Origin of the sequence: Lysinibacillus sp. C5.1 (assembly GCF_016350185.1) — a bacterium.
Taxonomy (GTDB): domain Bacteria; phylum Bacillota; class Bacilli; order Bacillales_A; family Planococcaceae; genus Lysinibacillus; species Lysinibacillus sphaericus.
The window spans coordinates 70,172-127,842 of record NZ_CP066226.1 but is presented as its reverse complement, the minus strand read 5'-3'; the positions used below and the strand labels follow the sequence as shown (position 1 = coordinate 127,842).

Genomic DNA, 57,671 nt, shown 5'->3' with positions numbered 1-57,671 from the left:
CGAACCGCTGACCTCCTGCGTGCAAGGCAGGCGCTCTCCCAGCTGAGCTAAGGCCCCAAGAGGTTATATATGGTGGGCCTAAATGGACTCGAACCATCGACCTCACGCTTATCAGGCGTGCGCTCTAACCAGCTGAGCTATAGGCCCTCTTGGAAGTTTTATAAAGTTAGTTATAAACCTTCAAAACTGAACGCAAAACGTAATCTTACAAACCCAAGGTTTGTATTCCGAAAATATCCTTAGAAAGGAGATGATCCAGCCGCACCTTCCGATACGGCTACCTTGTTACGACTTCACCCCAATCATCTATCCCACCTTCGGCGGCTGGCTCCAAAAGGTTACCTCACCGACTTCGGGTGTTACAAACTCTCGTGGTGTGACGGGCGGTGTGTACAAGGCCCGGGAACGTATTCACCGCGGCATGCTGATCCGCGATTACTAGCGATTCCGGCTTCATGTAGGCGAGTTGCAGCCTACAATCCGAACTGAGAACGACTTTATCGGATTAGCTCCCTCTCGCGAGTTGGCAACCGTTTGTATCGTCCATTGTAGCACGTGTGTAGCCCAGGTCATAAGGGGCATGATGATTTGACGTCATCCCCACCTTCCTCCGGTTTGTCACCGGCAGTCACCTTAGAGTGCCCAACTAAATGATGGCAACTAAGATCAAGGGTTGCGCTCGTTGCGGGACTTAACCCAACATCTCACGACACGAGCTGACGACAACCATGCACCACCTGTCACCGTTGTCCCCGAAGGGAAAACCATATCTCTACAGTGGTCAACGGGATGTCAAGACCTGGTAAGGTTCTTCGCGTTGCTTCGAATTAAACCACATGCTCCACCGCTTGTGCGGGCCCCCGTCAATTCCTTTGAGTTTCAGTCTTGCGACCGTACTCCCCAGGCGGAGTGCTTAATGCGTTAGCTGCAGCACTAAGGGGCGGAAACCCCCTAACACTTAGCACTCATCGTTTACGGCGTGGACTACCAGGGTATCTAATCCTGTTTGCTCCCCACGCTTTCGCGCCTCAGTGTCAGTTACAGACCAGATAGTCGCCTTCGCCACTGGTGTTCCTCCAAATCTCTACGCATTTCACCGCTACACTTGGAATTCCACTATCCTCTTCTGCACTCAAGTCTCCCAGTTTCCAATGACCCTCCACGGTTGAGCCATGGGCTTTCACATCAGACTTAAGAAACCACCTGCGCGCGCTTTACGCCCAATAATTCCGGACAACGCTTGCCACCTACGTATTACCGCGGCTGCTGGCACGTAGTTAGCCGTGGCTTTCTAATAAGGTACCGTCAAGGTACAGCCAGTTACTACTGTACTTGTTCTTCCCTTACAACAGAGTTTTACGAACCGAAATCCTTCTTCACTCACGCGGCGTTGCTCCATCAGGCTTTCGCCCATTGTGGAAGATTCCCTACTGCTGCCTCCCGTAGGAGTCTGGGCCGTGTCTCAGTCCCAGTGTGGCCGATCACCCTCTCAGGTCGGCTACGCATCGTTGCCTTGGTGAGCCGTTACCTCACCAACTAGCTAATGCGCCGCGGGCCCATCCTATAGCGACAGCCGAAACCGTCTTTCAGTATTGTCCCATGAGGGACGATAGATTATTCGGTATTAGCCCCGGTTTCCCGGAGTTATCCCAAACTATAGGGTAGGTTGCCCACGTGTTACTCACCCGTCCGCCGCTAACGTCAAAGGAGCAAGCTCCTTCTCTGTTCGCTCGACTTGCATGTATTAGGCACGCCGCCAGCGTTCGTCCTGAGCCAGGATCAAACTCTCCATAAAAGAAATTTGATTAGCTCAAATTGTTTTGCTGGCATCAATTTTGATGTCCAAATTTTTGTTTCGTTCACTAACGAAGTTAGCTAATAAAAACTATATTGATTACGTTTTGCTTGTTCAGTTTTCAAGGTTCATATATAAAAATTGGTGGAGCCTAGCGGGATCGAACCGCTGACCTCCTGCGTGCAAGGCAGGCGCTCTCCCAGCTGAGCTAAGGCCCCATAAAGTATATTTTAGGAAATGGTCGGGAAGACAGGATTCGAACCTGCGACCCCTTGGTCCCAAACCAAGTGCTCTACCAAGCTGAGCTACTTCCCGTTCATTTATTGGCGCGCCCGGCAGGAGTCGAACCCACAACCTTCTGATCCGTAGTCAGACGCTCTATCCAATTGAGCTACGGGCGCTAAATATTAAAAATGGTGCCGAGGGCCGGAATCGAACCGGCACGGTAGTCACCTACCGCAGGATTTTAAGTCCTGTGCGTCTGCCAGTTCCGCCACCCCGGCACATTTGGAGCGGAAGACGAGGTTCGAACTCGCGACCCCCACCTTGGCAAGGTGGTGTTCTACCACTGAACTACTTCCGCATGTGCATAAGATTATTTATCCTGGCAATTATAAATTTGAAATATAGATGATGCGGGTGAAGGGAGTCGAACCCCCACGCCTCGCGGCGCTAGATCCTAAGTCTAGTGCGTCTGCCAATTCCGCCACACCCGCATATTATTGTTGGCAATTAAAATGGTGAGCCATGAAGGACTCGAACCTTCGACCCTCTGATTAAAAGTCAGATGCTCTACCAACTGAGCTAATGGCTCAAAAAATGGTGCCGGCTATAGGAATCGAACCCACGACCTACTGATTACAAGTCAGTTGCTCTACCTGCTGAGCTAAACCGGCATATGGTGGAGGATGACGGGCTCGAACCGCCGACCCTCTGCTTGTAAGGCAGATGCTCTCCCAGCTGAGCTAATCCTCCTGGGTATTATGCCTAGCGACGTCCTACTCTCACAGGGGGAAGCCCCCAACTACCATCGGCGCTAAAGAGCTTAACTTCCGTGTTCGGTATGGGAACGGGTGTGACCTCTTTGCCATCATCACTAGACTATTTAAAAGACAAGATTCATTATAACATAAATTATTATAATTACAAGCTTTTTTTTAAAACTTGCTTGTTCTTTCAAAACTGGATAAACGGTTCATTGAATGTTTCAAACTTTTTTTTGGTTAAGTCCTCGATCGATTAGTATTCGTCAGCTCCATGTGTCACCACACTTCCACCTCGAACCTATCTACCTCATCGTCTTTGAGGGATCTTACTTACTTGCGTAATGGGAAATCTCATCTTGAGGGGGGCTTCATGCTTAGATGCTTTCAGCACTTATCCCGTCCACACATAGCTACCCAGCGATGCCTTTGGCAAGACAACTGGTACACCAGCGGTGTGTCCATCCCGGTCCTCTCGTACTAAGGACAGCTCCTCTCAAATTTCCTACGCCCACGACGGATAGGGACCGAACTGTCTCACGACGTTCTGAACCCAGCTCGCGTACCGCTTTAATGGGCGAACAGCCCAACCCTTGGGACCGACTACAGCCCCAGGATGCGATGAGCCGACATCGAGGTGCCAAACCTCCCCGTCGATGTGGACTCTTGGGGGAGATAAGCCTGTTATCCCCGGGGTAGCTTTTATCCGTTGAGCGATGGCCCTTCCATGCGGAACCACCGGATCACTAAGCCCGTCTTTCGACCCTGCTCGACTTGTAGGTCTCGCAGTCAAGCTCCCTTGTGCCTTTACACTCTACGAATGATTTCCAACCATTCTGAGGGAACCTTTGGGCGCCTCCGTTACCTTTTAGGAGGCGACCGCCCCAGTCAAACTGTCCGCCTGACACTGTCTCCTGCCCCGCTAAGGGGCATGGGTTAGAATTTCAATACAACCAGGGTAGTATCCCACCGACGCCTCCTTCGAAGCTGGCGCTCCGAGATCTCTGGCTCCTACCTATCCTGTACAAGTTGTACCAAAATTCAATATCAGGCTACAGTAAAGCTCCACGGGGTCTTTCCGTCCTGTCGCGGGTAACCTGCATCTTCACAGGTACTATAATTTCACCGAGTCTCTCGTTGAGACAGTGCCCAGATCGTTACGCCTTTCGTGCGGGTCGGAACTTACCCGACAAGGAATTTCGCTACCTTAGGACCGTTATAGTTACGGCCGCCGTTTACTGGGGCTTCAATTCGCAGCTTCGCTTGCGCTAACCACTCCTCTTAACCTTCCAGCACCGGGCAGGCGTCAGCCCCTATACGTCACCTTACGGTTTTGCAGAGACCTGTGTTTTTGCTAAACAGTCGCCTGGGCCTATTCACTGCGGCTCTCATGCGCTTGCACGCTCAAGAGCACCCCTTCTCCCGAAGTTACGGGGTCATTTTGCCGAGTTCCTTAACGAGAGTTCTCTCGCACACCTTAGGATTCTCTCCTCGACTACCTGTGTCGGTTTGCGGTACGGGCACCTCTCACCTCGATAGAGGCTTTTCTTGGCAGTGTGAAATCAGGAACTTCGTCCATACGGACTCGCCATCACAGCTCAACGTTACAGTGTGCGGATTTGCCTACACACACGCCTTACTGCTTGGACGCGCACAACCAACGGCGCGCTTACCCTATCCTACTGCGTCCCCCCATTTCTCAAACGGTGAGGAGGTGGTACAGGAATATCAACCTGTTGTCCATCGCCTACGCCTATCGGCCTCGGCTTAGGTCCCGACTAACCCTGAGCGGACGAGCCTTCCTCAGGAAACCTTAGTCATACGGTGGACGGGATTCTCACCCGTCTTTCGCTACTCATACCGGCATTCTCACTTCTAAGCGCTCCACCAGTCCTTCCGGTCTGACTTCAACGCACTTAGAACGCTCTCCTACCACTGACATCGTAGATGTCAATCCACAGCTTCGGTGAATCGTTTAGCCCCGATACATTTTCGGCGCAGCGTCACTCGACCAGTGAGCTATTACGCACTCTTTAAATGATGGCTGCTTCTAAGCCAACATCCTGGTTGTCTGTGCAACGCCACATCCTTTTCCACTTAACGATTACTTTGGGACCTTAGCTGGTGGTCTGGGCTGTTTCCCTTTTGACTACGGATCTTATCACTCGCAGTCTGACTCCCGTGTATAAATATCTGGCATTCGGAGTTTGTCTGAATTCGGTAAACCGGGATGGCCCCCTAGTCCAAACAGTGCTCTACCTCCAGTATTCTCATCACGAGGCTAGCCCTAAAGCTATTTCGGAGAGAACCAGCTATCTCCAAGTTCGATTGGAATTTCTCCGCTACCCACACCTCATCCCCGCACTTTTCAACGTGCGTGGGTTCGGGCCTCCAGTAAGTGTTACCTCACCTTCACCCTGGACATGGGTAGATCACCTGGTTTCGGGTCTACGACCACGTACTAATTCGCCCTATTCAGACTCGCTTTCGCTGCGGCTCCGCCTTCTAAAGCTTAACCTCGCACGTAATCGTAACTCGCCGGTTCATTCTACAAAAGGCACGCTATCACCCATTAACGGGCTCTAACTACTTGTAGGCACACGGTTTCAGGATCTCTTTCACTCCCCTTCCGGGGTGCTTTTCACCTTTCCCTCACGGTACTGGTTCACTATCGGTCACTAGGTAGTATTTAGCCTTGGGAGATGGTCCTCCCGGATTCCGACGGAATTTCACGTGTTCCGCCGTACTCAGGATCCACTCTGGAGGGAACGAACTTTCGACTACAGGGCTTTTACCTGCTCTGGCGGACCTTTCCAAGTCGCTTCATCTAACTCATTCCTTTGTAACTCCGTATAGAGTGTCCTACAACCCCAAGAGGCAAGCCTCTTGGTTTGGGCTCTTCCCGTTTCGCTCGCCGCTACTCAGGGAATCGATTTTTCTTTCTCTTCCTCCAGGTACTTAGATGTTTCAGTTCCCTGGGTCTGCCTTCAAGACGCTATGTATTCACGTCAAGATACTACGCGATTAAACGTAGTGGGTTCCCCCATTCGGAAATCTCCGGATCAAAGCTCACTTACAGCTCCCCGAAGCATATCGGTGTTAGTGCCGTCCTTCTTCGGCTCCTAGTGCCAAGGCATTCGCCGTGCGCCCTTAATAACTTAACCTATCGGCTTCCAATCCACTGCGCATTTCGTTGTCAGCTTCTCTCGTTCAATCAGTCACGGACGTAAGTACGCTCCTTCATTCACTCGTTCGCTTCCTAGAACTGCTTGTGTCTTGAAACCCTATTTCGTTATTAAGCCTATAAAAAACTTAAAAAAATAAATGTGTTTGTTACAATTTCAATGTCGTTTTATCCAGTTTTCAAAGAACAAGTTTTGAAGTATTTCATCGTAATGATGAACCTTCAAAACTGAACGCAAAACGTAATCTTACAAACCCAAGGTTTGTATTCCGAAAATATCCTTAGAAAGGAGGTGATCCAGCCGCACCTTCCGATACGGCTACCTTGTTACGACTTCACCCCAATCATCTATCCCACCTTCGGCGGCTGGCTCCAAAAGGTTACCTCACCGACTTCGGGTGTTACAAACTCTCGTGGTGTGACGGGCGGTGTGTACAAGGCCCGGGAACGTATTCACCGCGGCATGCTGATCCGCGATTACTAGCGATTCCGGCTTCATGTAGGCGAGTTGCAGCCTACAATCCGAACTGAGAACGACTTTATCGGATTAGCTCCCTCTCGCGAGTTGGCAACCGTTTGTATCGTCCATTGTAGCACGTGTGTAGCCCAGGTCATAAGGGGCATGATGATTTGACGTCATCCCCACCTTCCTCCGGTTTGTCACCGGCAGTCACCTTAGAGTGCCCAACTAAATGATGGCAACTAAGATCAAGGGTTGCGCTCGTTGCGGGACTTAACCCAACATCTCACGACACGAGCTGACGACAACCATGCACCACCTGTCACCGTTGTCCCCGAAGGGAAAACCATATCTCTACAGTGGTCAACGGGATGTCAAGACCTGGTAAGGTTCTTCGCGTTGCTTCGAATTAAACCACATGCTCCACCGCTTGTGCGGGCCCCCGTCAATTCCTTTGAGTTTCAGTCTTGCGACCGTACTCCCCAGGCGGAGTGCTTAATGCGTTAGCTGCAGCACTAAGGGGCGGAAACCCCCTAACACTTAGCACTCATCGTTTACGGCGTGGACTACCAGGGTATCTAATCCTGTTTGCTCCCCACGCTTTCGCGCCTCAGTGTCAGTTACAGACCAGATAGTCGCCTTCGCCACTGGTGTTCCTCCAAATCTCTACGCATTTCACCGCTACACTTGGAATTCCACTATCCTCTTCTGCACTCAAGTCTCCCAGTTTCCAATGACCCTCCACGGTTGAGCCGTGGGCTTTCACATCAGACTTAAGAAACCACCTGCGCGCGCTTTACGCCCAATAATTCCGGACAACGCTTGCCACCTACGTATTACCGCGGCTGCTGGCACGTAGTTAGCCGTGGCTTTCTAATAAGGTACCGTCAAGGTACAGCCAGTTACTACTGTACTTGTTCTTCCCTTACAACAGAGTTTTACGAACCGAAATCCTTCTTCACTCACGCGGCGTTGCTCCATCAGGCTTTCGCCCATTGTGGAAGATTCCCTACTGCTGCCTCCCGTAGGAGTCTGGGCCGTGTCTCAGTCCCAGTGTGGCCGATCACCCTCTCAGGTCGGCTACGCATCGTTGCCTTGGTGAGCCGTTACCTCACCAACTAGCTAATGCGCCGCGGGCCCATCCTATAGCGACAGCCGAGACCGTCTTTCAGTATTGTCCCATGAGGGACAAAAGATTATTCGGTATTAGCCCCGGTTTCCCGGAGTTATCCCAAACTATAGGGTAGGTTGCCCACGTGTTACTCACCCGTCCGCCGCTAACATCAAAGGAGCAAGCTCCTTTGATGTTCGCTCGACTTGCATGTATTAGGCACGCCGCCAGCGTTCGTCCTGAGCCAGGATCAAACTCTCCATAAAAGAAATTTGATTAGCTCAAATTGTTTTGCTGGCATCAATTTTGATGTCCAAAATTTTGTTTCGTTCACTAACAAAGTTAGCTAGTAAAAACTATATTGATTACGTTTTGCTTGTTCAGTTTTCAAGGTTCATTTTGTCGCTGTTCGTTTCAGCAACTTTTATATAATACCATTTTCAAACTTAGCTGTCAACAACTTTTTAAAATATTTTATTTCCTTAAGAAGTGACAACTTTTAAATCTTACCACTTTCGAATGTTGTTGTCAACATTTTTTTGCGGTCGTTATTTAAGAAGTTTGTGATACTTAATGTTACGTCGTCTTAACGACAAGTAATAATTTATCACGATTCTAAGATCTCTGCAAGTATTTTTCTGCAAAAATATTATTTCTTTAAAAAAACGTCATTAGTAAGCTATTAATAGTAGTTTCTAGCTACGATGTTTTTACAATTATTCTTGCTTTGAAAACATTGTTATTACTATACCTCTGTTTTTGTCATTTCTCAATAAAAAAAGAGACCCTTTTCAACAAGGATCTCCTTTTTAATTATTATTTCGTTATGTGGCGCATTGTTGGGAATAATAGTACATCACGAATTGATGGTGAGTTTGTAAGAAGCATGATTAGACGGTCAATACCAATACCTAATCCACCTGTTGGCGGCATACCGAATTCTAAAGCTTCAATAAAGTCATTATCCATTTCGTGTGCTTCGTCATTGCCCGCTTCTTTCTCAGCTAGTTGCGCTTCAAAGCGTTCACGTTGATCGATTGGATCATTAAGCTCTGTGAATGCATTCGCATGCTCACGACGTACGATAAACAGCTCAAAACGATCTGTGAAACGCTCGTCCTCTGGATTTTTCTTCGCTAAAGGAGAGATTTCTACAGGATGACCGAATACAAAAGTTGGCTGTACTAGTGTTTCTTCTACTTTTTGCTCGAAGAATTCATTAATAATATGACCGACTTCATGCGCAGCTTTGACTTCTACCCCGTGTTCTTTTGCAAGTGCTTGCGCTTGTTCCTTCGTCATTGGCTGCCAGAAATCAACGCCTGTAGCTTCTTTAACCGCATCTACCATATGAACACGTCTCCAACCTACAGCAAGGTTGATTTCATCTTCACCGTATTGTACGGATGTTGTGCCAAGAACTTCTTGTGCTACATGGGCAATTAAGTTTTCTGTTAATGACATGATATCTTTGTAGTCTGCATATGCTTCGTACAGTTCAATCATTGTGAACTCCGGATTGTGACGAGTTGAGATACCTTCGTTACGGAATACACGGCCAATCTCATAAACTTTTTCTAGTCCACCCACGATTAAACGTTTTAAGTGCAATTCGATAGCAATACGCATGTATAATTCCATATCAAGTGCATTATGGTGAGTAATGAACGGACGAGCTGCTGCACCACCGGCAATTGTATGAAGCATTGGTGTTTCTACTTCTAAGTATCCTGCATTATCTAAATAGTTACGAATTGCACGGATAATTTTAGAACGCGTAATAAATGTTTTTTTGCTATCTTCGTTTGTCATTAAATCTAAATAACGTTGACGGTATCGTTGTTCTACATCTTGTAAGCCATGGAATTTTTCAGGCATAGGACGTAGCGCTTTTGTTAGGAACGTAAATCCTTCAGCCTTCACTGAAAGTTCTCCCACTTGCGTACGGAATACGTTACCACGTACACCTACGATATCACCAAGGTCAGCTTGTTTAAATAAGTCATAAGCTTCTTCACCAACATGATCCTGACGAACGTAAATTTGAATTTGTCCACCTAAATCTTGAATATGTGCAAAGCCAGCTTTCCCTTTACCGCGCTTTGTCATAATACGACCTGCGATAATCACTTCTTGTAGGTTTTCTTCTAGCTGTTCTTTTGTTTGATCTGCAAATTGTTCGCGCACTTCTGTAGAAAGATGTGTACGCTCAAATCGACTACCGAATGGATCTTGACCGTTCTCTTGAATAGCAGTCATTTTTTGACGTCTCACCAATAGCTGATCATTTAACTCTTCTATGTTTGACACTTGTTTCACTCCTTATTAAATTGTCCGCGTTTACGTCCATAATATTTCTATTGTACACAATTTTAAAGCTGTATTCATCTGTTTCGGTTTAAATTCCATAAGAGTTAAAATAATTAATAATTCTAAAAATTAAAGTAGACAGATTAGGTTGTTCTATATTTACTTTTACATCAATCATAACAAAAGAGACATCTCAAAATTAAATTGAGATGTCTCTTATCACATTATATGATAATTTCTTTTTGCTCTGGTACATAAATTTCAGACTCACGTTGCTCATAGTCTTGCACAATTCCATTTAATATAGCACGTAGCTCTGTTGCTGTTTCAGTTTGATTAATAGCACTGCGGGCTTTACCGTTACCACGAATACCTTTTAAATACCACGATGCGTGCTTACGCATTTCGCGCACAGCCACACTCTCTCCTTTTAATTGCATCAGGCGTTCAAAATGCAATAAACATACATCCATTTTTTCGCGAACGCCAGGCTCGTCTTTTAACTCTCCTGTTTCCAAATACTGAACTGTACGATAAATCATCCACGGATTACCTAATGCTGCTCGTCCGATCATTACAGCATCCACCCCTGTTGTATCTAGCATACGTTTTGCATCTTGGGGCGATTCAACATCACCATTACCAAGTACAGGGATATTGACATTTTCCTTTACTTGACGAATAATATCCCAATTTGCTTTTCCTTCGTACATTTGCACACGTGTACGGCCATGAACCGCTACTGCTGAAGCACCGGCACGTTCAACAGCCTGCGCATTTTCCACAGCAAAGACATGTTCATCGTCCCACCCAATACGCATTTTTACACTGACTGGCTTTTTCACCGCATCAACAACTGCAGCTACCATTTCGTAAACTTTGTTTGGATCTAGCAGTAAACGTGCACCTGCTTCACACTTAATTATTTTATTGACTGGACAGCCCATATTAATATCAATAATGTCAGCAGTTGTATTTTCGTCTACATACTTCGCCGCTTCTACAAGTGTCGTTTTATCTCCACCAAAAATTTGTAGTGAAAGGGGATTTTCACGTTCGTCAATATATAGCATACCTAACGTTTTTTCATTTTTACTAACAATCCCTTTATCACTAATCATTTCTGCATATACTAGCCCTGCTCCGAATTCTTTCACCGTTAATCGAAAAGCAGAGTTACAGATACCAGCCATTGGTGCTAATACGACACGGTTGTCCATGACAATATCGCCAATTTGAAACGGCTTTTCAGTTGTCTGACTCAACGTCGATTTCCTCCTTCTATGGGCTTTCACCCGTCATTGCTAAAGATGTATTGTTAATGCTTTTGGCATTTATTATTAAGCTCTCCACAAATCAAACTTATGCACATTATTTCATAGACGGCATCAATCTCGTATCCGCCGATTGCTTCCATAGTGTTACGCCTTCCTCTTGCAAATTCATCTGTTGCAGGGTTGTGTGTGCTCTTTGTAATTGCTCTCCAGATGGAGTAGGCGTAATTTCTATTAATGGTACTAACACAAAAGCTCGTTCATACATTCTTGGATGTGGCACAAGTAAGCTCTCTGTTTCAATATTTTCGTGATTGTAGAGTAGAATGTCAAGGTCGATGATTCGAGGCCCCCATCGAAACTCCCGAACACGACCTAACTCGTTCTCTACCGACTGACAAATCTTTAGCATTTCACAAGATGAACTACTTGTTCTAACATGAACCGCGATATTTAAAAAATCTGCTTGGTCAGTAAAACCTACAGCCGCTGTTTCATAGATAGAAGAAACCCGAATAACTTCTAGCCCTTCTTTTTCCATTAAAAGTTCGATTGCACGCTGAAGGTTGGCATAACGTTCACCAATATTTGTACCAATCGATATATATACGTCATTCATTAGAAGTCACCTCTAGTTATCTCAACTGAAACTTCTTTGTAATAACCATGTATCGGTGGATCTGGTTTAATGAGCTCAACTCGTACACCTTTGACCTTATCAGGATATGCAGAGAGTATACTATTAGCGATTTTCGCAACAAGAGCTTCAATTAGTTTAAAAGGCTCGCCCTCAACGATATCACGACAAAGCGCATACACTTCAGCATAATTCACAGTATACGTTAAATCATCTGTGTCACCCGCTTTAGTCATATCAACCGCTAATGAAACATTGGCGCGAAAGCGTTGGCCCAGTGTTGTTTCTGCTGCTAAAACACCATGATAGCCATAAAACTGCATGTCCTTTAAATGAATATAGTCCATTACGCTTCCTCCTTGTAAATACGTTTACCAACTAACACATCAGCCATATGTGCAGCACGAGCCATTTCTTTCACATCATGCACACGGATTAGATGACAACCTTTTTCAATGCCATAAACAACAGTTGCGCATGTTCCTTCAATCCGTTCTTCTACAGGAAGCTGCAATACATTGCCTATCATTGACTTGCGCGAGGTTGCTAATAACACAGGGTATCCCATATTCACTAAATCCGCTAGATGCTGCATCATTGCAATATTTTGAGCCGTTGTTTTAGCAAAACCGATGCCTGGATCCAATATGATATGAGAATCAGGCACACCCGCCTTCTTCGCAATAGCAATACTCTGTTCTAAATCCGCTTTGGCTGTTGCCCAAAAATTACTTCCATAATCTTTGTTTTCGCGATTATGCATTAAAATAATTGGTACATTTAGTTCCGCAGCAACTTCTGCAATGGCAGGTTCTGATTTGGCACCCCAAATATCATTAATAATATGAGCACCCGCTTCAATCGCCGCCCGTGCTACGCTCGCTTTATACGTATCAACTGAAATAATAGCTGGCACTTCCGCTACTAGTGCCCGGATAACCGGTACAATACGCGCAATTTCATCATCATCAGAAATACGCTCATAACCAGGGCGTGTCGATTCACCGCCAACATCAATAATTTTCGCACCTTCAGCTACCATCTTTTTAGCCTGCTCTACAGCGGCATCCACGTTATTATATTTTCCACCATCTGAAAAAGAGTCTGGCGTGACATTTAAAATACCCATAATAAATGTTTCACTGTTATAATCTAAAGTAATCCCATTAATTGTTAACGGTGTTGTATAGTTTTCTAGCATTTTAATGCTCCTTCTATTGTTGTTCCACCTCTTTGATAAACGCCTCATGTAAACGTAAATAAATCGGTCCTTTATTGCCTAACAACTGAATATCTTCTAACATGCAAATCGGAACAAGCTCTTGCACAGAGTTTGTAATAAAACATTCGCTCCCTTGCTCCACATCGTTTTTAGTAAATAAACCTTCTCGTATTTCAATACCTACTGACTGCGCATGTTCTAGTACCCATGCTCTCGTAATACCAGGTAATATACCCGCTTCTAAAGAAGGCGTATATAGTATATCATCTTTCACCCAAAATATATTTGAAGTGACACCTTCAGCCACATAGCCCTCCTCTGTTAAAAAGAAACCTTCCTGCATGGCTAAAGAGGACATTTCAAACCTTCCTAAAACGTTATTGCCATAATGATGCGACTTGACACGTAAAACGCCTTCAGGAGTATTCCGTCTTACCTCTAACCATTGCGCTGTTTTTTCCTTACCACGAGGAGTATCAGGCAACTCTTTCCGAAAGACGATTACATTGGGTTGTGTATACTCGCTCGGTTGCAAACCTATACTGTGCTCCCCAGCAGATACATTTAAACGAAAATAACCATCTTGCCCACCGGCAGCTAAATTTAGTTGTTTAATAACAGCTAGTAAATCCTGTTTTGTATAAGGCAGATGAATATGGAACTGCGTAAGTGCCGCTTGTAAACGTTCCATATGCGCTTCCCAAAATAATACCTTCCCATTGTAAGTACGCAACGTCTCGAAAAAACCTAAGCCATATAAAAAACCATGGTCAAATGGTGAAATTCGCAATTCCTCCGCTGCTACATAGTTCCCGTTCAACCAGCACTGCATATTACTTCGCTCCTTCTACATACAATTCGATAAAATGACGTAGAAGCTTTTTCCCCTGTTCCGTCATAATAGATTCTGGATGATATTGAACTCCTTCGATTGGATACTCTTTATGCCGAATCCCCATAATTTCTCCTTCTGCAGTCCACGCTGTCACATCAAAACAGGCTGGTAAGCTTTCTTTTTCCACAATGAGCGAATGATATCGTGTTGCTTGAAATGGATTGGGCATACCTGCATGTAGGCCCTTTTCCGCATGCAACACCGGAGACGTTTTACCATGCATTAAACGTTCTGCACGAATAACATGTCCTCCAAAAACTTGAGCTATTGCTTGATGTCCAAGACACACCCCTAAAATAGGAATATTTCCCGCGAAATATCGAATGATGTTTAGACTTTCACCAGCTTCGTTCGGACTACAAGGCCCAGGAGAAATCACAATCATATCGGGCGCAAGTTTTTCAATATCCGCAATTGTGAGCGAATCATTTCTTTTTACAATTAACTCATGTCCAAATTCTCCAAAATACTGCACAAGATTATATGTAAAAGAATCATAGTTATCAATCATTAAAATCATTTTGCTCGCTCCTCCGCCATTGCCTTAGCCTGCCACATAGCTTTTGCTTTATTTAAAGATTCTTGGTATTCTCTTTCCGGAACAGAATCAATAACTATTCCTGCACCAGCTTGGATATAGGCCATCCCATCTTTAACAAACGCTGTTCGTATTACAATATTCAACTCCATATCCCCTGTATAGCCTAACCAGCCAATGGAACCCGTATATAACCCTCGACGGACTGGTTCTAATTCTTCAATAATTTCCATCGTACGAATTTTAGGTGCTCCTGTAATCGTCCCACCTGGGAACATCGCTCGAACGACATCCGCATTGGTCTTTCCTTCAGCTATCTCACCACGCACATTTGACACAATATGCATGACATGGGAATAGCGTTCAATGACCATAAACTCATCGACCTCCACTGTACCGTATGCTGATACTCTCCCTAAATCATTGCGTTCTAAATCAACGAGTATCACATGTTCTGCTCTCTCCTTCTCGTTATCAATTAACTCCTGTGCCAACGCAATGTCTTGTTCATCAGACTTTCCTCTCGGACGCGTTCCTGCTATTGGTCGTGTTGATAACTCCTTACCTTGGCGTTTCACCAATAGCTCTGGTGAACCAGACACAACCGCAAAATCAGGGGCTTCAATATACGCCATATATGGCGAAGGATTAAATGCACGTAACGCTTCATAAACATCCATTGCTGTAGCATTTAATTTTTTCGATTGACGAACTGATAAATTCACTTGAAACACGTCACCTTGTGCTATATAGCTTTGAATTTTCCTCACAGCAGCTTCAAAGGCAGTGCCTGCAAATGACACAAGCAGTTCACTTTCATCATTTACCACTTCAACAGCATTTGTCTTTTCAAATTTCCTTAACTGCAAACCTTCCTGTGCCGCTACTTGCCAAGCATGTGCTCGCTCTTCAAGGTTCACATCACAGTTTGCTAACTTCATAAACGTTACTTCATTTGTCTTAACATCATGTACTGCCCAACAATCAAATAAATAAAAATAAATATCTGGCACCTTTAAATCATCTGTTGCTAGTTCTGGCAGCTCCTCAATTTTCCGTGCGTAATCATATGACACAAAACCGATGGCGCCTCCTTGGAAAACAGGCAGTTTAGCATCATAAGTTAATTGATAGTTCGCTACTAACTGTTCTAACAAATCAAGTGGCTCCCCGTATAACATTTCGCGAGTGCCATCTCTCCACTCTATAAGCAAACCACCCTCAATTGATTGAGCAGTTGCTAATGGCTGCCATGCGGCGATCGAATAGTGCCCGCCACGTCCACTCTCTAAAAATACATGGGCTTTTTCATCTGTCGTTTGCTTTTTATAGCTATAAAAAAACGCGTCTGCGTCCATTTTCACTGATTTCGTAGATAATGTATTCACGTTGCTCTTCCCCTTTGGATCATATGATGTGATTCCATCTTAACGTGAAAAATGCAGAGATGCGAATTTTTTTTGCTCCTAAAATAAATAACTATATATGCCACTTCTTGCTACAACCGATTGCCAATACTGTTCATGTCTAATAGCACGATTACTTGCTCAAAATAGCGAGGGAATATCAGCCATTTTTGTTCCATGCAGACGTTTTGTATATAGTCTTTTTAAGAATTAAGTTGCAGACTAAAAGTTGCTCCTTCTCGTCAAATAGCGGCTCTTCCATAAAAAAACTGTAGGCACACTCTCAAATTTTTGAGATTGCCTACAGTCTATAAGACTCCCTTTTAGAAGGATGTCATTTTGTCTGAAAATTAGTCTTCAAATTGGTATAAAGGTGTAGATAGGTAACGCTCACCATTTGAAGGTACGATTGCAAGGACATTTGAGCCCTTACCTAAGCGTTTTGCTGTCTCAATTGCTGCATAGATTGCTGCACCTGAAGAAATACCGCATAGAATACCCTCTTCACGCGCTACTTTACGTGCTACTTCAAACGCAATTTCATTTTCTACAGGGAATACTGAAGAATAAACGTCTGTATCTAAAACAGAAGGCACGAATCCAGCACCAATACCTTGGATTTTATGTGGACCTGGTTGACCTCCTGAAAGTACTGGAGAATCTTTTGGCTCAACAGCAATAATTTCAATTTCTGGGTACTTCTCTTTTAATACGCTACCAGCACCCGTAATTGTACCACCTGTACCAACACCTGCAACAAATCCATCTAATTTCAAGCCGTCAAAAGCTTCCACGATTTCTGGCCCTGTTGTTAAACGGTGAACAACTGCGTTTGCTGGGTTAGTGAATTGCTGTGGTAAAAAGTATCCGTGCTCTGCAGATAACTCTTCGGCCTTTGAAATGGCACCTTTCATGCCAGCTGGTCCAGGTGTTAACACTAAATCAGCACCATAAGCACGCAGTAAATTACGTCGCTCTAAACTCATTGTTTCTGGCATTACTAAAATTGCTTTATAGCCCTTAGCTGCAGCAATCATTGCTAATCCAATTCCTGTATTACCAGAAGTAGGTTCAATAATCGTACCACCTGGTTTTAACGTTCCGTCTTTTTCAGCAGCTTCAATCATCGCCAACGCTAAACGGTCCTTTACTGAGCTCCCTGGGTTAAAATACTCTAATTTAACATATACAGTACCTTCATTTTCACTTGTTGCATGATTTAATTTTACAATTGGTGTTTTACCAACTAATTCAGCTACTGAGTTCGCTAATCTACTCATTTATTATTCCACTCCTAATCCCTACTAATTTTATAGGTTTTACTTATTTTGTATTTTATCAATTTTCCAGTTGCATTGTCAATCAATAAAGCTTATATTTTCAGAATATTTATTTGAAGCCAGAAAGTACGTTACTTTCTGGCTTCCTTTTATCATTTCTTTTCTTCACCATAATACCAAGTCGCCTTAAATTCAGACCAAAATGCTTCAGGTGTTATTGATTGTTGCAATTGCTCCAACGCAAGCTCCCGTTCGATATGTTCTTTCACATCGTCATATGTAAAGGATTGACCTTCTATTACTTCTTGAACTTGCACAATTCCGTAATGGCCATTATCTAACTTAAATACCTTACTAATTTCATTTGCCGATAACGTTTTAACCGCTTTTAACAGAGCTGGATCAATATTGCCCTGCTTCTCTGTTAAGAACCCTATGTCTCCACCTAAGCTAGCCGATGCACTGTCAATTGAAATTTCACGTGCCAGCACAGAAAAATCAGACCCATTTTTTAGTTCACTTAACGCTTCTTCAGCAGCTTTTTTTGAGTCTACCTCAATAAAATTTGTACGATAACTTGTGTCAGTATTATATAACGCTTTATTTTCTTCATAGTATTTTTTAATACTGTCTTCTTTAATCACAACATCTTTTGTTAGTACTTTATCTAAAATAAGCCCAGAGCGAATTTTCTGCTTTAACTGGTCGGCCGAAAGATTTTGCAATGCTGTATCGAATTTATCTTGAGCTGAACGCATTAACGCAAGTTCTAAATCAATCTCTTGATTAGACACTTTTATTTTATATTTATCAGCAGCCTTTTCCATAACAGATTCATTCACTAAGTTTTGGAGAGTTTCTTTACCATAGCGTTCTTCCATAGCAATCATCCACTCTTGGCGTGTTATTACATCGCCATCAACGGCAGCGACTTGTTCGTCGCTACCAATTTCCTGACCTTTATTTGGAATTAACCAAGCAATAAACCATAAAAAATTCCCTAGTAATAAGATAGCAATAACTATTAAAGCCGGCTTTGTTTTTAAACGGCGTTGCAATAAGGGCGTTTGGTTGGGTGTTGAAGATGTCTGTGGTCTCCGATTACGCGTTGAGCTCATCGATAAAACCTTCTAGTTCTTCTTTTGAGAAATGATATGTTTCTAAACAGAAGTGACATTGTGCTTCAGCCGCACCATCTTCATCAATCATTTCTTGAATTTCCTGCGAACCCAAACCTAAAATTGCTGCACCAAATCGCTCTTTTGAACATTGACATTTAAATTCAACCGGCATTGAATCTAAAATTTGGACTTTTCCTTCTCCTAATACAGCCTCTAAAATTTGCTCTGGCGTATAGCCCTTTTCAATCATTTTCGATACAGGCTCTAGCGTCGCTAAATGTTGCTCGATTGCGTCGATTGTTTCTTCTTCACAGCCTGGCATAAGTTGAAGAATAAAGCCGCCCGCCGCTAGAATAGAATTATCCGGATTAACTAGTACACCAAGCCCTACAGATGAAGGCACCTGTTCAGATGTTGCAAAATAGTAAGTAAAATCTTCTGCAATTTCTCCAGATATAATTGGTGTTTGGCCAGAGAACATATCACGTAAGCCCAGATCCTTGACAATCGTTAACGCGCCTTCCGTCCCGACACCAGCTCGTACATCCAACTTGCCTTGTTCGTTTAAATCAAAATGCACGTGTGGATTTGTTACAAAACCACGCACTTCACCTTGAGCGTTACTATCAATTACCATAGGACCGATTGGACCATTACCTTCGATTTTAATGGTAATCTTTTCTTGACCTTTTAACATAGCTCCCATCATGACACCAGCAGTCATGGAACGACCAAGAGCTGCAGACACAACTGGCCATGTATTATGACGGCGTTGTGCTTCTCCTACAGTTGCTGTTGTACAAGCAGCGAAAACACGCACCTGCCCATTAAATCCTAAACCTCGAACTAAATAATCTTTCATAAATGAAAAGTCCCTCTTTTCTTATTGGTTACGTTTATATAACTTATATAAACCTTTTAATGTTAAAAATGGATCAACGACATCTATCACTTGCGTCTCCCCAGCAATTAAATTGGCTAATCCTCCAGTTGCAATAACAAGTGGCTCTTCTTTACTTTGTGCCTTCATGCGATTAACAATGCCCTCCACTTGTCCAACAAAACCATAAAAAATGCCGGCCTGCATCGCAGAAACGGTTGTTTTTCCAACAATATGTGTAGATCGAAGAATTTCAATACGTGGTAATCGAGCTGCCTGCGTATAAAGTGCCTCTGTTGAAATCGAAATGCCTGGAGCAATAGCACCGCCCATATAATCGCCTTTTTCATTCAAATAACAATATGTTGTTGCCGTACCAAAATCCACAATAATTAACGGTGCTTTATAAGCATCGAGCGCTGCTATAGCGTTTACGATTCGATCTGAACCAACCTCTCGTGGGTTTTCATATTTAATGTTTAAACCTGTTTTTACACCGGGTCCAACGACCAATGGTTTTTTCCGGAAATATTTTTTGCACATTGCTTCTAACGAAAACATAATCGGCGGTACAACCGAGGATATAATAATGCCAGTAATTTGTTCAAATGAAATGCCTGCATGGTTAAAAAAAGCGAGTACTTGCATCGCATATTCGTCTTCCGTTTTATGAAGATCCGTAACCATTCGCCAATGAAAAGCGAGCTGATCATTTGTATCATAGACTCCCAATACAATATTTGAATTTCCTGCATCCAATACTAAAATCATGGCCGATGCCTCCATATCAAATTCGCCCCCATGAAACCGACTGAGTTTCATTACTATCAACAAACGTTTGTTTGTGTAACTTCACTTCATCGAACTAGAGGCGCTTATTTTCAGTTTAAGAAGGCGCTTCGCTGAACACCAAATAAAGTTTGAACACTTTAGAAAATGATACCACACTTTTAAGCCAATGAAATAGCATTACTACTTACGATAAAAGGAGCCACCCTACATTTTAGAAGGTAGCTCCGTAACCATTATTTAAAATTAAATTTTTCAGGGTCTGGTCCGCAACGTAAGCCGTCATTCATAGCATCTAACTGTGCCATTTCTTCATCAGCTAATGCAAAATCAAAAACATCTAAGTTTTCAGTCATACGTGATGGTGTCATTGTTTTTGGGATTGTTACAACACCATGTTGAACATCATATCGCAAAACGATTTGTGCTGGTGTTTTGTTGTATTTACTTGCTAACTGTTGAATTAACGCTTCCTCCAACAAAGAACCATTCATTAATGGTGACCATGCTTCAACTTGAATACGATGTTCTTTACAATAATTACGTACTTCTTCCTGTGTCAGATGGGGGTGAAATTCTATTTGATTGATAACAGGAATAACCGTTGTTTCTTTTAATAAATGTTCTAAATGATGTACATGAAAATTGCTGACACCAATGGAACGAACACACCCGTCCTGATAAATTTTTTCAAGCGCTTTATATGCCTCAATATAGTTCGTATCTAAACCTGGCCAATGAATTAAATATAAATCTAAATAATCTAAACCTAATTTTTCTAAACTGCTAGCGTATGCGGCAAGTGTCTCTTCATAAGAAAGTCCGTCATTCCAAACTTTTGAAGTTACAAAAAGCTCCTCACGCGCAACTAGACCTTCATCAATTGCTGCGCGAATTCCTCGCCCAACGCTTTCCTCATTACGGTACACTTGTGCAGTATCTATGCTACGATAACCTTTTGCGATAGCCGTTTTAACAGCTTCAGCCAAATCATCTCCATCTGGTACACGGAATACACCATAGCCTACTAAAGGCATTTCTAGTCCATTATTCAATGTTACGTTTTCCATGTTCAACACTCCTATCCATTATGCAGATGCATAACATACTATTTACATCGTAATGCTTCATGCAAAAAAAAAGCAAAGAAAAAGACTGCTTATGAAAATTTCATAAGCAGTCTTTTATGTGATTAATCACGTTTTTCGTCGATCCCTTTAGGAGCATCCTTTTGGTCGAAACCTTCTTTTGGTAAATCCGCTGTTGTTGGATTTGGCGCTTCGCTTAGCAATTCTTTTTCAAGAACAGGTTTACCGACTTTTTCTAAAGTTGGTTGTGCTTCAGCTTTAGGCGCTTGTTCTACAACGTTTTCCACCGCTTCAGGTTCTGGTAAAACACCATGATCACGTAAATGTTCGATTTCTTGCGCATTTAATGTTTCTTTTTCCATTAAAGTATTCGCAATTAAATCAAGTAAATGGCGTTTTTCTGTCAGAATACGTTTAGTACGTTCATACTGCGTATCGATAATTTTTTGCATTTCTTTATCGATTTCATAAGCAATTGAATCTGAGTAGTTTTGATCAGAGTTGAAGTCACGACCAAGGAATACATTCCCACCTTGACTTGACCCAAATTGCATCGCACCAAGATTTTCACTCATACCATATTCTGTAACCATTGCACGTGCAATGCTTGTTACCTTTTGGAAGTCATTATGAGCCCCAGTAGATACTTCACCTAGCACGATTTCTTCAGCTACACGACCACCAAGAAGTCCCGCAATACGGTCTAACAGCTCTTGTTTTGTTGTGAAGAAACGTTCTTCCTTCGGTAACATAATCGCATAACCACCCGCTTGACCACGTGGTACGATTGTTACTTTATGAACTGTATCTGCTTCATCAAGCTCTAGACCAACAACAACGTGACCCGCTTCATGGAAGGATACAAGCTTTTTCTCTTTTGCAGAGTAAACGCGGCTCGCTTTCGCTGGACCTGCAATAACACGGTCAGATGCCTCATCGATATCGGCCATATTAATCGTACGTTTACTTTTACGTGCTGCTACAAGTGCAGCTTCGTTTAATAAGTTTTCTAAATCCGCACCCGAGAAGCCTGGTGTACGTTGTGCTACAGCTGCTAAATCGACTGAATCCGAAAGAGGCTTATTGCGAGCATGCACTTTTAGAATGGCTTCACGACCTTTTACATCAGGATGTCCCACTGTAATTTGACGGTCAAAACGACCAGGACGTAATAACGCTTTATCTAAAATATCTGGACGGTTTGTTGCTGCGATAATAATAATTCCTTCGTTTGCACCGAAGCCATCCATTTCAACTAATAATTGGTTCAATGTTTGCTCACGTTCATCGTGACCACCGCCAAGACCAGCACCACGCTGACGACCTACAGCATCAATTTCATCAATGAAAATGATACATGGAGCATTTTTCTTCGCATTTTCGAATAAATCACGCACACGTGAAGCACCTACACCGACAAACATTTCCACGAAGTCAGAACCTGAAATCGAGAAGAATGGTACGCCAGCTTCACCTGCTACTGCACGAGCAAGTAATGTTTTACCTGTACCTGGAGGACCTACAAGTAAGATACCTTTTGGAATACGAGCACCTATTTCAGTGAATTTGCGGTGATCCTTTAAGAAATCAACGACCTCTACAAGTTCCGCTTTCTCTTCATCTGCACCCGCTACATCAGTAAAACGAACTTTTTTCTTTTGGTCATCATAAAGCTTAGCTTTACTTTTACCAAAACTCATTACTTTATTGCCGCCACCTTGAGATTGACTCATTAGGAAGAAGAATAAGAAGATGATAATGATGAATGGAATAATACCTGTAAAGAACTGTACCCATCCACTCGTTTCTGGTGCTTTCAAGAAATCTATATTGCTATTCTTATCCTTAGCAGCTTCATCGATTCGATCCATCAATGATTGGTTATCGCGGGGAAGGTTCACTGTGAAACTTTCGCCTTTTTCATAACCTTTCATGGAACCTTCAACAATATATACTGATTTATCAGGTTGAATTTTTGCTTCTGTAATTTCATTCTTATCAAGAGCTTCTAAAAACTCTGGGTAAGTAATTTCTTTCGTCGGCGATTTACCGCCATTGAAAGTACCAAATATACCAATGATCACTAGGAAAATCAGTAAATAGAATATGGTATATCGAAATATTCGATTCATCTCCAGCCTCCTCATTACAAACAGAAAAATTATAAGTAAAATCTTAACATATCATGATTTCATCATACAACGAAAAGCCTTACTTAAAAAAAGTTTCGTTCGAATTTTGTCGAAATCTAAACATATTTACTCCCACTAATTACAATCCCAGCGAATTTGCAACCGGTAATTCTCTTTTGGCGCAGCTTTCGATGCGTCCGAAAGAGAATTGTTTTTTAACTAAGTCATCCGCTGGAGGCATTAACTTGTACCCACTTTTTAATCCAAGTGGGCTAAGGCATTAAAATGAATAAACTTCCGGCTTTAAAATACCAATATAAGGTAAATTACGGTATTTCTCAGCGTAGTCTAAACCATAGCCAACAACAAAGCCATCGGGAACTTTGAAGCCAACATAATCAGCAGCAAGGTTTACTTTTCGCCCTGATGGTTTGTCTAAAAGCGTTACAATTTTAATGGATTTTGCTTTACGGTATTTAAATAAATCCACCAAATAGCTTAGTGTTAATCCGCTATCGATGATGTCCTCGATAATTAATACATCACGACCTTCAACACTTGTGTTTAAATCCTTTAAAATTTTCACTTCACCAGATGAAACAGTCGCATTACCATAGCTAGATACATCCATAAAATCTAGCTCAATAAAAGAATCAAAACGTTTCATTAAGTCTGTCATGAAGGGCATCGCGCCTTTAAGTACGCCAACAGCTAACGGGAATGAATCTTGATATTCCTCTGTCAATTGGGCACCTAGCTCAGCGATTCTTTCTTGCAGTTGTTCTTCTGTAATCATAATTTTTTCGATGTCATTTTGTAACATATTGATTCCTCCTCGTGTGTATCAAAAATTTTCAACCTGTATGTAGGTGAAATATTTTACAAAGACCATTAGTCTACGATGAGCACTGTATCATCGCTTGGTTGCGGTGTAGTTGAAAAATAAACACCCATACGCACACCAATTACCGCTACGACCTCGTTAGATTGAGAAATCAGTAACGGCCAGCTATTTCGCTCATTTAAAGGAATCTTTTCATCTATAAAAAGGCGAGATAAACGTTTTGGCTTATCCATTCCTTTTAACAGCATTCGGTCTCCTTCCTTACGTGCCCTAATATAGAGTGGAAGTGTAAGTTTATTAGCGTTAAAGTAAAAAAGTTGTGCACTATCCGTAAGCAATTCGGATGCTAATTCAGACAGCTTAACGACAGATAGACGGACACCATTTTTTAATGTTGTCCTATCATTAGCAGTTAAAACAATTCCTTTTTCAGGGTAAATTTCACTTTCTAATGATTCGCTTTTCTGAATCGTCAATTTGCCATAACGGCGAACTGCCATAAAACCTTCTGGTAAGTGAATTTCTGCATACCCAGATGTTGTTTCACAAAGCTTTAAAAGCGAAGTTAAGATAGCATAACTTTGTATCGTATTTGAATCTTTGTAAAGATAGTTTAATAGTATTAAAATGAGCCTCCTTTGTAAAGCAGGTGCTACCATTTCAAATGCTTCTATCTCCATACTATACATATTTTCGTTGTATATTTTTACTGTTTTTGAAAATATGTCTTGTGCAAGTGTCATTAAGTACGCATCATCCTCTTGCAAATGCTTTGTAAATCGACTCGTCTGCTCAGCTACACGTGGGTTTTCCGCCTCCAATAGGGGTACTACGTGGTGTCTATAACGATTTCTTACGTAGGAGTCTTTCAGATTGCTCGCATCTTCACGATAATTCAAACCCTGCTTCCGTAAATATTCCCTTATTTCAGACTTTGTAACCGTTAAAAACGGACGAATTAATGATTTTCCTGCAAAAATACGCTTTGGACGAATACCTTGCATACTATTCATCGTAGCATTTTTCGTCAGGGCCATTAATACTGACTCCAGTTGATCGTCCGCATGATGTGCAGTTACAAGCTTGGTTGCCATCGTTTTATGTATAACTTCTGCAAAATAACGATAGCGTTCTCTACGACAAACTAACTGTGAGTTGCCATTTTCCAGTGCTAAAATTTCTGGAATGGGAATGGCTGTTGCATGCAACCTAATGCCATATTTATCGCAATAGCGTTGGACAAAAGCTCTATCCTCAGCGGATGCCTCACCTCTTAACATATGATCGACATGCACTGCCTCGACCTCAATGCCCCATTGCTCTTTAGCTTTCACAAAGTAATGGAGTAGTGCCATTGAATCTACACCACCCGAAACGGCGACGAGAAGATGGTCGTCTTGCTGTAATAATTGCTCTTCATCAATATATTGTTTGACCTTTAATTCAAATGACAAACGCTTCTCCTCCCCTTTTCGTTTCTTTTTACGAAGATTTACTCATGGAATATTGAGCCGGTTTAAATACAGCCCATGTTGGCACGACGTGGGTAACCTCTAACATCAATACCGTACAGTCATCCTCTATTGCATAGTACGATTGGAAGGACTGCATGATTGTTGTTAACTTATCTTGTATGGTTTTATTTGTGCTTGCTACCTGCTGTGCAAATGCTAAAAAGGCTTCTTCTTGCTCATCCCAATCGGCAATACTTGAAAACAGGCCATCGGAATGCATTAGTATAACATCGCCCGCCTTGAGCTTTCTTTTTTCAGCTTCAACCGCCGAAATCGACAAAAACCCAACAGGAGCTGCGTTACTCTCTACTTTCAATACCTCTTTACCTCGTAAAATATAGGTGGACATGCCCCCCGCCTTCCACGACCATAAATCGCCATGTTGTAAATCGACTAGAGCAAAGTCGAGCGTAGCGTACATATCATCCTGTTGCTTAAGAGACATCACATAATGTAAGGTATGCATCGCGGTCTCCGGATTCATATTGAAATTCAAACATTCCCGCATTAAATGAATCAATTTTCTACTCTCATGCTGTGCTTCTTTACTCTGTCCCATACCATCAGACAACAATATGGCAAATAACCCTGGATGCAGTTGGAATAGCGCGTGTGAATCACCTGAATATAGCGTTGCATCTTTTGACATGCTATATATATCATACTCTACTTCAAAGCTAATAGCTGATCTAAAGCTTACTTGAATGTGACGAAATGGTACATCACACGCAACAACTTTATCGATTTCAAACGGTTCTTCAAAAATATCGTATAAAATTGGCAAAATCATACGCTCTGCTACTGTTGTATCCTCTTCCCAATTAACACGTGCAGGAGCTAGTGCACATACGATTTTTCGCGCTCCCGCCTTATTGCTCAGCACATCAAGCTGAAAACACTCGATATGAGCATCCTTCAAGCGTTGAATAATATCCTTCTCTACGCTGACGAAAGAGATTGTTTCTTCTTTCATCTCTGCAATTAACTGACTAAGATGATTACTCATATCGCGTAACTGAAGGGCAATCATTTTTTTACCATGAAAATACTGTCCATTAATACGCTCCCTATACAGTTCCGTCTCCAATTCCTCGAAAATTTTTGTTGATTTAACACATTTATATCGAATTTGCTCTTCCACACGGTGGATAGACGATTCTTTCCCTACACCTTTCATATGAAACCAATCTGTCATAAGCTTGTCCATGCCATTATTTTGCGCTCCCCAGCACCGATCATGGCGAAAACAACTTAAACATGTATTCATAGGAGCCACTTCTTCTTTCACTGCTACAGGGGCCGTCATAAAGCGTTCAAATACAAGTTCTTTCATGAAATGAACGAAATGTTGAAAGTGCTCTAGCTTAAATGTAACATGTTCTGTCAACCAATGTTGCCTAGCTAATAACACTTCTTCACGTTGTGGGAAAAGCTTGTTACGCACTTTATCTGAATAGCTTTTAGGAAGAACTAAAAAAAGCAAACTGCCTATAGCAATTGACGTGAAGTACACGCTATCTAATGGCAACGTTGCGTCATAAAATAAAAAAAACACACTCGGCAAAATGCTACCAATTGCTACACCAAATCTCCCTGCACGAGCCCCCATACCTGCACAAAGCCCCGTTAAGGTTGCAACCGACAACATCCCTGTAAAAGATAACTTTGCCACACCTATAAGTGCTCCTAATACCGCTCCTATTACAGTAGCTAGCGGCACACTTCCCACCGATGCACCAAAACAAATAAGTAGTTGTAATAAAAAAATGGGTAGAGAAAAATAGCTAATGACGACGGCCTGCATCCCCGTAAGCATAGCCGCAAATACAACTAATGCTGAGCCTAGCCGTTCATATGTCCAATGGCTTGTAAACCACTCATAGGAGTTAACAAAAAGCACTTGCATAAATAACGTCATAATGAGCGCTAAAGCTACTTCACATCCTACATAAAATTGTACAAGCACTGGCGGAAGCCCTTGGTGCATTACTCCTTGCCATAATACTTGTACGATAAGTACTGCAAGTGAAACGGCAATACTTTGAGGTAACTGCCAATATCGGAAACGTTGTATACATTCATACATGCCTATTTGTAATGCTAGAATGAGGACTTGTCCAAAACCAAGGAAATAACAGCCTATTAAACCGCCTATTAAGACGAACTTCGCATACTCTTTATATTTACTGCGAATAATCGCCCAAAACGGGACAGAGAAAGGTACAGCTGCTTCAAACACCACAGATTGAGCTAAAAAAAAGGATGTTAAGAAAAATAGGGAACCTATCAGCAATTGCCTTTTTCTTGCCCCCGATTTTTGGTCGTCTACATTCGCTGTTTCATACCATTCAACACTAGTCATTACATAATCCCCTTTCTACACTTTTTCGTTATTATAAGAAATTATGTGTGGAAAGATTGTCTGACGATGGCAAAAAAAAATATAAACATTTCGACGAATACATATGCATAAATACGTTAATTGTCAGCAAGTACTAAAAAAATAGGATACTGAGCAAAATTACAGTAAATATTTTTCGGAATATTCTATTATTACGTGTTTTTATGGTGCTAACGTCATTTTTTGCGCTAATATTCATGCGCTCATGGTGTTTGTTCTCATGCAAATAGATGCTTTTTCATTTTTTTAAGATTTTTATTAAACTTTTTTCATAAAGAATATTGACACTTGGTTTAATGGATTGTATTATTTAACTTGTCCTTAAAAAAGAAATGCGGAAGTAGTTCAGTGGTAGAACACCACCTTGCCAAGGTGGGGGTCGCGAGTTCGAACCTCGTCTTCCGCTCCAATAACATTTCGGCGGCCTAGCTCAGCTGGCTAGAGCGTACGGTTCATACCCGTAAGGTCGGGGGTTCGATCCCCTCGGCCGCCACCATAATTGGCCCCTTGGTCAAGCGGTTAAGACACCGCCCTTTCACGGCGGTAACACGGGTTCGAATCCCGTAGGGGTCATACTGCAAAACGACTTAGAAGTATTTTCTAAGCCGTTTAAATTGTCGATAAAAGGCATCAAGAGTGAAGTTTAACTCCTTGATGCCTTTTATTTTTTTGTGTTTTTAACAATACTGAAGTGAAACCTTTTGTAAACAAGAACCGATAGTACTTGTTGAGCATCACATGGCAAGTCCATCCTCAGTGCAAATCAACATCCATATTAATTGGTTATAATACCTTACTAACTTACATCAGCACTTTTCGTATGCCTCTTTGCCAAAACTATGGCATACTTATGATAAAATGCACATGTTATTAGGAGGTTACCTTTCTTTGAGTTTATTAACGAAAGCAGCTTTAATTTGCGGGAGTGGCTCCATGATTATTCTCGTATCCATACTCATTAACTTACCGTTTGCCATACAAATATTTTTACTCCTTACTGGACTAGTCGTAAGCGTATACGGCGTGTACTTACTCGTAAAAATGGTGTCCCAGCCAGCGCAAAAGACAGTTAAAACAACACAGGAGCAACCTGCACCTGCTCCTAAGAAGAAGAAAAGACCAACCTCAACATTATAAGGTGTTTTCTTTATTTGCGTAGTTTCAATCTTTTGGAATTACGTTTTTTTTTGACCCTTATCATTCCAAATATACATATTCTATAGACTTTAAACCAAAAAAGATTAGCCTTTGTCATAAACAAAAGCTAATCTCCGTTCTATTTAATACACTTTTTCTACGATTAAAACAGTCAGCAAACTACCCTCTTCTAGCCCCGCGACCACCACGTTTTGACTCTGTAGCACGTTTTAATGTTGCTAAACGCTCATCACTATCTTTTAAGAAACGTGCCATTTTTTGCTCAAAGTTTTCCTTCGGCTGATGGCGTTCGTTACGATCGTTAGAACGATTGTCACGACGCGGACGTTGAGGACGCTCTGGTCTCTCAGCTTGAGGCTTTGCTTTACGGATTGAAAGACCGATCTTTCCATCCGCTTCAACATTCATCACTTTTACTTCAACTTCATCTCCAACTTTTAGATGCTCATTGATATCTTTTACATAATTGTCAGCAACTTCACTGATGTGTACTAAGCCTGTTTTGCCGTCTGGCAGCTCAACGAATGCTCCAAAATTTGTGATTCCTGTTACTTTACCTTGTACCTTGCTGCCTACTTCAATTGACATAAAAAAAATGCTCCTCCTTAAAAATTAAGCGACTCTTTTGAGCCATGTAATCAATTTAATCAAACTTTTTACTTCAATAAGTTTCTCTTTTCATTATATATAACTAAAAAAGAGTGTCAACAATACATAGCTTTTCAGTCGTCTTTTTTATCTTCCTTATCTGGCATAATGAAAATAATTTCGCCTTCCTCAGATAAGAAGTACTCTTTACGCAATAACTTTGCAATATACTCATCATCTTCTAATTGTTTAATTTTAAGATTGAGTGAATCCTGTTCCTCTTTTACCTTCATCAAATGCTGATTGGCTTCTTCTTTTTCCTTTTCCTTTGTAGCTAGCGTTTCAGACTGATGGGCAAGTATATTTAAGAGAAAGGCGATGATAACGACTGGCGCAATCGCAAAAAAGACAATACGACGCATTTTTCGTTTACGCGATTGCACTTTACGATTTATAGCCTTATCCGTGTTACGGACATAGTCATTATCAAGCTTGGTGTAGTTTTTCTGTTCATCTTTTGATGAATGACGTCTAGTCATGCCCGCACCTCCGAAGTTATTGTTGTCTTTTATTATACTTGATATATCGAAATTTTTTTAATAAAGTGTAGGACAAATACGAATAAATTTTGACAAAAGGCCTTAAGACGAACGCAGCAATTTTAATGAATATCTGTAATATTTGTCGAATAATAGCGATTATTAATCGGACAATAAACCAAAAAGGTCTCCATGTTATATTCACTACAATGCGTGCCATGAAACGTAAAAAGGTTTGAAAAAAAGTCTGATATAAAAATATACCAGCAATCTGCGCTAGCGGGTCGTAAGCCCGCCACGCGCCATCTTTTAGCCAAAATAATAAATAATACGTTAACCCTCCAAGCAGAATCCATGTCAGTAGCTCTAACACCATCATCCACTTTCGGAGGCTTGACTTTTTTGGAGTTGAAAAAACTATGAGCCTTACACTATCAATTATAAATCCCACTGCTATACCGCTCACAACCATGACTAATAGCTGAACGAATTGCTGACTAACAATCATCCAAACAATTTATGAAGGAAACCTTTCGAGAAGCCACTTTCCTCCTCGTCATACTGCAAGGTTTTTACAGTTCCTTCAAGTGTCAATAACCCTTTGTCAACATCTAAGTGAACGATATGCAGTTCCTCTCCACGAATCAATAAATGCCCTTGGGACGTCTTGATAAAAAACTCTTCCTGATCAAAGCGTTCAATTGATTTTACAGAAGTCATGTCCATTCTTTTACGATTACGAATCGTTAAAATATGCTCTCCAGATGGAATTGTGTAACGATTACTTTCTTGATGTAGCGTCATTTTTTTCCTCCTTTAGTCGTCCTAGCTTCTGTTCACTTTATGCGGACAACCTTCAAAGCATGACAAACTTTATGGAAGTTGCCTTACTTTTAAGAAGAAAAATTTACAACGTTACCTACACTGCTATCTATGACACTTTGGCAAAACTGCCATTCAAATTGTTGGCAATCCTGCACAACTATATATTATCACTAGCACCTTCTCGTCTTTTTAGCTAGCGTTTTGCCCGCCTACATTAGCGGCAATATGGCAGAAAACAAAAAAGCAATTATAGTAACGTTTGGTAATTTTAAAGATGGGACAGGCAAAACGACGAATAGTACGATGATTGCGCAAGCATTATAAATGAAAGCATATAAGGTTCTTTTGTTTGATTAGGATCCACAAGCAAATACAACATCTATTTATTTAAAAACAAAAGCATTGAATTCAGATGAAATCGTTTCATTAAACAAAATATTAATGACTGTTATCCAAGAAGAGAATCTTGCACAAATCGTGACAGAGGTAAAAGGAAATTTATACCTACTGCCAAGTTTCAGTGATTTCGCATTTTACCCTCGCTTCTTAGAGAAGAAGTTCCCAAATGATAAAACAACCCGTGTTCAATACTTTCCTTCATTAATCTAACCATCAAAAAAGATTACGATTTTATCTTTACAGATGTACCGGAAACAATTTCCACCATTACAGATGCAGCGCTTTATGCTTTTATTTTGTAGTAGTTGTACTGCAAACACAAGAGCGTAATTAACAAGGGGGCGAAGTGTTCACTGAATATCTGCAATTATTAATTGACGAATATGGCGCTAAATTAGATATTTTCGGTATTTTACCGGTGCTTTTGAAAAAGGGTGCGGCAATTGATTTAGCCACACTTTGATTTATTTATATATCTATATACTTATATATGGATATATTTTTGTTTTGGGAATTTATTTACACCAAGTTAAGGTGGTATATGCGTGTGCTAAAATGAATCGAGCAAGGTAGTTGGTCGTTAAAAAGGGAAAAATGATATTTAAATGCGATATGAGCCACCTATCATGTTGATATGTACGAACGATCTGCGAGTCAATTTGTTAGATGAAACACTTCTTCCCACCGATCGAATGATAAATTATTTGACAGCTCGACCAGTACGCAATGACAAGTGCGTGAAGCCTAAATCATACTTTCGAATTCATTTCAAATGAGCGTAACAGTCTTGCAGAACGACTCTTCTTCAATTAGTTCACTAGTGAAGCGACATTTGTGAAATACACTACATAGCCTTCTAAACAAACTTAACCCTAATTCAATCTATATGCGTCTACCTGTGCCATGTGATCCATTTAGTAACACATTTTGCTTATCTTGAATGAATTGCAGTTCTTTTAAATGAGGAAGACGAACCACCGCCTTTTGTCTAGTTCCTCTAAAAGCTTTTTCTCTGGAAAGTTAGCTAAACGAATTCGATATAAGTCCAACTAAATACAAAAGAGGTGACTCAAAAAAGGAAATTTCCTTTTTCTTTGTAGTCACATATTACAAAAACCTTTTCACATCTAATAAGGGCGAACTAGGATTTGAAGGCATTGAAATATTTAGCGCTCATATCTATATTCTTATTATTTTGATTAGAATAGGAGGTGCAAAATGGAATTTGTAACAGAACTCGCAACATCACAAGTGGTTTGGGCAATTTTGTGTATTTTATTAACAGTGGCAGTTATAAGGGAAATGCGAATTGAAAATGTAAAAAGAGAAACTAAAATAATTGATCTTTACGAAGATTATCGAAAAGAATCGAAAATACGTGAACAACAACTAATATCTCACCTTGAACGCAGTAATGAATCTCAAGAGCAAACCATATCAGCTTTGCAATCGATAAATTCAACTCTAGCTAAACTTGAAGGTCGTGTTGATAACATAGAAAGAATTTGCAATAAGTAGAGGACAACATGGTTAGTAGTATATTTTTTGCAGCGATTATAGTAAGTGACGACGTCTGTAAATGTGTTGATAATATTATTAAATCTGTAAAAGAGCTTAGAAATAATACCTACAATTTAAAATTTTTCGCTTTACTGTAGCGTGGAAGATTAAAAAACGCCTTTCCTTCGAGAAAGGCGTTTTCGTTTTTTTAATGAAGTATAGAGGTTTAACCTAATGATTACTAAGAAAAATATCATTTAAATTAATATACTCATTTTCCTCATATCACATTGTGGAAATTAAATATAAAATTGTATACAATAAAAACAGGAACATACGTTCCTTTATAGAACTAATCCTAAAGGATTACTTTCATATTGAATATTATTTCTAGTGTAAAAAAATAGTTTTTTTACACACCAAGTGTCACAAAAGAACAAAAAGTAAACACATCTCCTTTTATAAACATATTTACCAAAAGGAGGTAAAAAATGAATAAATCAAACGTGTCATTATGGTGTTCTTTAGAAAAAATGGTAGAATCATATGCGAACGAGACGGAAATATACAAAAAGGAATCAATTCTATCAAACATATTCGAAGAAATGAAGAGTTATATTAGTAGATGCATAAATAATGCATATTTGAAACCAAGAAACTACGGTCTTGAGATTCCAAAAGAAGACTTCGAATCACGATTTATGCAAAATCTTTGGGAAGCTGTTGAATCATTTCAAGTTGGTGGTTCTACTTTCAAGAATATTGTAATTCGTAGATTTGACTTTGCTGAAAAGCATACCTGGAATCAATATAAAACAAAGGGAAACAAAGAAGATAAAGATGGTGTTTCATACGAATCCGCAAGACTGGATTCATTGGACAGAAAAGTAGGAGGTTCTGAGTCAGAAGAAACAACACTTGCAAGTCTTTTAAACTGGAAAGTAATTTCAACAGAAGAAGAATATTTTGACAAGGTTGAAGAATCTTCAATTATATCTGACTTCGAAGCAGTAAATAAAAGGTATGCTAATGTAATTCGATTCATGGCGTTAGGTTACGAGGGAAATGCTTTAGCAATTGCAACTGGGGAAGCAGATTCTAACAATCCCAAATTTAGAAAACTGGTTCAGCGATCAAAAGAATCGTTTGCAAAATTTATGAAAGAAAGACCTTCTTTATAATTAGGGGATTGCACATTAAATTCCATACAGGGGTATTTTAATACTAAATTAAAACATAAGTCAGTTAAAGATTTAATTTTCTGGCATTATATTATACAAAAAAGAACATACGTTCTTTATTTGAGGGATAAAATACACCCTAATTCTCTAATTCTCTAATTCTCTAATTCTCTTTATTAAGAAAACTCCAATTAAGTTAGTTACTACAGATTAAAAGAGCGAAGTATTGTTATAAATTCCAATATTTAAGCTTCTATAAAAGCAACAATTCAGGAGGGTAGATATATGTCTTATACCATTATCAATAATTTCATCCCGGAGTCATTATATAAGCTTAAATCGCCATACAGGATGAGACCAGAATACATTACACTTCATAATACTTATAACGATGCGACTGCAATTAACTAAATAGCATTCATGCATCGGAGTCCTGATCCGGTAAGCTACCACGTTCCAATTGATGATAAGCACGCTGTACAAACCATCTCTTCATTTGTCCATAAATAATCTGTCTTCTATATTTTGGCGCAAAGACAATGTGATACTTACAATTCCATGTCGTGTGATAAACTTTTATTATCCATTTAGATCCCCTTCCGTACGGAGTCGGTTGATCAGACCTGATTTCATTGTACGGCTGGGGGTTTTTTCTTGTCCATAGCTAGAAGCTCTATAGAACCCCTCGCATAGCAAGGGGTTTTCAAAAAAATACAAAAAAACACGAGCCCAATTAATGGACTCGTGTTCGAGTATTACATATTACCTTCGTCCCAAGGGTCAATAGCCCAAGTTATACCAGCCACAGTTGCCTGAACACGCATTTTAGGGCGGTTAGCATCAGTAAGCTTCGTGAATGTATAGTTCAAACGACCATCGCCATTGAAGTTGCCTGCTGAATTTCTAAGAGGAATATTACCAGTGTATTCACGATGAGTGTACCACGAGCCATTTACGATAGATTGAATTCGTAAAGTTCCATTTACACCACTAAAAAACTCAGTATCCAATGTACAAGCTACATCGTAATTTGAGCCACTTTTGTTGCTGCCTACTACGTTAAGAGTGAAAACTCCTTGCCCTCCTGCATTTGCTGCACCTTTGATAGATTTACTACGAGAAAATGTTGACATAATAAAATTCCTTCTTTCCAAAGTTTTTAACAGTTTAACGACATATTTAGGTCGAAACTCACTCATAAAATGTGAATTTTACAAGGGAGTTATCTGAGAGAAATGGGCGTTTTCTTTACTGCTTACACTATATATGTAACGTGAATATCTCTTTTTGTGACGTTACATGAAAAAATTATTAAAATAAAAAAAGACGACCCGAGAGACGCCATAATTGTCTTAACCCACAATTTCCAAATCCTAATAGTAGCTCTTCCATGAAAAGTTCTGTTACTTTACTTTTCAACAAATTAAACCCGCAGTATTTGCGGAAATGTAAAATGTATCGCAAGAAAATTTCATCAGTCGTTCAAAAATACGCCATAATGCTGTTCCTTAAATAATTGTCTATATCGCCGTATCGAAGAATTTACACTACTTGCCTTATTTGCAAGTCAGCGTTTAATTGTTTATCATTTACTTTTATTGGTTGAGTGGATGAAACCTATGCGCAAATATTCAAACGGTCAGACGGATAATCCGGTCAATCGAACGCCTATAATTGGGGGGCGAAGCGTGCCAAGTCAAGGACTCGTTCTATTTCAAAGTGCATTATCGAGAAGTCGGTCTGTACTAGAAGAATTTAAGAGAGCTTTAAAGGAACCGTGATTTGTGATGGTTATTCGGCATAAGGGAATCTACCTGATGTCACGTTCACCAATTGTTGGGCGCATGTGCGACGTTATTGACTAAAAGCCGATAGCAATAACGGGCAAATTGGCATGGGTTACTATGATCAACTGTATCTCTAGAAAGTACCCACTATTTGGAGGAATAGATGGAATATCATTTATATTTATCCATGCAAAACACCCCAAAAGTTAGATTTATTACTCTAACAATTGGAGGTGCAGTTTTCTATAGCTAAATATACTGTGGAAGATAAATTACAAGCAGTTGAGCGTTACTTAAATGGAAATGAAAGTGCTAATAAAATAGCTAATCTTTTGGGACTAAAAAAAGCAATTTTTAAATGGGTTAAGCAATATGAAACTCAAGGATTAAATGCCCTTCAATCAAAGAAAAAGGGGCGTCCATCCATGAAAAAAGAATACAATAAACAATTGAAACAAACACTAGTTAAAGGCTCTACCGAAGCAATTGAAGCACGTATGAAACAACTAGAAATCGAGTATTTAAAAAATTTAACGCCTTAGTTTAAAACAAGGAAAAATCGCCAAACTGGACAAAGCACAAGTAGTCTTTGAGTTAAGGCAGAAATATTCGTAGAAAGCACTTGTAAAACTCGCTTGCATTTCACAAAGTACGTACTATGATTTAGTAAAACGTATGAATCGACCAGATCCAGATGCCGATTTAAAAGCAAAAATAAAGGGGTTTTATGAAGAACATGAAGGGCAGTATGTTTATCGCCGTATTAGTGATGAGCTAGTAAATCGTGTTCAAAAAGTGAATAATAAAAAAGTGTGTCGTACGTATGAAAAAATATAAATCCTATAAAGGAAACGTTGACAAAATTGCGCCAAATATTTTAGACCTCAATTTTAAAGCAGATGCGCCAAATGAAAAATGGGTAACAGACATTTCAGACATGTTGCACAAAGCACTCGAACGTCTACCTGAGCACCACCAGTTACCCATGTATTCAGGCTGGCATTATCAAATGAATAATTATCGTCTAGCTTTAGAATCAAGAAGGGTTGTTCAAAGTATATTAACTCCCGTCCTCTCACACCACCGTACGTACGGATTCATATACGGCGGTTCAATTAAGATGAATAAGGCAAAGCTCCATAACGAACTTGCAGACTTTTCAGCCCTTGGTTTTCCCAGTAGGAATTGCCGAGGGTCTTCTTCGGGGTTTCTCCCATTTCTTCCATAATCACATTCGTAATTTTCGCTTAATCAAACTATCCAACATTTTTAAATATCCTAAAGCGTAATATCCACACCAGCCCGTTAGTTATTGGTTTAATTTTTCGATTCCAGCTTGGAGATATTTACGAATTAGTTTTAATAAGGATTTATCTGAGATTCGTTTCGCTAATGTTGCCATTACGCGGTCATGATTGACCTTATCGAAGAATTTCTCTAAATCCATATCAATGACCCAACGAAAACCTTCTTTTAAATAACTCTTTGCTTTTCGAACTGCATCATGGGCGCTCCGATTTGGTCGGAATCCATAACTGTGGCCCTAAAATGTTATGTCATACTCCTTTGATAAAGTCTGCGAGATGGCTTGTTGAATCAAACGGTCTGTCACGGTTGGCATTCCTATTTGCTGACTTCTAACAGTTCACCTACTTGTCACCAAGTAGGTTATGAAGGGTACTTCACGTTTCCATCAGACCTCCCCGGGTAAGCGTATGCACTTTCACACCTTCTATCCGCTTCATTTACTCGATATGACCTTCGCCAGAAAGGACTTTGTTTTGTAATGCAAACTCATCCAATCATACCTAGCCTTATATGAGATTCGTGTTCCTCGGACCAGTATTTTGCCGCCAGATTCCGCGTCGCAACGGACACCCTTGCTCTTGGCTAACCTCTACTTCGGGGTTCGGGACTTACACCCTATAGTTCATACGCATGCCGGGTGCATATTAAAAACGAGTCCGGCGCCATACCGAACTCGTTTTACTCAATTTGCCTAATGAATAACAGTGTCTAATTTTTGGGGGACATTTCAATGTTGTTAAATCAACGTTTCGTTCCTTTCGCTCCATTAGAACTGATATGGTATAAAAAATTTCAACTTTTTTTATACTTGAAGTAAGATTGACCGATTCATCATTATTATCACTATCATTTTCATTGATTTTATAAACATAAGTCATAGCTACTAAAAACATTACATAAGTAATACTACTATTTATTTTATCAGCATTTCCCCAGGTTTCTACTAAAGTAATTTTTATTAGTCCTCATCATCAATAAATTCAGGCTCAACCTTTTCAAGACGCTCTTCTTTTAAAATTGTAAACATCTTTGCTGCATCTTCTTTTTTCACTGTATCACGTAATTCTTCCACACGTGCTGTAACAATTTTTTGACCGAAGCGAATCGCTAATTCATCGCCAGCCTTCACACTGCTACTAGCCTTCGCTACTTTACCATTAATAGTAATACGACCTTGGTCAGCGACTTCTTTTGCTAACGTACGTCGTTTGATTAATCGTGAAACTTTTAAAAATTTATCTAATCGCATGTTTTTACTCCTTCTCAAGCTGCTTGGCTTCATCCCAAAAAGCATCTAATTGTTCTAGTGTATAATTTGAAAATGGCTGACCGCTCGCCTTTACCTTCGCTTCAACATAACCAAAACGTCGTGCAAATTTCTCATTTGCATGCAACATTGCTTCTTCAGGTGATAGCTTATAAAAGCGCGCTAAGTTTACAAGTGTAAACAAAACATCGCCAAATTCATCGAGTCGTGTTCCATTAGACCCTTTCGCCACTTCCTGACGAAATTCCTGCCACTCTTCCGCAAACTTATCCCAAGCACCTTCTACATCTGGCCAATCAAAGCCAACTTTTGCAGCCTTTTTTTGATAATTGTATGCCGTTTGCAACGCGGATGACGGGCGGTATTCTTCTTCTAGCAGTGGTTTGTCACTAATACCCTTTTCTTCTGCCTTAATCGCTTCCCAATTAGCGACAACACCATCTGCATCCTCCACTGATACATCTCCAAATACATGAGGATGTCGACGAATCATTTTTTCACTAACGGAAGCCAACACGTCCTCAAGTGTGAAGTAGCCTTGATCTTCTCCAATTTGTGCATGTAAAAATACTTGTAGTAACACATCTCCAAGTTCTTCAATCATCGCAAAATCATCTTCTGCATCTACAGCGGCCAAATATTCATGTGCTTCTTCCAGTAAATATTTTTTAAGTGATTCATGTGTTTGTTTTCGATCCCATGGGCAGCCATTTGGTCCACGTAAAGTAGCAATTATTTGGCGGAATGTTGTCCAATCACGTAAAGCCTCTTCCTGTGATGTGACTGGAGGTACATAAACCGTTGTTAAATTATTTACTTCAACGCTTTGATCTAGCTCATACAGTGGCACTGTTACAAGCTTCTCTTGTGAGGAACCCGCTGCCGTAACAACGGTTACCGGATATTCATCATCATATTTTTCCATTAAAGTCAGCTTTACTTCAGATGCACTAAATGTATCATATACTTGCGCAATTAAAATGTGCTGACGCATATTAATGTCATGCATGGAAAAGCTAGTGCCATCAAGTAATTGAAAGCCCTCAATCGGATCGATTTTTAACGCACCAAAAATAGGATCTAAGAAGCTTTGTCCGCCTTCAATCACTACCTTCACTTTACCTTCATCCGCAGCTTGAATTAGCAATTGCACTGTTTGCTCTGCCACTAGCGGATGGCCTGGCACAGCATACATCACATCTCCAATTTTAGTCGCTTCAATTAATCGTTGTGCAATTTCTTCATACACTGGCTGGAACGTATGATGCTTTTCATATATTGCATCAAAGCTTTCAAATTGTAAGCCTTCGTTAGCTAACTCATCTAATACTGGATGATCCACCGTCCGAACAAATAACTTTTCGGCTGCCATTAATTTTTTATATACGCCCATTTGCAACTGATTGAAATCACCAGCGCCAAGACCAATTATTGTTAATGTATTATTCATTCATTCCACCTACTTCTTTCGATTTAACCATAGTTGATACACTGCCATTCTTCGACCGAAAGGCAGTAGATACCATTCTTTTTCAGCCAGTACTCGTAGCTTGGCAATGCACGTAATCATAACAAATGCACCAATACAAACCGCACTAAAACCAGCAACCACTGCCACTAAACGTTGAGATAATAAACCATCTAATAAAGATGGGGTAATTTGAAGCCAAAGTATGACTGCTATTGCCATACATAATGATGCAATGCTAATCTTTTTGTAAAAACTAGCAGGTGCTAATTGCATACCCGTTAATTTTTTTAAGTAAAAAACAAGCGCTAACGCTGTGAACAACAGACCCACATTATTTGCAATAGCAGCACCTAAAACACCTAATGTCCTAATTGTGAACACATTTAGCAGCACTTTCAACGAAAAACCTGTCATTAAAAACAGGGCTGGCTTTTTTAATTTCCCAAAACCTTGCAAAATCGCTGTAAATGTCAAAATAATAGACAACGGTACAATTTGGAGTACATATAGCATCAGTACTTCCGATAATGCATCTGTTTTAAACAGCATTGTATTTATATAAGGCATCACTAATATTAACCCTAGTGAAGCAGCCCAGCCAAATAATATAGAAGCTCTATATGTCAATTGTATAAATGGCAACGCACTACGTCCATTTTGCTTATTTGACATATGGGCAACGAGCGGAACGATTGCTAGAGATAATGAGGCAGCGATGACAACACCAAGTTGCACTAATGGTTGTCCACGATCGTAAATCCCTTTCGTTTCCTTCGCTATCGTGTGGTCCATCCCGCTATCTATTAATAGCGAATAGATAGTAAAAGAATCGACTAGTTGATAACCAAGCAGTAATAAACTACTCATACTTACACTTAAACTTAGTAGTGTCACTTCTTTTAACACTGGAAAACTGGCTAAGCGTTGTTTCTGTTTTCCTATAAATGAACCAAAGCGTTTTCTAAAGAGATACGCAATTAGTAATAAGCCTACGCCTTCTCCAATAACGGTCCCGATAATCGCCATCTGACCAGCACCGTAGAGAGATTTTGACGTCGCCATTATGATAAACGTACCGGTCAAAATAACAGCAACCCTTACCGTTTGTTCCAAAACTTGTGCATAAGCAATTGGCTCCATGATCCCTCTGGATTGAAAGCCTCCCTTAAAAATAGCAAGTGCCGGCATAACCAATACAATAAATGACCCCGTCCGTAATAAAGGAGCAAGATTTGCATCTCCCATCATTTTCGCAATGACGTCCGCACCAGCAAATAATGCAATAAAAAATACCCAGGAGAGTATCGTTAAATAACGAAATATAATCCGCATAATGCTTCGTCTTCTCTGTGTACGTTCTTCCACATCGACCACACAATCATTATCGGCCAGCATTTTGGAAATTGCTACAGCAAAACCACTCGATGTCCATACTACAAATATGGATATTACAGGATACACTTGTTGGTAAATATAAAATCCTTCGTCACCTACAAGGTTTTGAAAAGGCACACGATAAATTGCGCTTAAAATCTTCACAATGAGTGCCGCAATGGTTAATAATGCTGCACCCTTCATGTAACTTTTCATACCAAATCGTTCCGACATACATTGTCCTCTTTCCTTCGTTTAACAATGCCAATAGTATAGCATACCTCAAAAGTTTGACGCTCACCTGAACAATCTTTGGTATCAGCAATGCTTTATGTATACAAAAAAAGTTATTGTTCACCCTAAAAAGAGTTATGACAATAACTTTCGATGTTCATTAATTATTCATTTGTTTTGATAAGAAGTTAGCAGCTGTTTCCACAACTTTTACTTCTACTTCGCCAACAAAATGTACTTTAGATAAAACAATAATACAACCAATAGGATCCCCGTTCACCATGATTGGTGTTGCACAATAGGATTTAACTTGCTCATATTGTCCAGGAACAATTTCAATTGTTGTTTCCATCTTCTCAATTTTTGTTGAACGCTCGTCCATAAAACCTTCCGCAAAGGATGTAATACGACGATTAATGTATTCCTTCTTACCAATCCCTGCAACAGCGATTACTTCGTCTCGGTCTGTTACAAATGCCGGCGTGCCTAGTGTTTCATATAATGTTTCCACATATTCACGGGCGAATTCTCCTAAATCATTAATTGGAGAATATTTTTTCAAAATGATTTCACCTTCACGGTCCGTATAAATTTCTAACGGGTCACCTTCACGAATACGTAGCGTTCTACGAATTTCCTTTGGTATTACCACACGTCCTAAATCATCTATACGACGAACAATTCCTGTTGCTTTCATGCTAAACTGCCTCGCTTTCGTATTCATTAAAATTTTTCTTCAACAATAGTATGGTTTTTCTTGAGACAATCTATGCAAAAAATGAACGAAAAGGATTATGAATCCAACATTAATTTTTTTAATAAAAATTTGTCTTTTCATACAATAAGGATGAACTTGCCAATTTGTCAACAAGTTCAGCCTTTTTTCACATATTTTTTTTGGAATTTGCAATAATCTGCATTATTTCTTCTAATATATCAAAATGATGGTATTTTATGCATTTACGCTCATCAATTGTCAATATCAATTGCATACTATCCATACCGAAGCCAACAGCTCGCTCAAACTTCATCGTCTCGCTTACAATTTTACTTCCATCCACCTTGGCTGAACCTTCCTCAGATAGCAAAATGGAGATGACCTTTTGCTTTTCCTTAATAGAAGAAACGCCCATTTCTAATCCCCAAATCTTCATGCGTGCAATACGCAGCAATCGTTCTGTTTCAATTGGTAAATCACCAAAACGGTCTTGTAATTCTTCCATAATTTCTTCGTATTCATCCACTTGGTCCATCGCTTTAATGCGCTTATACATCTGAATTTTTTGATAGCCGTCTGGTATATACGCATCAGGAATATAAGCATCCACGTTGAGTAAAATTTCTATCTCTGGTTTCTCTTCTTTTTTCACGCCAGTTTGTCGCTCTGCAATGGCCTCTTCTAGCATTTGGGAGTACAAGTCAAAACCAACTGAATCAATAAAGCCATGTTGTTGCGCACCTAATAAATTGCCAGCCCCTCGAATGGATAAATCTCGCATAGCAATTTTAAATCCAGATCCGAGCTCTGTGAACTCTTTTATCGCTTGTAATCGTTGCTCAGCTACATCCGTAAGTACTTTGTCACGTTGATACATAAAGTAAGCGTATGCCACTCGATTTGAGCGACCTACACGGCCACGTAATTGGTAAAGCTGTGCTAAGCCCATGCGATCTGCATCATGGACAATCAGTGTGTTTACATTCGGAATATCAACACCTGTTTCGATAATTGTAGTCGTTACTAAAACATCATAATCCCCTTCAATAAAGGCTAAAATCACAGATTCCAATTGCGATTCCGTCATTTTGCCATGAGCATAGCCGATACGCGCTTCCGGGACAAGCATTTGAATCTCCTCAACTTTACGTGCCATATCCTCTACTCGATTGTATAAGTAAAATACTTGACCACCACGCGCCATTTCTCGCTCAATAGCTTCGCGCACAAGTGCCCCACTATGCTCCATAACATAGGTTTGTACTGGGAATCGATTGGCAGGAGGTGTCTCAATAACCGATAAATCACGAACACCTACCATAGACATATGCAACGTTCTCGGAATAGGCGTTGCGGTTAATGTTAAAACGTCCACATTCGTTTTTAATTGTTTTATTTTTTCCTTATGGGTAACACCAAAACGCTGTTCTTCATCTACAATTAATAGGCCAAGATCTTGGAACGTTAAATCTTTAGATAAGATTCTATGAGTCCCTATTACAATATCTACTTGCCCTTCTTTTAATCCTTTTAAAGTCGCTACTTGCTCTTTTTTCGTACGGAAACGAGATAATAAGCCGACATTGATAGCAAAATCCTGAAATCTATCACGGATTGTCTCGTAGTGTTGTTGCGCTAAAATCGTCGTAGGCACTAAAAAGGCAACTTGTTTACCGTCCTGAATGGCTTTAAAAGCTGCACGAATGGCTACTTCGGTTTTACCATAACCTACGTCACCACATACAAGGCGGTCCATCGGTCGTTCACGTTCCATATCACGTTTCACTTCCACTATGGAACGAAGCTGATCCTCAGTTTCTTCATAAGGGAACGATGCCTCAAAATTACGTTGATCGTCATTATCCGGTGCGAAAGCATGCCCTTTTTCTGCTTCTCGCTTGGCGTATAGCTTTATTAAATCATCTGCAATATCTTGTACGGCAGAGGAAACCTTTGCTTTCGCTTTTTTCCACTCTGCTCCACCTAATTTATGTAGCTTCGGTTCGCGGTCTTCAGATGCCACATATTTTTGAATTAAATCGATTTGCTCCACAGGTACATATAATTTATCGTCTGCACGATAGCGTATATGCAAGTAATCCTTATGTGTGCCATTAACTACTAGCGTTTCTACACCAATGTATTTCCCAATCCCATGATGCACATGCACGACAAAGTCGCCAGCTTTAATTTCTGTATAGCTTTTAATACGCTCTGCATTTGTCATCTTTTGAGGGCGTGATTTTTTCTTTGCTTGTTGTTTAAATAATTCATCCTCTGTCACAATTGCCAAACGTTGTAATGGTAGTTCAAAACCACTCGATAATCCGCCTTCTACAATGTACAGACCTGGTTCATTAGGCTCTCCAATTGTTGCATGAATATCATATTCCTCAAGCATTTCCTGTACACGTTTCACACGGTTTTTATCTCTAGCAACGATTAGAACGGTAAATTTCCCAAGCTGCCATCGTTCAACTTCACTTTGTAATAATGCCATTTGTCCGTGGAACTGTTGCATCGGTTTACATGAAAAATTAGTCGTTTTAGAAAAGGTAATACCCGCAAATGTACGAGAAAATAGCGAGAAATAAAGCTTCTGCTGCGACAGCATCGCCAGTATTTCCTTTAAAGAAAAGGCTGGTTTCACATCATGTACCATTTTCCCTTCTTCAATTAACGATAAAAACCATTCTTCCTCTTCACGTTCCCAGGCATCCATTACCTCCTGAATACGACCTAGCTCATCAAATAATACAATGCCATTTTGTGCAAAATAGTCGCCTAAATAAGCTGTTTTATCATATAGCAACGAGCCATATTTATTTACAAAGTCAGGTAAGTTCCCTTGTTGCAACAATTCAATATCATACTGAATATGTTGATACAGCAGCTCTTTTGTCTCCTGCTTCTTAACTTTTTTCAAGCTTGTCGCTAGCGCACTTTCTAATCGACCTGCTAAAGCAATTCGCTCTTCCATTGTCAAAATTACTTCTGATGCTGGTAAAATACGCACTTCTCGCAATTTATCAATCGAACGCTGGTCATCCGCAGAAAATGTACGAATGGAGTCCACTTCTGTATCAAATAGCTCAATTCGAATCGGCGCCTCTAAATAGGGCGGATAAATATCCAAAATCCCTCCACGCAACGCAAACTCCCCAGGTGTCGTTACCATTGAATTACGAACATAGCCCATAGCTACGAGCGTCTGTAACCATTCCTCAATTTGTACTTCGTCTCCGACTGCTGTCTGTAAAAAATAATGAATCCACTGCTCTTTTGGCGGCATCATTTTTCTTAAACCAGCAATTGGGATAATATAAACAGCTTTTTCACCTCTCACAAGGCAATCAAGCGTCGCAATACGCTCTGCTCGAAGCTCTGGCGAGGCAACTGCTAAGTCAGCAGCAATAAATTCATCGGCTGGGTAATAGTGAACATGTTCCTCTCCTAATAACCCAACAAGCTCATCCGCCATCTTTTGCGCCTGCAATAAATTGGGTGACACAATATAGATGGGTTTTTGCACATGTTCAAATAACGCATCAACCATAACTGGTCGTGCGCTTCCTGTTAAACCTGTAATAAGCTGTGATGCTGTATTGCCGCTCTGAATCTCCTGTAAAAATGATGTGATATGTTTGTCCTGCGACACAAGCTGTCGTAAAACTTCCACAGTCAAAAGCTCCTTTCAGTGCGAAAATTCTAATTATTCAATGTGTTTTATACTATTAATCTAGTACACTATTACACATTCCCATTGTCTAATTATAATGTTCACCTTTGTGTAATTGTCCTAGTTAGTTCACTTTTAGTTTAAAAAGATGATTCTCTATCTGTATCGATTTTTTTCATATTATTAAAAGCTGTGTAACCATGTGCTTCAAAAAATAAAAACGGAAAAAGCTTTGGACGCACACATTGTGCGCCAAAGCATCCTTCCAATTATTGAATCCATTTATTGAGTGCGTGATAATCTGGATATTGTCTAAGCGAATCCTCACATTGCTCACAAATGCAGTGGACGGTTGTTTCACCATGTTGATTCTTTTCAACATAATCGTCTGCCTCACCTAACTCAAAAATATGCAACTTTCGAATTGTATCATCTGCATCAAATGGTAGTGTTCCTATTTCTACTTCACAATGCCTACACCGGTAGCGAATTGCCATCTCCAAATCATCCTCCTTTAAGCAACTTACTACTTAAAGTATAGACATTTAGGAAAAAGATTATGCACCGTTAAATTGGTTCATCACATCAAGAAATGGTTTTGAAAGAGACGCTTCTATTGCATGAACACTATTATCAATAGCATCAGCCATAATAATATTCTCTTCTTTAGAAAACTTAGATAGCACATAATCCGCTACCTTCATGCCTGCTGGTGGGCGACTCACACCAATACGAATTCGGTTAAATTCCTGTGTTCCTAAATGCTGAATTAGCGATTTAATACCATTATGCCCGCCCGCACTGCCTTTTTGACGCAAACGCAATTTGCCTGTTTCTAAATCTAAATCATCATAAATAACGATTAGATCCTTCACATCTATATCAAAATAGTCCATGAGAGGTCTAACACATTCCCCTGATAAATTCATATATGTTAAAGGCTTAACAAGTAGAACCTTTCCTTCAGGACGATGTACAGTAGCATACATGCCATTAAATTTCGAATTCGTTAATGGTGCATCCCACTTTTTCGCTAATGCATCTATGACATCAAAGCCAATATTATGTCTTGTATGCTCATAAGGTTTACCTGGATTTCCTAAACCAACGATAATTTTCATAAGTACCTCACTTCTTTCAATCTAATAGTCATTATTTTACCATACTGCGCTCTAAGAAAGCATTTCGTTCATACCACTTCTGAACAATTATCAATATGCTAAAAATCCATTCACCATTAATATCATTATCGCTTTTTCAATAAAAAAAAGACTATCAAGTCCGTCTTTTACGACTTCCTCGATAGCCTTCCCTACTAACGTCTATTTAACCTTATGCCTCAACACTTTCTTCGACTTCTTCATCTTCTGCCGATACGGTTGGCGCCATAATTGTTGCTAAGATATGGTCATCTTCGTTCACAATTTCAAAATCTACTTGATTGCGAATATCTGCTACCATGATAGATTCTCCAATTGCTAGTTTCGTAATATCAATTTCTAATGTTTCCGGAATATCAGCAGGTTTTACTTTAATTCTTACTTCTAAGTTTGGCTGCATTAAAATGCCACCTTCACTTACACCAACGGATTCTCCAATAAGTGTTACTGCAACATCTACTTCTAATTCTTCAGTCATATTAATTGCTAAAAAATCAACATGATTCACTTCATCTTTCAGTGTACATTTTTGTACTTCTGATACAACGACATTTACCCGTTCACCATCTAACTCCACCGGAATAACACCATTACGCCCATTTTTTTGAACGAATTGCCTAAATTCTTTCGCTGAAATAGAAATTGGGGTTGAATCTAGTTTGTAGCCATAAATAACAGCAGGAATGGCTCCCCCTTTTCTAAGTTGGGTTAATGTCGAACGATGCCCAGTTTCGCGCTTATTTACACTTAACACGGTACTCATATCTATACCTTCCCCTTCCAAGAAAAATTAATGATTTATTTCACCGTAGTCGCAACCTATTTACAGAATTTTAATATAAATATTTATTCGTTCTGTTAAGAGTTTTTAACAACGCTGAAATTTTTTATAATATTTACATTCATTTTACATATGAATGCAGATATTAAGCAGTAACAATTACTATTATACCCCTTAATGAAAATCTTCACACATAACCGCTACGCAAAAAGGACAAATCTACTCATAAATGTAGATTTGTCCTTTTTTTGTCACATATTATGCTAATTCTTTTACGTAAAACTAAAATAAATCCCATAATTTGTATTTCTAGCTTTGCAGATAACCATTTTAAAAGCTTTAAAATAAATATAATATATATATTTTTGCTAAGCTAAGGCGGTCACTTTCCTTCGATGGAGTGCGCCACCTTAGCTTTATAAAAATGCATCTGTCCAGAAAAACATTATGAACTGAACTTAATTAATCGAATAAAGTACTTACTGATTTGTTTTCGTAAACGCGAGAAATTGCATCTGCCATTAATTTAGCTACTGAAAGCTCTGTAATTTTTGGTGATTTTTTCTCTTCAGAAAGTTGAATTGTATTTGTTACTACTAATTCTTTAATCGCAGAGTTTTCAATACGCTCGATAGCTGGACCAGACAGTACTGGATGTGAGCAACATGCATACACTTCTTTTGCACCCGCAGCACGTAATGCATCAGCGCCAATCGTAATTGTACCTGCAGTATCGATAATATCATCAATCAAGATTGCCACTTTACCATCAACATTACCAACGATGTTCATCACTTCTGCAACATTTGGTTTTGGACGGCGTTTGTCAATAATTGCAATTGGTGCTTTTAAACGTTCTGCCATTTTACGTGCACGCGTTACTCCACCATGGTCAGGTGAAACAATTACGATTTCCTCAGCAGGAATACCTTTTGATTTGAAATAATCAGATAGTAAAGGTACCGCCATTAAGTGATCGATTAAAATATCGAAGAAACCTTGGATTTGTGGTGCATGTAAATCTAAAACGATAACACGTGTTGCACCAGCCGTTTCAAGTAAGTTTGCCACTAATTTAGCTGTAATTGGCTCACGCGCTTTTGCTTTACGGTCTTGACGAGCATAACCATAGTAAGGCATTACAACGTTAACTGTACGTGCAGATGCGCGTTTTACAGCATCTACCATAATTAAAAGCTCCATTAAATGTTCGTTTACAGGTGCAGAAGTTGACTGCACGATAAACACGTCACAACCACGAATACTTTCTTCAATGCTAATTTGAATCTCTCCATCGCTAAAGTGCTTAACAGAAGATTTCCCTAATTCAACTCCCATTTCTTGCGCAATTTCTTGGGCAAGTGGATTATTAGAATTGAGTGAAAATATTTTTAATTGTGAGTTTGCATATTGATACGGCATGATGGCCTCCTGTTTAGTTGATAATTATTTTGAATTTAATTTGCTTACATAATTCGGTTTGTTTTCTTGTCTTGCACGAGCAATTGCTAGCGCATCTTCAGGAACTTCTTTTGTAATTGTAGATCCTGCTGCAATAAATGAACCTTTTCCAACTTTCACTGGCGCTACTAAGTTAGTATTACATCCTACAAATACATCATCTTCAATAATTGTTTGGAATTTGTTTTTCCCATCATAGTTCACTGTAATAGAACCACAGCCAACATTGACGTTATTTCCTATTTCAGCATCTCCAATATAGCTTAAATGGGATACTTTTGTGTCATGACCTAGTGTACTTTTCTTCACTTCTACAAAGTTACCGATTTTAACATGGCTACCGATATCAGATAGTGGACGAATATGTGCAAATGGTCCAATCGCTGTATCTTCCGCTACAGTGCTTTCTCTTACAACAGAGGAATGTACTGAAGTACGGTCACCAATACGACTATCAATAATTTGTGAATTTGGGCCAATAATACAATCTTCTCCTATTACCGTTGCTCCTTCAATCATAGAGCCAGGTTGTAGAACAGTATCACGTCCAATGACTGCTTCTGAACTAATGTAAGTAGCAGTTGGGTTAATGATTGTTACACCATTACGCATATGACGTTCATTAATACGTGCACGCATTAATGTCTCCGCCTGTGACAATGCCACACGGTCATTGACACCGAGTGTTTCTTCAAAATCATCGGTTACATATGCTTCAACGATATCGCCTTGCTTTTGTAAAATTTCAATTACATCAGGTAAATAATATTCGCCCTGTGCATTGTCATTTTTCACAAGCTTTAACGTCTCAAACAACGCCTTGTTATCGAAGCAGTATGTCCCCGTATTAATTTCTTTTACTCGTTGCTGCTCTACACTTGCATCTTTTTGTTCGACAATTTGTTCCACCTGTCCATTTTCGCCACGTAAAATACGACCATAGCCAGTTGGATTTTCAGCAACAGCTGTTAAAATTGTCGCTTTTGCATTATTTGCTAGATGATGCTCAAATAACGCTTTCATCGTTTCAGGACGAATAAGTGGCGTATCACCGCAAACAACTAATGTTGTTCCTTGCTCGCTACCTAAAATTGACTCTGCTTGTTGTACTGCATGTGCTGTACCTAGTTGTTCAGCTTGTAAAACATACTCACTTTTATCGCCAAGTTGTTGTTTTACTTTTTCTGCACCATGTCCTACAACCGTTACGATGCGCTCGACATCTAACGTTTGAATGTGATCCACTACATGTTGTACCATGGGCTTCCCACATACTGGATGGAGCACTTTATATAATTTGGACTTCATACGTGTACCTTGACCTGCAGCCAAAATGACAGCAAAAATATTGCTCATCAGTAAGTCCTCCAATACGCTCATTTTCTCTTATGACTATATAGCAAAATTCATCTATTTTCAAGGCATGTAGAATTGACTAAAAAGTGAATTCCTAAATCAAACACGGCTTATGCTCGATTGTTATCAGCTATGCACTAAAATCTGCCCGTTTTCTCTTTTTTGAAAAATAAAAAGAACCCTTCATTCATTGAGGAGTTCTTTCTATTTTCCATCGCCAAAAAGTCCTTATTTTGTAAATAACCTTTGAACGACCATTTATTTTCATAAAACCTATACGCCAATTCCTTCTAATTCGGCTGCTTGTTCTGACTCAGGCGTGTCGCTCGAGTTATGATAAGCGTTTAAAATAATCTCTTGAATTTTGTTACGTGTCGTTGAATTAATCGGATGCGCAATATCTCTAAATTCTCCATCCGGTGTACGTTTACTTGGCATAGCAACGAATAAGCCTGTATTGCCATCAATTACACGGATATCATGTACCACAAACTCATTGTCGAGTGTAATGGAAGCAATCGCACGCATGCGACCATCCGTTTGAACATGACGTAATCTCACATCAGTAACTTCCATTTTCTCACCACCTCTCATCTTAGATGCCTAAATGAAAATATTTATATTCCTATTACCGAATATTTTCCTTTTCATAGTCTAACAAATTTTCTAAAAAATTTGAATACTTCATTTTTAATTCACTATAATATTTTCTCTAGTTCATCGTAAATTTGACAATAGTTTGTCAAATTTTTGGAAAACTAACGAATCTTTTATGTTTTTCTGTAATCCAGCTACATTTTCTAAGTAAACAATTTTTTAGATTTCTAAGATAACTACTTAAAATGGCACTCGAAAGAAATTGTGAGTATTAGTAAAAAACCCTTTAAAAGAGTTATTGTTCTTTTAAAGGGCGCTTATTTTATTTTACAACAGCTATTACTTCTATTTCGACTTTCACATCTTTTGGTAAACGAGCTACTTCCACTGCCGAACGAGCTGGCTTATGTTCGCCAAAGTGACTAGCATAGACTTCGTTCATTGCCACAAAGTCATTCATATCCTTCATAAAGACAGTAGTTTTTACTACATTGTCTAATGATGAACCAGCAGCCTCTAACACTGCCTTTAGATTAGCAAAGACTTGGTGTGTTTGAGCGGCGATATCACCCTCTACTAATTCCCCTGTTGCAGTAAGTGGAATTTGACCTGAACTATAAAACATCCCATTTACAATTATGCCTTGTGCATATGGTCCAATTGCTGCTGGTGCATTTGTTGTAGATACTACATTCATTTGTCATTTCTCCCTTTTTGTAAAATAATTTCCTTCACTTAATGCAATCGTACGATCTTTTTCATTTACCTCATGAAGCTTTACAAGTGAATAGTAATCATCTACTAAAGTTTCATCGGCATGCTCTGCTTCAACAAGAACCGCGATACCTGCTAGTTGACAGTCAAACTCTTCTAGTAGATTTTTCATACCGTTCATCGTACCTCCGACCTTCATAAAATCATCGGTAATTAGTACGCGCTGTCCACTCTTCATGCTTCTTTTTGATAATACCATTGTCTGAATTCTACGAGAAGAACCAGATACGTAGTTTATGCTGACTGTAGAACCTTCTGTTACTTTGCTGTCTCTACGAACAACTACTACCGGTACATTTAAGTGTCTTGCTATGGCATGGGCAATAGATATTCCCTTTGTTGCCACTGTCATAATGACATCAATTTGTTGGTCAGCAAAGGCAGATGCAAAGACCTTACCAACTCGATTAATTAAATCTGGATTGCCCAGTAAATCCGTCATAAATAAATAGCCACCAGGTAACAAACGATCAGAATGTTCAAGTTCTGCTTTTAAATCCTGAATAACTAAACGAACTTCCTCTTCGGACATTTTAGGAATATACTTCACACCACCTGCAGCCCCTGGCACTGTTGTCAATAACCCGATTCCTTTTTCTTCGAAAGTTTCTTTTACAATCGTTAAATCTTCGCTAATTGAAGACTTTGCTGATTGATATAATTCTGAAAAATAAGTTAGCGGGATCAGCTGATGTGGATGTTCTAGTAAATAGTACGTCATATCAACTAGTCGTTCACTACGCTTCCATTTCATGCGACCCTCTCCTAAACACGAATATTTATAGGTAAAATTAACACAAATATGCGTTTTTAAGCAAGCGTATTTCGCTCCCCTAAAATGCGCACAGCATATACTTCTTCACAAAAGCCTCGTAAGCCATTGTAAATTCGACTTACACGAGCCTCACTATCCACAAGGCCAAAGACCGTGGGACCGCTTCCGCTCATTAATGTCGCATCTGCTCCAAAACGTCTCATCTGCTCTTTTAACATAATAACTTCTGGATGCAACTTAAATGTTACAGTTTCCAAAACATTTCCTAAAGATGCACATAATAGTTCATAATTATCCGTCTCAATCGCTTGAATCATTTGCTTTGTATTTGGATGCTCAAGTCCTTCAACTTTCAATCCTCCATATACTTCCGCTGTTGATACACCTATTTTAGGCTTGGCTAATACAACCCAACAGCTTGGCGGAGCAGGTAATTCTTGAATTTTTTCTCCACGTCCAGTTGCTAGCGCTGTACCTCCGTATACACAAAAAGATACATCAGAGCCGATTTTAGCACCAAGCTCTGCTAACTCATCTATGGACAAGTTTAAATTCCAAAGTTCATTTAAGCCTTTTAGTGTCGCCGCTGCATCACTACTGCCTCCTGCAAGACCTGCAGCGATCGGTATTTCTTTTTCAATTGTAATGGATACACCTTGTCTAATGCCGTATGTATCTTTTATAAGACGCGCTGCTTGATAAGCAAAGTTGCGGTGATCATTTGGTACGAAATTATCCGTTGAAATAATTTCGATAACTCCATCCTCTCGAGATTCTAAGCTAATACGATCTGCCAAATCGACAGTCGTCATGACCATCTCCACTTCGTGATAATTATCTGGTCGTTTATAAAGAACATCTAATGTTAAATTAATTTTTGCAGGCGCCTTTACATAAAGCATCTTACTTCCTCCCTCATAACTACACGCAGAAACAGCCATTCATTTTTCGCGCAAGATAATTCATTTTATTTTACCATAATGAGAAAGCAAACTGAAAAAAGAACCGTTTTATAACGGTTCTCTCTCGTCAGTTGTTTTGTTGTGTTCAGCATAGGCAACCCTTGCTAAATGAAGTAAATAAATGTAAGCAACCTATTTTAGGCAAAGTAGACTACTTACGCTCTTGTTCACTGCTTGCTCTTTCCGCCATCTCAATGGCACGTTTCACCATATTACCAGCATCTCGAGCTTTAATGCCGCCCCAACCTTCTTTTTGCACAACATCATAAAATCCAAGTTCTTTGGCGATCTCTTCTTTTAAACGAGGTGACATGATACCTTTTCTAGGCATATAAACTCCTCCTTGTAACAACTGACGACATTAGTATGTCCGATAAAACGAAAAGCACTCATGTAGTTTTTGACATACATGAGTGCTCCAAAATATAGAAATAAGTACTAGAAACTATTTCGCGACAGCAGCCTTTGCTTCGTCTAAAAATGTAATCTCTACTGCCTCAGTTAAAATATCTGTGTAGCTATACGATACGCGTTTGCACGTATTGTCTTCTTGATCAAGCTCAACTACAAAAATTGCACGATATGTTTCGCGCAATATCCCTGCACACTCGATCGTTTTCTTGCGACCACCGTTTGCTTTTAACTGCAAACGTTTACCCAAATGACAATCCAACGACTTTTTAATGTCCGCTAAAGTTTTTGGCATTTTCGCTTACACCTCACTAATACCTAGTATAAGTGATACGCCCAAAAATGTCAACAAAATATAATATTTTATCAGCCCTTCATAAATGTTGTCAACTTATTTTTTTTGAAAAAATACGTTTTTTTTTCATATCACATGAAAATGTAACAAAATTTTTTACTTTGCAAAGGTTGGATAAAGAGCATCTGCAAGCTTCCCAAACTCTTGAATGGAAAGTGTTTCACCACGACGAGTTGGCTCAATATTTACAGATTCTAAAGCCTCGATGATTTTATCTTTATTGGCCTTACCATTTGGTAAACCCGATTGTAAATTATTTAAGATGGTTTTACGACGCTGTACAAATGACGCTCTTGTGACAACAAAAAGAAAATCCTCATCAATCACATTAACCGGTGGCGCATCATGCTTAATAAGACGAATAACTGCTGAATCTACATTTGGTTGTGGCATAAAAACAGTTTTCGGTACAGTCATCGCAATTTCTGCTTTCACGTAATACTGAATGGCAATCGATAATGAACCATATTCTTTTGTTCCTGGTTTCGCTGTAATACGATCCGCTACTTCTTTCTGCATCATCACCACAAAACCACGGATTGGTAGACGATCATTTAACAACTTCATTAAAATAGGCGTCGTAACATAATAGGGTAAATTAGCAACAACCATAATATCCTCAATACCTGGCATTTCTTCCTCAATTACTTTAGCAACGTCTGCTTTTAAAATATCGGAATGCACGATAGACACATTATTATATGGACTTAATGTATCGGCTAGTACTGGTAATAAACGCTGATCGATTTCAAACGATACGACCTTTTTTGCGCTGCGTGCCAAATGCTCCGTTAATGCGCCAATACCTGGACCTACTTCAATTGCACCACTGTTTTCTGTCAAATTCGCATGACTAACAATGTTTCTTAAAATGTTCGGGTCAATTAAAAAATTTTGACCTAAGCTCTTTTTAAATGAAAATCCATATTTTTTTAAAATTTCCTGTGTTCGAATGGGTGTTGCAATATCCTTATGCATTATTTTCCTCCTGATCTACCTGTGCGACAGCAGCACCAAATTGCTGTTCTGTTATTTGAAACATTTTCAATCTTTTATGAAGTTGTTTACCATTTGTTGCACCAATATTCAATATTTCGCCTAGACGATCACGGCGTCTTTTCGCCAATGGATGACCGATTAAACGAGCGGTCATTAAATCTTCTAGCGTAATATCATCGGTAATGGGCTCATTGTTATTTGGCGTATAGACAAGACTTAACGCTTCGCGAATATCCTCATCTGCCGCATGCTCAATGCCTAAACCTTTACCGTTTTTTGCAATTGTTTTTGATTTTGGTAAAAAGGCATGTTTTACCCCTGAGACATGTTGCTCAATAATAGCTCGAATTCGCCGTCCTGGATAATCAGGATCTGTAAACACAATGACTCCTCGTTTATCCTGTGCGTGCTGAATTCGTTTAAGCGTCTCCTCTGAAATTGCAGATCCATTTGTTTCAATAGTATCTGCTTGAACAGCTCGCTTAATGGCTGTTGTATCATCTTTTCCTTCAACGACAATGACTTCTTGAATTTGCAAAAAGGCTCCTCTTTTCTACCTTATCTTCAGACCATTTTACAACTGCCCTGTGTGATTGTACAGAAATACAAAGTTAGTCGGTTCTATACGTGAAAAAAGCTTTCCCGCCAGTCAATACAGGAAAGCCAATGCTTAGTGAAAAACATTTTGTTATATTTTACAATTTTTTTAATTTAATACTTTAATACGCACTTTCTTACGTCCCCAGTTGCGGGCTTGAGCATCTGTTTGTACAAGTATATCGATCTTATTACCCTTAATTGAACCACCAGTATCCCCAGCAATAGCTGTTCCATAGCCTTCAACCCATACCTTTGAGCCAAGTTTAATAACGGATGGATCTACTGCGATTACCTTTAAGCCAGAACCTGAACGCAAGTTAATGCCAGTAGCTGATGTACCTGAACAGCCTTTACAATACGGTGTATAAGCTGTTGCCGTTACATAAAATTCTTTCCCACTAGCAGGCTCCGCTGAACCACGAGACACAGTTGTTGCACTAGCTACTAATTTTTTTGCACCAACAGCAACTACTTGTTTCTTTGGCTCTTTTATGACGTTTTCAGATTGTAAATTTTTTGCCACAATTTTGCCGTTTTCTTTCACGACTTCATACGTTCGAGAAACTGTACCCTTCTCGCCCGTCGTGACAACTTTTTGTTTTCCTTTTAGCAAAGAAGCATCTTGCTTCTTTTCAATTGCGAAATCAATAGAGTCTTCCACTACATCGATAACCTTTTCTACGCGAACTACTGCGATTTTACTCTCTGGAGTGATAACGTCCTCCAGGTTATTCTCGACACGATCGAATTCATTAAGTTGAATTCCTTGTTGTTTTAAAAAGTTAGCGACCGTAGTCGAAGTGGACCAAACTTGTCTGTTTTCTAAACCATCGACAAGCGTTACCTGAAACGCTTTTTGAATATCGATTTTGTTATCTGCTCCTACTTCTGTATCCAAACCTTGCGCTAATGAATCATGTTCTGATACTTCGATATTTGCTTCCTTCAAAATGTCTTTCACTAGTTTTTCAGTTGTCCAAACTTTTGACTGATTTCCATCAACTGAAATTGTTACTTCTTTTGCCTGTTCCCAAGTAATTGCTAAACCATTAACAATTTTGGCATTCAGAGAGGGTGATATTTTGTCATGCGCTGCTACGTCTATATTTTGATTTTGTAATAGTTCTTCTACAGTTTTAGCATGTGTTGATACTTCAATTGCTTCTCCGTTAGCGTTAAGCGTTACGGATTTTTTAGTACCTTGATAAAGTACGAATGAAATTACTGACACAAACAGGACAAGTGAAACAATTCTTATCACTGTTTGCTTACTCCTCAATGATCCTAAGAACAAGTTTTTCATGGAATTATTTGACATGAAAAAACGCCTCCTTAATACAAAGTTGGATTATACGGACTAGATTTAGCACTGTCAACCCGAATGTATTTCAAAAAAATTTGACCATGCTATTTTAGCCAACCGCAAACACAGTATTGGAGGCACTTTAGCTAGTTAAACGTCAATCCTAAAAATTTTTTTTGCATTGGCAGTCGTTACATTGGCAACTTCCTCAATTGGTATTTCTTTTAAACGTGCAATTTCTTCTG

General features: G+C 39.8%; 45 protein-coding genes, 14 tRNA genes, 4 rRNA genes and 3 pseudogenes (2 of these 66 running past the window's edge). 7 read left to right on the top strand and 59 right to left on the bottom strand.

What is annotated here, in order from left to right:
• The 32 genes from I5435_RS00630 to I5435_RS00475 form a co-directional block, all read right to left on the bottom strand.
• A tRNA-Ala gene (locus tag I5435_RS00630) sits at positions 1-57 on the bottom strand; it reaches 19 nt to the left of the window's first position.
• A gap of 13 nt (positions 58-70) precedes the next feature.
• Positions 71-147: transfer RNA gene (locus I5435_RS00625), tRNA-Ile, on the bottom strand.
• A 96-nt stretch (positions 148-243) separates the two neighbouring features.
• Positions 244-1,795: ribosomal RNA gene (locus I5435_RS00620) — 16S ribosomal RNA — on the bottom strand.
• 142 nt (positions 1,796-1,937) lie between these two features.
• A tRNA-Ala gene (locus tag I5435_RS00615) sits at positions 1,938-2,013 on the bottom strand.
• A 20-nt stretch (positions 2,014-2,033) separates the two neighbouring features.
• Positions 2,034-2,110 (bottom strand) — tRNA-Pro (locus tag I5435_RS00610).
• Between the two features lie 9 nt (positions 2,111-2,119).
• Positions 2,120-2,196, bottom strand: a tRNA-Arg gene (locus tag I5435_RS00605).
• Positions 2,197-2,209: 13 nt separating this feature from the next.
• A tRNA-Leu gene (locus tag I5435_RS00600) sits at positions 2,210-2,298 on the bottom strand.
• 5 nt (positions 2,299-2,303) lie between these two features.
• Positions 2,304-2,378: transfer RNA gene (locus I5435_RS00595), tRNA-Gly, on the bottom strand.
• A 51-nt stretch (positions 2,379-2,429) separates the two neighbouring features.
• Positions 2,430-2,511: transfer RNA gene (locus I5435_RS00590), tRNA-Leu, on the bottom strand.
• Positions 2,512-2,533: 22 nt separating this feature from the next.
• Positions 2,534-2,609, bottom strand: a tRNA-Lys gene (locus I5435_RS00585).
• Positions 2,610-2,615: 6 nt separating this feature from the next.
• Positions 2,616-2,691 (bottom strand) — tRNA-Thr (locus tag I5435_RS00580).
• Positions 2,692-2,694: 3 nt separating this feature from the next.
• Positions 2,695-2,770, bottom strand: a tRNA-Val gene (locus tag I5435_RS00575).
• Between the two features lie 10 nt (positions 2,771-2,780).
• Positions 2,781-2,896 (bottom strand): 5S ribosomal RNA (rrf, locus tag I5435_RS00570).
• 118 nt (positions 2,897-3,014) lie between these two features.
• A 23S ribosomal RNA gene (locus tag I5435_RS00565) occupies positions 3,015-5,942 on the bottom strand.
• A gap of 305 nt (positions 5,943-6,247) precedes the next feature.
• Positions 6,248-7,799, bottom strand: a 16S ribosomal RNA gene (locus I5435_RS00560).
• Together the 16S, 23S and 5S rRNA genes with 11 tRNA genes alongside form the textbook arrangement of a ribosomal RNA operon.
• Before the next feature lie 550 nt (positions 7,800-8,349).
• Positions 8,350-9,852: a lysine--tRNA ligase gene (gene lysS / locus I5435_RS00555; RefSeq protein WP_174412966.1), complete on the bottom strand. Its 1,503-nt coding sequence runs from the start codon at positions 9,850-9,852 to the stop codon at positions 8,350-8,352.
• A 215-nt stretch (positions 9,853-10,067) separates the two neighbouring features.
• Positions 10,068-11,108, bottom strand: coding sequence for a tRNA dihydrouridine synthase DusB (gene dusB, locus I5435_RS00550; protein ID WP_025218339.1), 1,041 nt, complete (start codon positions 11,106-11,108; stop codon positions 10,068-10,070).
• Between the two features lie 106 nt (positions 11,109-11,214).
• Entirely contained in the window at positions 11,215-11,736 is a 522-nt protein-coding gene (folK, locus tag I5435_RS00545; protein WP_108031342.1) for a 2-amino-4-hydroxy-6-hydroxymethyldihydropteridine diphosphokinase, read from the bottom strand.
• Positions 11,736-12,101 carry a dihydroneopterin aldolase gene (folB, locus tag I5435_RS00540; RefSeq protein ID WP_024362617.1) on the bottom strand — a complete coding sequence of 122 codons (366 nt, stop codon included), beginning with the start codon at positions 12,099-12,101 and terminating at the stop codon, positions 11,736-11,738. Before folB ends, folK begins: the two co-directional genes overlap by 1 nt.
• A complete protein-coding gene (gene folP, locus I5435_RS00535; RefSeq protein WP_024362616.1) occupies positions 12,101-12,955 on the bottom strand; it encodes a dihydropteroate synthase in 855 nt (284 codons plus the stop codon). Before folP ends, folB begins: the two co-directional genes overlap by 1 nt.
• A 13-nt stretch (positions 12,956-12,968) precedes the next feature.
• Positions 12,969-13,808, bottom strand: a complete 840-nt coding sequence (gene pabC / locus I5435_RS00530; protein ID WP_025218336.1) for an aminodeoxychorismate lyase — start codon at positions 13,806-13,808, stop codon at positions 12,969-12,971.
• A gap of 1 nt (position 13,809) precedes the next feature.
• Positions 13,810-14,391, bottom strand: a complete 582-nt coding sequence (gene pabA / locus I5435_RS00525) for an aminodeoxychorismate/anthranilate synthase component II (RefSeq protein WP_024362614.1) — start codon at positions 14,389-14,391, stop codon at positions 13,810-13,812.
• The gene (locus I5435_RS00520) at positions 14,388-15,797 is read right to left on the bottom strand and encodes an anthranilate synthase component I family protein (RefSeq protein ID WP_443136932.1); all 1,410 of its coding nucleotides are present in this window, start codon (positions 15,795-15,797) and stop codon (positions 14,388-14,390) included. The genes pabA and I5435_RS00520 overlap by 4 nt, the downstream gene beginning before the upstream one ends.
• A 368-nt stretch (positions 15,798-16,165) precedes the next feature.
• Positions 16,166-17,095: a cysteine synthase A gene (gene cysK, locus I5435_RS00515; protein WP_024362612.1), complete on the bottom strand. Its 930-nt coding sequence runs from the start codon at positions 17,093-17,095 to the stop codon at positions 16,166-16,168.
• 152 nt (positions 17,096-17,247) lie between these two features.
• Complete coding sequence (locus tag I5435_RS00510) at positions 17,248-18,213, bottom strand: peptidyl-prolyl cis-trans isomerase (RefSeq protein ID WP_024362611.1); 966 nt, start codon at positions 18,211-18,213, stop codon at positions 17,248-17,250.
• Positions 18,197-19,078, bottom strand: a complete 882-nt coding sequence (gene hslO, locus I5435_RS00505) for an Hsp33 family molecular chaperone HslO (RefSeq protein ID WP_024362610.1) — start codon at positions 19,076-19,078, stop codon at positions 18,197-18,199. The genes I5435_RS00510 and hslO overlap by 17 nt, the downstream gene beginning before the upstream one ends.
• 21 nt (positions 19,079-19,099) lie before the next feature.
• Positions 19,100-19,867, bottom strand: coding sequence for a type III pantothenate kinase (locus I5435_RS00500; protein WP_025218335.1), 768 nt, complete (start codon positions 19,865-19,867; stop codon positions 19,100-19,102).
• A gap of 254 nt (positions 19,868-20,121) precedes the next feature.
• The gene (locus tag I5435_RS00495; RefSeq protein ID WP_108031351.1) at positions 20,122-20,955 is read right to left on the bottom strand and encodes an aldo/keto reductase; all 834 of its coding nucleotides are present in this window, start codon (positions 20,953-20,955) and stop codon (positions 20,122-20,124) included.
• A gap of 122 nt (positions 20,956-21,077) precedes the next feature.
• A complete protein-coding gene (gene ftsH, locus I5435_RS00490; RefSeq protein ID WP_024362607.1) occupies positions 21,078-23,105 on the bottom strand; it encodes an ATP-dependent zinc metalloprotease FtsH in 2,028 nt (675 codons plus the stop codon).
• Positions 23,106-23,385: 280 nt separating this feature from the next.
• Positions 23,386-23,928, bottom strand: a complete 543-nt coding sequence (gene hpt, locus I5435_RS00485; RefSeq protein WP_025218332.1) for a hypoxanthine phosphoribosyltransferase — start codon at positions 23,926-23,928, stop codon at positions 23,386-23,388.
• Positions 23,929-23,996: 68 nt separating this feature from the next.
• Positions 23,997-25,403: a tRNA lysidine(34) synthetase TilS gene (gene tilS / locus I5435_RS00480; RefSeq protein ID WP_108031355.1), complete on the bottom strand. Its 1,407-nt coding sequence runs from the start codon at positions 25,401-25,403 to the stop codon at positions 23,997-23,999.
• Positions 25,404-25,431: 28 nt separating this feature from the next.
• The gene (locus I5435_RS00475; RefSeq protein ID WP_024362604.1) at positions 25,432-27,825 is read right to left on the bottom strand and encodes a SpoIIE family protein phosphatase; all 2,394 of its coding nucleotides are present in this window, start codon (positions 27,823-27,825) and stop codon (positions 25,432-25,434) included.
• A 373-nt stretch (positions 27,826-28,198) separates the two neighbouring features.
• Here I5435_RS00475 and I5435_RS00470 point away from each other — a divergent pair.
• The 4 genes from I5435_RS00470 to I5435_RS00455 all read left to right on the top strand — a co-directional run bounded on the left by I5435_RS00470 (position 28,199) and on the right by I5435_RS00455 (position 29,001).
• Positions 28,199-28,273: transfer RNA gene (locus I5435_RS00470), tRNA-Gly, on the top strand.
• Between the two features lie 10 nt (positions 28,274-28,283).
• Positions 28,284-28,360, top strand: a tRNA-Met gene (locus I5435_RS00465).
• Between the two features lie 5 nt (positions 28,361-28,365).
• Positions 28,366-28,437: transfer RNA gene (locus tag I5435_RS00460), tRNA-Glu, on the top strand.
• Between the two features lie 315 nt (positions 28,438-28,752).
• On the top strand, positions 28,753-29,001 hold the full coding sequence (locus I5435_RS00455; RefSeq protein WP_024362603.1) for an SND2/TMEM208 family protein: 249 nt from the start codon (positions 28,753-28,755) through the stop codon (positions 28,999-29,001).
• A gap of 180 nt (positions 29,002-29,181) precedes the next feature.
• On the opposite strand, the gene I5435_RS00450 is transcribed toward I5435_RS00455, so the two are convergent.
• The 4 genes from I5435_RS00450 to yabP form a co-directional block, all read right to left on the bottom strand.
• Positions 29,182-29,610, bottom strand: a complete 429-nt coding sequence (locus I5435_RS00450) for a S1 domain-containing RNA-binding protein (RefSeq protein WP_024362602.1) — start codon at positions 29,608-29,610, stop codon at positions 29,182-29,184.
• A 134-nt stretch (positions 29,611-29,744) separates the two neighbouring features.
• Positions 29,745-30,149 (bottom strand): FtsB family cell division protein, encoded by a 405-nt coding sequence (locus tag I5435_RS00445; protein WP_337983061.1) that lies wholly within the window; start codon positions 30,147-30,149, stop codon positions 29,745-29,747.
• 16 nt (positions 30,150-30,165) lie between these two features.
• A complete protein-coding gene (gene yabQ, locus I5435_RS00440; protein WP_024362600.1) occupies positions 30,166-30,657 on the bottom strand; it encodes a spore cortex biosynthesis protein YabQ in 492 nt (163 codons plus the stop codon).
• Entirely contained in the window at positions 30,654-30,953 is a 300-nt protein-coding gene (gene yabP, locus I5435_RS00435) for a sporulation protein YabP (protein WP_004229167.1), read from the bottom strand. Before yabP ends, yabQ begins: the two co-directional genes overlap by 4 nt.
• A gap of 1,638 nt (positions 30,954-32,591) precedes the next feature.
• On the opposite strand from yabP, the gene I5435_RS00430 reads away from it, so the two are divergent.
• Positions 32,592-32,891: a hypothetical protein gene (locus I5435_RS00430; RefSeq protein WP_108031358.1), complete on the top strand. Its 300-nt coding sequence runs from the start codon at positions 32,592-32,594 to the stop codon at positions 32,889-32,891.
• Between the two features lie 473 nt (positions 32,892-33,364).
• Positions 33,365-34,054, top strand: a complete 690-nt coding sequence (gene bacL2, locus I5435_RS00425) for a BacL2 family protein (RefSeq protein WP_108031360.1) — start codon at positions 33,365-33,367, stop codon at positions 34,052-34,054.
• A 489-nt stretch (positions 34,055-34,543) separates the two neighbouring features.
• Here bacL2 and I5435_RS00420 read toward each other — a convergent pair.
• Positions 34,544-34,641 (bottom strand): annotated as a pseudogene (locus I5435_RS00420) (transposase); the annotation flags it as partial.
• Between the two features lie 168 nt (positions 34,642-34,809).
• Complete coding sequence (locus I5435_RS00415; RefSeq protein WP_108031362.1) at positions 34,810-35,187, bottom strand: hypothetical protein; 378 nt, start codon at positions 35,185-35,187, stop codon at positions 34,810-34,812.
• An 899-nt stretch (positions 35,188-36,086) separates the two neighbouring features.
• Here I5435_RS00415 and I5435_RS00410 point away from each other — a divergent pair.
• Positions 36,087-36,901, top strand: a pseudogene (locus tag I5435_RS00410) (helix-turn-helix domain-containing protein); the annotation flags it as partial.
• A 267-nt stretch (positions 36,902-37,168) separates the two neighbouring features.
• On the opposite strand, the pseudogene I5435_RS23125 reads toward I5435_RS00410, so the two are convergent.
• From I5435_RS23125 to I5435_RS00305, 21 genes and pseudogenes are all read right to left on the bottom strand, one after another.
• Positions 37,169-37,468, bottom strand: a pseudogene (locus I5435_RS23125) (reverse transcriptase domain-containing protein); the annotation flags it as partial.
• Positions 37,469-38,107: 639 nt separating this feature from the next.
• Positions 38,108-38,398: an RNA-binding S4 domain-containing protein gene (locus tag I5435_RS00400; protein ID WP_024362599.1), complete on the bottom strand. Its 291-nt coding sequence runs from the start codon at positions 38,396-38,398 to the stop codon at positions 38,108-38,110.
• A gap of 4 nt (positions 38,399-38,402) precedes the next feature.
• On the bottom strand, positions 38,403-39,866 hold the full coding sequence (gene mazG / locus I5435_RS00395) for a bifunctional methyltransferase/pyrophosphohydrolase YabN (RefSeq protein ID WP_024362598.1): 1,464 nt from the start codon (positions 39,864-39,866) through the stop codon (positions 38,403-38,405).
• A gap of 9 nt (positions 39,867-39,875) precedes the next feature.
• Positions 39,876-41,495, bottom strand: a complete 1,620-nt coding sequence (locus tag I5435_RS00390; RefSeq protein ID WP_108031365.1) for a putative polysaccharide biosynthesis protein — start codon at positions 41,493-41,495, stop codon at positions 39,876-39,878.
• A 160-nt stretch (positions 41,496-41,655) separates the two neighbouring features.
• Entirely contained in the window at positions 41,656-42,192 is a 537-nt protein-coding gene (gene spoVT / locus I5435_RS00385) for a stage V sporulation protein T (protein WP_024362596.1), read from the bottom strand.
• 187 nt (positions 42,193-42,379) lie between these two features.
• Complete coding sequence (gene mfd, locus I5435_RS00380; RefSeq protein WP_337983060.1) at positions 42,380-45,892, bottom strand: transcription-repair coupling factor; 3,513 nt, start codon at positions 45,890-45,892, stop codon at positions 42,380-42,382.
• Between the two features lie 269 nt (positions 45,893-46,161).
• Positions 46,162-46,389: an anti-sigma-F factor Fin gene (locus I5435_RS00375; RefSeq protein WP_024362594.1), complete on the bottom strand. Its 228-nt coding sequence runs from the start codon at positions 46,387-46,389 to the stop codon at positions 46,162-46,164.
• Positions 46,390-46,449: 60 nt separating this feature from the next.
• A complete protein-coding gene (gene pth / locus I5435_RS00370) occupies positions 46,450-47,013 on the bottom strand; it encodes an aminoacyl-tRNA hydrolase (protein ID WP_024362593.1) in 564 nt (187 codons plus the stop codon).
• A 211-nt stretch (positions 47,014-47,224) separates the two neighbouring features.
• A complete protein-coding gene (locus I5435_RS00365; protein ID WP_229388160.1) occupies positions 47,225-47,815 on the bottom strand; it encodes a 50S ribosomal protein L25/general stress protein Ctc in 591 nt (196 codons plus the stop codon).
• A 480-nt stretch (positions 47,816-48,295) separates the two neighbouring features.
• Positions 48,296-49,255: a ribose-phosphate diphosphokinase gene (locus I5435_RS00360; protein ID WP_024362592.1), complete on the bottom strand. Its 960-nt coding sequence runs from the start codon at positions 49,253-49,255 to the stop codon at positions 48,296-48,298.
• A gap of 24 nt (positions 49,256-49,279) precedes the next feature.
• Positions 49,280-50,650, bottom strand: a complete 1,371-nt coding sequence (glmU, locus tag I5435_RS00355; protein ID WP_258843262.1) for a bifunctional UDP-N-acetylglucosamine diphosphorylase/glucosamine-1-phosphate N-acetyltransferase GlmU — start codon at positions 50,648-50,650, stop codon at positions 49,280-49,282.
• A 273-nt stretch (positions 50,651-50,923) separates the two neighbouring features.
• Positions 50,924-51,226, bottom strand: coding sequence for a septation regulator SpoVG (gene spoVG, locus I5435_RS00350; RefSeq protein ID WP_024362590.1), 303 nt, complete (start codon positions 51,224-51,226; stop codon positions 50,924-50,926).
• 343 nt (positions 51,227-51,569) lie between these two features.
• Positions 51,570-51,944 carry a RidA family protein gene (locus tag I5435_RS00345; RefSeq protein WP_024362589.1) on the bottom strand — a complete coding sequence of 125 codons (375 nt, stop codon included), beginning with the start codon at positions 51,942-51,944 and terminating at the stop codon, positions 51,570-51,572.
• A 3-nt stretch (positions 51,945-51,947) separates the two neighbouring features.
• A complete protein-coding gene (purR, locus tag I5435_RS00340) occupies positions 51,948-52,775 on the bottom strand; it encodes a pur operon repressor (RefSeq protein ID WP_024362588.1) in 828 nt (275 codons plus the stop codon).
• 56 nt (positions 52,776-52,831) lie between these two features.
• Positions 52,832-53,698, bottom strand: a complete 867-nt coding sequence (ispE, locus tag I5435_RS00335; RefSeq protein WP_024362587.1) for a 4-(cytidine 5'-diphospho)-2-C-methyl-D-erythritol kinase — start codon at positions 53,696-53,698, stop codon at positions 52,832-52,834.
• A 211-nt stretch (positions 53,699-53,909) separates the two neighbouring features.
• Positions 53,910-54,089, bottom strand: a complete 180-nt coding sequence (locus I5435_RS00330) for a small, acid-soluble spore protein, alpha/beta type (protein WP_004229193.1) — start codon at positions 54,087-54,089, stop codon at positions 53,910-53,912.
• A gap of 114 nt (positions 54,090-54,203) precedes the next feature.
• Positions 54,204-54,464 carry a biofilm formation stimulator Veg gene (gene veg / locus I5435_RS00325; protein WP_024362586.1) on the bottom strand — a complete coding sequence of 87 codons (261 nt, stop codon included), beginning with the start codon at positions 54,462-54,464 and terminating at the stop codon, positions 54,204-54,206.
• 156 nt (positions 54,465-54,620) lie between these two features.
• On the bottom strand, positions 54,621-55,502 hold the full coding sequence (gene rsmA / locus I5435_RS00320) for a 16S rRNA (adenine(1518)-N(6)/adenine(1519)-N(6))-dimethyltransferase RsmA (RefSeq protein ID WP_025218327.1): 882 nt from the start codon (positions 55,500-55,502) through the stop codon (positions 54,621-54,623).
• Positions 55,495-56,061, bottom strand: coding sequence for a ribonuclease M5 (gene rnmV, locus I5435_RS00315; RefSeq protein ID WP_024362584.1), 567 nt, complete (start codon positions 56,059-56,061; stop codon positions 55,495-55,497). The genes rsmA and rnmV overlap by 8 nt, the downstream gene beginning before the upstream one ends.
• A gap of 168 nt (positions 56,062-56,229) precedes the next feature.
• Complete coding sequence (locus I5435_RS00310) at positions 56,230-57,441, bottom strand: resuscitation-promoting factor (RefSeq protein WP_024362583.1); 1,212 nt, start codon at positions 57,439-57,441, stop codon at positions 56,230-56,232.
• A 135-nt stretch (positions 57,442-57,576) separates the two neighbouring features.
• Positions 57,577-57,671: the 3' end of a TatD family hydrolase gene (locus tag I5435_RS00305; RefSeq protein WP_337983059.1), read on the bottom strand. The gene runs 676 nt beyond the window's last position; only the last 95 of its 771 coding nucleotides appear in the window; its start codon lies off the right edge, out of view — the gene reads right to left on this strand; it ends in the stop codon at positions 57,577-57,579.

What these genes read in the sequence shown, in the direction of transcription:
- folK (WP_108031342.1), bottom strand. Translation starts at nt 11,736, where the DNA reads ATGAATGACGTATATATATCGATTGGTACAAATATTGGTGAACGTTAT.
- folB (WP_024362617.1), bottom strand. Translation starts at nt 12,101, where the DNA reads ATGGACTATATTCATTTAAAGGACATGCAGTTTTATGGCTATCATGGT.
- folP (WP_024362616.1), bottom strand. Translation starts at nt 12,955, where the DNA reads ATGCTAGAAAACTATACAACACCGTTAACAATTAATGGGATTACTTTA.
- pabC (WP_025218336.1), bottom strand. Translation starts at nt 13,808, where the DNA reads ATGCAGTGCTGGTTGAACGGGAACTATGTAGCAGCGGAGGAATTGCGA.
- pabA (WP_024362614.1), bottom strand. Translation starts at nt 14,391, where the DNA reads ATGATTTTAATGATTGATAACTATGATTCTTTTACATATAATCTTGTG.
- cysK (WP_024362612.1), bottom strand. Translation starts at nt 17,095, where the DNA reads ATGAGTAGATTAGCGAACTCAGTAGCTGAATTAGTTGGTAAAACACCA.
- I5435_RS00510 (WP_024362611.1), bottom strand. Translation starts at nt 18,213, where the DNA reads ATGAGCTCAACGCGTAATCGGAGACCACAGACATCTTCAACACCCAAC.
- hslO (WP_024362610.1), bottom strand. Translation starts at nt 19,078, where the DNA reads ATGAAAGATTATTTAGTTCGAGGTTTAGGATTTAATGGGCAGGTGCGT.
- I5435_RS00500 (WP_025218335.1), bottom strand. Translation starts at nt 19,867, where the DNA reads ATGATTTTAGTATTGGATGCAGGAAATTCAAATATTGTATTGGGAGTC.
- I5435_RS00495 (WP_108031351.1), bottom strand. Translation starts at nt 20,955, where the DNA reads ATGGAAAACGTAACATTGAATAATGGACTAGAAATGCCTTTAGTAGGC.
- ftsH (WP_024362607.1), bottom strand. Translation starts at nt 23,105, where the DNA reads ATGAATCGAATATTTCGATATACCATATTCTATTTACTGATTTTCCTA.
- hpt (WP_025218332.1), bottom strand. Translation starts at nt 23,928, where the DNA reads ATGTTACAAAATGACATCGAAAAAATTATGATTACAGAAGAACAACTG.
- I5435_RS00475 (WP_024362604.1), bottom strand. Translation starts at nt 27,825, where the DNA reads ATGACTAGTGTTGAATGGTATGAAACAGCGAATGTAGACGACCAAAAA.
- I5435_RS00450 (WP_024362602.1), bottom strand. Translation starts at nt 29,610, where the DNA reads ATGTCAATTGAAGTAGGCAGCAAGGTACAAGGTAAAGTAACAGGAATC.
- I5435_RS00445 (WP_337983061.1), bottom strand. Translation starts at nt 30,149, where the DNA reads ATGACTAGACGTCATTCATCAAAAGATGAACAGAAAAACTACACCAAG.
- yabQ (WP_024362600.1), bottom strand. Translation starts at nt 30,657, where the DNA reads ATGATTGTTAGTCAGCAATTCGTTCAGCTATTAGTCATGGTTGTGAGC.
- yabP (WP_004229167.1), bottom strand. Translation starts at nt 30,953, where the DNA reads ATGACGCTACATCAAGAAAGTAATCGTTACACAATTCCATCTGGAGAG.
- I5435_RS00430 (WP_108031358.1), top strand. Translation starts at nt 32,592, where the DNA reads ATGGAATTTGTAACAGAACTCGCAACATCACAAGTGGTTTGGGCAATT.
- bacL2 (WP_108031360.1), top strand. Translation starts at nt 33,365, where the DNA reads ATGAATAAATCAAACGTGTCATTATGGTGTTCTTTAGAAAAAATGGTA.
- I5435_RS00415 (WP_108031362.1), bottom strand. Translation starts at nt 35,187, where the DNA reads ATGTCAACATTTTCTCGTAGTAAATCTATCAAAGGTGCAGCAAATGCA.
- I5435_RS00400 (WP_024362599.1), bottom strand. Translation starts at nt 38,398, where the DNA reads ATGCGATTAGATAAATTTTTAAAAGTTTCACGATTAATCAAACGACGT.
- mazG (WP_024362598.1), bottom strand. Translation starts at nt 39,866, where the DNA reads ATGAATAATACATTAACAATAATTGGTCTTGGCGCTGGTGATTTCAAT.
- I5435_RS00390 (WP_108031365.1), bottom strand. Translation starts at nt 41,495, where the DNA reads ATGTCGGAACGATTTGGTATGAAAAGTTACATGAAGGGTGCAGCATTA.
- spoVT (WP_024362596.1), bottom strand. Translation starts at nt 42,192, where the DNA reads ATGAAAGCAACAGGAATTGTTCGTCGTATAGATGATTTAGGACGTGTG.
- I5435_RS00375 (WP_024362594.1), bottom strand. Translation starts at nt 46,389, where the DNA reads ATGGCAATTCGCTACCGGTGTAGGCATTGTGAAGTAGAAATAGGAACA.
- pth (WP_024362593.1), bottom strand. Translation starts at nt 47,013, where the DNA reads ATGAAAATTATCGTTGGTTTAGGAAATCCAGGTAAACCTTATGAGCAT.
- I5435_RS00365 (WP_229388160.1), bottom strand. Translation starts at nt 47,815, where the DNA reads ATGAGTACCGTGTTAAGTGTAAATAAGCGCGAAACTGGGCATCGTTCG.
- I5435_RS00360 (WP_024362592.1), bottom strand. Translation starts at nt 49,255, where the DNA reads ATGCCGTATCAATATGCAAACTCACAATTAAAAATATTTTCACTCAAT.
- glmU (WP_258843262.1), bottom strand. Translation starts at nt 50,650, where the DNA reads ATGAGCAATATTTTTGCTGTCATTTTGGCTGCAGGTCAAGGTACACGT.
- spoVG (WP_024362590.1), bottom strand. Translation starts at nt 51,226, where the DNA reads ATGGAAGTTACTGATGTGAGATTACGTCATGTTCAAACGGATGGTCGC.
- I5435_RS00345 (WP_024362589.1), bottom strand. Translation starts at nt 51,944, where the DNA reads ATGAATGTAGTATCTACAACAAATGCACCAGCAGCAATTGGACCATAT.
- purR (WP_024362588.1), bottom strand. Translation starts at nt 52,775, where the DNA reads ATGAAATGGAAGCGTAGTGAACGACTAGTTGATATGACGTACTATTTA.
- ispE (WP_024362587.1), bottom strand. Translation starts at nt 53,698, where the DNA reads ATGCTTTATGTAAAGGCGCCTGCAAAAATTAATTTAACATTAGATGTT.
- I5435_RS00330 (WP_004229193.1), bottom strand. Translation starts at nt 54,089, where the DNA reads ATGCCTAGAAAAGGTATCATGTCACCTCGTTTAAAAGAAGAGATCGCC.
- veg (WP_024362586.1), bottom strand. Translation starts at nt 54,464, where the DNA reads ATGCCAAAAACTTTAGCGGACATTAAAAAGTCGTTGGATTGTCATTTG.
- rsmA (WP_025218327.1), bottom strand. Translation starts at nt 55,502, where the DNA reads ATGCATAAGGATATTGCAACACCCATTCGAACACAGGAAATTTTAAAA.
- I5435_RS00310 (WP_024362583.1), bottom strand. Translation starts at nt 57,441, where the DNA reads ATGTCAAATAATTCCATGAAAAACTTGTTCTTAGGATCATTGAGGAGT.